The following is a 57,671-nucleotide window of genomic DNA, read 5'->3' on the forward strand; positions in this document are numbered from 1 at the left end:
TTTCGCTCACTGCGGGGTCTCACCTGTCACGCTAATCCCCCAGGAGTCGCCGCCTTCCACTCCAATCAACTAGTTTATCTTTTCAAATTTGACAATAGAAAACTAAGCCCTCTTCATTTTCCTTTTTTTCAAAGGGCGAGTGAGATTATCTACCTTTATCTGAGAACAAAATCAAGCAGCCTGTTGATTTAACGATAAATGGATGCGGTCACAAGCCAATTTTGAAGCATTATAAACAAGCGCTATAAGGTCGAAGTGAACTTTAGCTCTTTTCCCAGTACGATAACGAACATTGTCGAGTTGAAAATATTCCTTGAGATAAGCATTCACACGCTCCACGGCGGTACGACGTTTAAATATTGTTTTCCAGGCCTTTGATCCACGTGCTGGAGCTGTATATTTTCTAAGATCAGTTGTGATTTTTACCTTGTACACTTTTTGACAAAGACCTTCATTCGCTAAAGGACAGTCAATACATTCTTTTGGCCGTGTGTATTTCAATGTTTCATATTTTGGATCAAAACTATCGTAACGATAGGAGTGTTCCTGGAAACACGTGGGGGCGAAGTGTTTATCAAAGCCAATTGGTTCAGGCTCGTTCCGTTTATTATAAGCAATCACAGATTGATGGCCCATTTGATGAATTTGGGTATAGATAGGCTCGTAATCATACCCTGCATCCATTGTTTCATAGCGTAGAGTAGAAAGTGGTACATGTTCTTGGATCCCTTTTAAAAGGGGGATCGCGGCTTTTCCATCATTCAAGTTACCTGAAGAAAAGAGAGATTGCAAAATGTATTGACTCGTTGAGCCAACAGCTAGATGAGCTTTATAGCCATACCAAAATACGTTTTTTCCCTCGCTGTTTTTCTTTACTCCCCATTGAGGATCTTGGGGAATTTCAGAACGGAGTTCGGCTAAAGGGATGTTTAACTGATCTTCTATTTTCTTTTCAAAAAGGGGAAGATTGGCTTCATGTTCTGCTTTTTCAATCAACCATTGTTCCCTTTCTTCCTTTGACTTGCGCCCCCGTTTTTTGGGTTCCGTTTTAGGTTTTTCCTCCTTTGGAGGTGCCTGATCTTTGGCTTCAAAGTGTGTAGCATCAATGGCAACCGTATCATCTGTAATAAAGCCTTCTGTAATGGCTTGATGAAGAAGGGTTTCCTGAACCTTTTCTAAAACGTTCGATTCACTTATAAGTGTAATCATTCTTGAATAAGCTGCTTCGGACGGAATGGTATCAGATACTAAAAACCCGCAGTCCAGACGGAAAATCATATCATGCCTTAGTCGCTTCACTAAATCTTTAATGAATGGAATTCGTTCTGAAATTCTAGCAACCAAAGAATAAATCATCGCCCTGTAATTAAGATCAATCGGTCTACCAAAACGTGATTTCTTTGCAAGCAGAGCTAGGATGGGTTCGATATCAATGGCTGAAAAAATAGCATCAAATCGCTGGGTAGGTGCTAAATCATATAATTCTTGTAGCCCAAACAGGCTTCCTTGTCGTATAATAGTCATAGGGAGTCTTCCTCCAGTCTTAGAGTTTGTGTCGTTACTTACTCATTTCGACATTTTGGGGAGGTACTCCTTTTTTTATGTCTCAAAAACCTTGAGACTCTAAGGGTTTAATTTATGAAATTGATTCTAATGTAGATAAATTGAACTCTTATGCGCAAGTTTGAGACAGACATCGTGTAAATACTGTATGTATATGTTACATGAAAATAAGCATGACATTATTTTGCAGGAAGTTGTTTTATAATTACCCTTAATATTATGTAATTTTAAATTATGGCGATATTTTTCATTGCCTGTTTGGATAAATTCATCCTTATTTTTGTAAATTTCAACTCATGGGAAATCGTTGGCTGATACTTCTCAACAATTTTTTCAAAGCTTTCAATGTATCTTTTGAAAATCTTCAAAAAAATAATTCTCAAGGTGTCCTTTTCCTCTCTTCCCCTCTATATAAAGGGTGAAGGGGGGTGAGAACATGGCACAGGAAATTTTGAATGCTTCGAAATTGAAGCTTGTTTTTGATTATGGAGTGGACGAAGAGAATAAACCTGTCTTTAAAACGAAGACGTTTAATCGCATTCGTCCTCACGCTTCTGCAGATCAGCTTTATGAAGCTGCTGAAGTGATCGGCTCTTTATCCGCCCAGCCACTTTGGCAGGTCGAAAGGAATGATACGTACCAAATTGGTGAGTAAGATTTTTTTCAAGCCAATTAGAAAGTGAGGTGAGAATATGAAGGTTTTAGAATTGAATTTCCTATCAGCGGAAGGGAAAAACGTCCGTGTATCGATTGATAACCCAATTGAACTGATCGATGGGGAAGAAGTCAAGACAGCCGTAAACACGATCATCGAGGCCGATGTTTTCCTGGATTCGGAAGGAAATGCCCTAACGGAAGCTAAATCCGCCCGGATCGTCGACCGCACTGTTACACCAATTGATATTGATTAAAAAGAAAGGCTCACTCCTTTGGGTGAGCCTTTCCATACAAAAGGAGGTGGTGGATGTGGAGCAAATTCTCCCGTTTATCAGTGAAATTGGGTTTCCGGCCTTAGTAACCTTTTATTTACTCTACCGGATCGAGACAAAACTGGAAGCTGTCATTGCATCTGTGCAAGCATTGCCAAAACAAATGCGCACTCTGAAGGGATGACAAAGTGGGGAATTCGTTAGGATCTCCTTGGCAAGGATAAACCATAAAAATAGAAAGACTGGAAATTCCGTGATATCGGGATTTCCACTTTTTATTTAGTCACTACAAATCTGCTCCTCCAAATCTTTTTCAAAAAATTTAAGCTCATGTTCAATATTAAAGCCTAATCTTGAATATAGGCGCATTGCCTTTGTATTATCTGACTGGACACAAAGAGTCACTGCTTCTATAGATGGGAACGAAAACATCCATTCTAATCCTTTTGCAAGGAGAGATGAGCCGACTCCCTTATTACGCGAAGCCAGCGCGACCCCAAAGAATTCGATACTTCCTTCTGCAAATTCTGGTTCTGCTTCAGCATAGAGATAGCCTAGTAAATTACGATGTTCGTCTACTACACCAAAAACAGTCGATGTATCACTCAATCCCTCTACCATTTCATTTCCTGTTAGGTATGTATTTGGGAATAGTTGATTGTGTAACTTCACTAAGGAACTGTATTGTTCGCTCGAAAGTGTGATGACATTATCATTGTTTACGCCCTCAAAGCATTGCTTGGTACAAGCCAAAATCGTTTCATTACTACCAAACTCAAAAGATAAAGCTTTAGCAAATTCTATTACCACTTTGTTATTTTTTTCAGGGAATAAGGAAACCGTCTTTATTGTCTCAGGGATTTTTACAATAAGCGAGTCCCATAACATTTTAGCTACTTGTAATTCATCTCCATGGTTTATGAAAGGCCCCCATATTTCCGCTTTTCCCCTTAACTAATAAACTATAGCACTTTGGTTTGTTGCCGATACCACTTCAAATAATATAAAATACCGGACATATCTACCCAACTAAAGTCAATCCTACCTTCCTCGATTGCTGAAGAAAGATCATTTACTGAAATCCACATGATGTTGTCCGTTTCGTCCCCTTCTTGAAGTAAACTCCCCTTAGCTTCACATCGGAAATACGCACCTAAAGAATCGACTGGACCATTGACTGTTTGATAGATAGCAAAAGGTTCCATAATCTCCACGTTGGAGGTAGATTCATTTGTTTCCATCTTTGTTTCTTCCCCATAAACTTTGGTTACATGAAGACCGGTCTCCTCTAAAACCTCTCTTTTTAGTGCAGATATATATGATTCATAGGGATTTAACCGACCACCAGGAAGTTCAAAAGGTCTGCCATCTTCATGTGCTTTCACTCTTCTTTGTATTACGATTTCCGTCCCATCACCCATTTTTCTTTCTATAATAGCTCTAACGTTTACAAACATATAAAATTCTCCTTTTCTAAAAAAAAATGATTTCCTCTCAAACAAATTATTTTTTTTAAATACTCCCTATTATGAATGCGATTACATCTTTTTTGCTGAGTGTTGCCTTCTAACTATTTCTCTTGATGAAAAGATTGTAAATACGCAAAAAAGGAGCTGGGCAGCTCCTTTTTCCTTATTATTCAGCATGGTTGGGACGATGTTGGAGAAGCGCTGCTTTATTAATCTCTTCTCCCTCTTTTTGTTCTTTTTCATACCATGCGAAAAATACTTTCACAAGCATATAACCAAGAACAATTTCTTGAATAACTTTCATCAGTACCCCACCAAGTTGCTGGTCTACTCTCGGCGCAACATTCGTGAATAATTCGGGGCTGAGGCCACTGCCAGCAAGTCCCGACAATGTAGAGCTAGGCACACAAAGCGCCATTGCTTTCATCCACATTTCTCCATCTGTATAGGTTGCATAGATGGCAGTAGGCGCAAATATGATCATCCCACACGCTGGTAAAAGTAAAATCCCAGCCGCTAGAACGTACCCGACCTTTTTCAAACCATGAAGTTGATATGCCCCTTCAAGCTTATTCGTTAAAGGCCACCACATGAACATGGCTAAAACAAACAGAAGGATTGTATAACCAGCATGTACAAAAATGTTCATCTTAACGGCATCCATTACAACTGGAATATGGTAAATAGAAAAGATACCATTAAAAACAAGTAAAGCGATCAAAGGCTTTGTCATGAACTTAAAAATCGAATTAAGGAACTTAAACTGAATAAGTTCTTTCCAGACCCAATTTGGAATCGCCACAATTAAGATTGGGGGGATGATTAAGTATAAAAAGGCCATTTGGAACATGTGAAAAGTAAACATAATATGTGCCATTAAATCGACGGGAGAACCTTTTGTCACATAAAGAAGCAGCATCGCGATGATAAATAAGACAGCTTGCTTTGGTTTAAGTGACTCTCGATCAGGAGCATCGCCTCTTAGTTTCACTGTTACAAAGAAATAAGTGACAATTAAAAGTAAGACAAACATCATAAAATATGGACTCCATAATGCACGGAACCCAAAAATACTTAAAGGCACGCTCTTCACCTCGTTTAGAATACTAGTATTAGTTTTATTATACTTTTATAAAGGGCCGAGTTCAACGCATGCAAATGACATATTGATGACATTGCAAAAAGCCAGCCTAATCGGCTGGCTTTTTAATCACCACCAAACGATGGTTAGGAATGCTAGGATTGTGACGAATCCGATGATGACTCCACCGTATATAAATAACTGCGGAGCTTCATGTCCTTTTTGACTCATGTGCATGAAGTAATATAGTTGAAATATGACTTGGATCAAAGCGAGTAAGAGGATAAATGGGATAATAAACCATTTATCAAAACCGGCTGCAACAGCTCCAAATGCACAAAGTGTTAAGAAAATAGAAATTGCAAAAGAGATCACTTGGTGACGCATTTCTTCGGCATTTCTTTTTCTGCGGTATTCATATTTCGTATCAAGATCTTGTGAGTTCAATTGTTCGTTTCCCATTTTTATCACACCATCCCCATTAGATATACGACAGTGAAAATAAACACCCATACGACATCAATAAAGTGCCAATACAAACTTGCTAGATAGAACTTAGGGGCATTATATAAGCTTAAACCTCTATTTGCATTTCGCACCATCAATGAAATAATCCAGCCAAGTCCAAATACTACGTGGCCTCCATGGAAACCGACTAACGTATAAAATGCTGAGCTAAATGCGCTTGTCGAGTATCCGAAGTCATACTCATGGGTATAATGCCAGAATTCATAAATCTCACAGCCTAAGAAAGCCAAACCAAGGGCAACTGTGATAAATAACCATGCCTGCATTTTTTTAAAATGAAAGTTCTTCATATGGTAAATAGCATAAACACTTGTAATGGAACTGGTTAAAAGTAGCATCGTCATAATAAATGCTAATTTTAAATCAAAGATATCGGTCGAAATAATACTATCTTTACTTGGTACTTTATCTTTTAAAGCCAAGTATGTTGCAAACAGGGAGGCAAACAAAACTGTTTCGCCTCCAAGGAAGAACCAGAAGCCCAAAAATTTATTTTTCCCTTCAAGAGTGGCTCTTTCGGGTGACTCAGGCCATGTTTTGGGTGTGAATTTCTCTTCAACATGCATTATGCCTTTACCCCCTTATCCTTTTTATCAACTAGCTCTGATTTCGGTATATGGAAGCCATGATCATCTTTTAAGGATCTTAGTAACATTGAAGCAAATGCTACGATCAGACCAATAATCAATACAGGATCTCCCCACGCATGATCATTACGGAAGATCGCTCCATATGAAGCAATCATAAAACCTAGAGAAATAAAGAATGGAAGAATCGAGCCGTTCGGCATATGAATGTCATTTACAGGTTCAGCCGGAGTCACTTCTTTCTTTCCTTCCATTTTTTCGATCCAGTACGTGTCAATACCACGAACTAAAGGTAATTGCTTGAAATTATAAAATGGTGGTGGTGATGGTAATGACCATTCCAAAGTCCGGCCATCGCCCCATGGATCGTTGCCAACACGGACATTTTTCACCTGTGTCATAATTACATTGTAAAGCAAAATCAATACGGCAACAGCCATAAATGCTGCTCCAATTGAACTGATTAAGTTTCCTATATCTAACCCTTGACCAGGTAAGAATGTAGCAATTCTTCTTGGCATTCCCATTAAACCAAGGAAATGTTGAATAAAGAATGTTAAGTGGAAGCCAATAAAGAATAAGACAAACTCAATCTTTCCTAGTGTTTCATTCAACATTGTACCAAACATTTTCGGCCAGTAGAAGTGAACAGCTGCCAAAATGGCTAGGACAACTCCTCCAACAATTACATAGTGGAAGTGAGCTACAACAAAATAAGTATCATGGAACTGATAGTCAGCAGGTGCCACAGCTACCATGATTCCAGTTACCCCCCCCATAACAAAGGATGGAATAAAGCCAGCCGCATAGAGCATCGGAGTTGTAAATTTAACACTCCCGCCCCACATCGTAAATATCCAGTTAAAGATTTTAATTCCGGTTGGTACCCCAATGGCCATTGAGGCAACTGCGAAAATCGCATTAGCGATATTCCCTAATCCAACTGTGAACATATGGTGAGCCCAAACCATGAAGCCAAAGAATCCAATTAGTACTGTCGCAAAGACCATGGAAGAATATCCAAATAATCTTTTTCTCGAGAACGTTGCAAAAATTTCAGAGAAGATCCCGAATGACGGTAATATTAAGATATATACTTCAGGGTGACCAAAGATCCAGAAGAAATGCTCCCAAATAATGGTATTTCCGCCCGCAGCTACTTCAAAGAACTGTCCTCCAAATAGGCGATCAAAAGTTAACAAGAATAACGCTACTGTTAACGGTGGAAAAGCAAATAAAATAAGTGCAGAGATTACAAATGTTGTCCATGTAAACATTGGCATTCTCATATAAGTCATTCCTGGTGCACGCATATTAATAATCGTTACAAGAAAGTTAATTCCGCCCATAAGTGTTCCAAATCCTGAAATTTGGATACCTGTTACATAGAAGTCAATCCCATGATGGGGAGAATTAAGTGCAAGAGATGCGTAAGATGTCCAACCAGCATCCGGTGCCCCACCCAAAAACCATGAGGTATTCAGTAAAATTCCACCTAGGAAGAATAACCAAAAACCTAAAGCATTTAAAAATGGAAATGCCACATCACGCGCCCCGATCTGCAGGGGCATAATTAAGTTCATTAACCCGATCAATATCGGCATGGCTGCGAGGAAGATCATGGTCGTTCCATGCATTGTCATGACTTCGTTAAATACCTGTGCACTTACAAAACCATTGTTAGGCACAGCGAGTTGAATCCGTATTATTAAAGCTTCAATACCGCCAATTAGGAAGAAAAAACCTCCACCTGCGATATATAGAATACCAACCTTTTTATGGTCTACCGTTGTCATGTAGTCCCAAAGAGTGGCACCGAAGCCTCGCTTTTGAGCAATTGTACTCACAATTTAACCTCCTTAAATACTTGGGACTGTTTATTGGTTATCAACTTTTAATTCCATTAGATAAGCTGCTAACGCATCTAGCTCATCATCTTCAAGGTCAGGATATTGACCTGTCATTTTGTTTCCTGGCTTAAATTGCTCTGGATCTTTTATCCATTCTTTTAAACTTTCTTCATCGTGATCCAAAATCCCAGCGACTGTTTCCCTGTTACCGAAATCAGATAAGTTAGGTGCAACTCTTGCTGTTTTTGGCTTTTCATTACTAGGTGTTACAGCATGACAGGAAAGACAGCTATCAGTAAAAATCTCTTCGCCTTTATTAGCTAATTCAGAAGTCGGAACTGGTTCTTCCGCATTTTGCATATCTGCAACCCATTGGTCAAAATCAGCTTGTGAAATGGCTTTAACCTTAAAATCCATATAAGCATGGGAAGGTCCACAAAGCTCCGCACATTTCCCATAGAAAATATTGTTGACATCGTCTGCCTTATCTTGATCAACACTTAAGTAAAACTTATTGACGTTCTCTGGATTAGCATCTAATTTTCCGCCTACTGATGGAATCCAGAAAGAGTGTTTGATATCAGCAGATTCAACATTAAAATACACTTTTTGATCTGTTGGAATTACTAGGTCTTGGCTTGTTAAAATGCCGAGATCTTCGTATTCGAACTCCCACCAGTACAAGTGAGCTCGCACATTGACCACAAGATTCTCTCGATTTCCATCCGCGTCCTTCTTATCCATTGCCGACACATCACCTTGTGAAAAAGTAGCAGCAACTGTAGGGACAGCAAGCACCAAAATAATGATGATCGGAATAACTGTCCAAATGATTTCTAGTGTGTGACTACCTTCAACTTGCTTAGGTATTTCACTATCATTCTTACGTCGAAAACGGACCACGGCAATCGCAAATAACACTACTACGACAATAATGACCAAAGTCATAATCCCTAAACTGAATAAAATGAGGTCATATTGCTGTTTTGCCACTTCTCCAGCTGGTTTTAAAGCCGAGAGAAACGGCTCGCCACATCCTGACAGGACTAACGCCAACATCGCTATAATTGAAGCGAGACGCCATTTTTGCAGCCATTTTTTCATAATGTAATCAAACCCCTCTTTCGTAAAATGTCTTGGCAGCCAAAGACATGCCGTTAACTATATGGATTTCTTAAAAAATATAAGAAAGAATTCCCTAGAAATATAACCTATAATAATGTCTGATTGCCTTTCAATCAAAAGCCATAATTTTATCTAGATCACTGAAAAAATGACCATTGCAGTAAATAAAATGGTTAAATAATTCAATGAATAGATAAACATTCCGTTGGCCCATTTTACATCGTCTTTTTTCTTATAACCCATCATGCCCATAAGTAACCACCCAATATTCAAAGCAGTGGCAAATATAACAAATGGGACTCCTAATGACATCATAAAAAAGGGAATGGGTAATAGCAATGCTACCCAAAGCATGATATGTTTTTTTGTGACAGAAAAGCCCTTTACGACTGGCAGCATTGGGATAGAAGCAGCCCTATATTCTTCTACTCGCCTCATTGCAAGCGCATAGAAGTGTGGCGGCTGCCAAATAAACATAAGTAAAAATAACATCCAAGCCATTGTAGGCAATGAAGGATCAACGGCAGCCCAACCAATGAGAGGCGGAATAGCTCCCGGAAGGCTACCAATAACCGTATTACTAACTAAATTCCGTTTTGCCCACATACTATAGACCACCACATAGCTAAAAACCCCGATGACTCCAAGAATCCCAGCTACTACATTGGTCAGAAAAAGAAATATTAATCCTACAATGATGAAACTAAAACCTAATATTAAAGTTTTAGAACCATTAATTTTCCCTGTCACTGTTGGTCTTTTCTTTGTTCGTTCCATAATATGATCTATATCTCTATCTATGTAATTATTCAAGGCACATGATCCTGCCATAATTAAGGACGAGCCAGCGAGAGCAAAAAAAACAATGTCTAATGATTGGAGGAAATGGCCTTCGGTAAAAACAAAGGCCAGCCACAACCCAGTGAAACTGGTAATAAGATTAGAATTCACAATACCAATTTTAATCAATGCCGTAAAATCTTTCCATTTAGTAGTAACTGGCTGGACCGTTCTTTCAGCACTTGCTAATGTACGACTATCTCCCATTTTTATTCCCTCCTTTCTAAAAGTTTATTCCATCATTTACTATAATGCATTTTGCTTAACATTTCTTGTTTTTAATGAAACTTTCAGTATTTGTTCACTAATTAAACACGATTATTGCAAGGAATTTTTCAATCTCACTATATCCTTTGATCGAAGGCTGCTGATTCAAAGCCCCCAATGGAATATTAAAGCATAATTCCTTATGAATAGGGAGATAAAGAAAAGTGTTTTTATGTCGGAAATGTGACAAGTCATAGCAAATAGATGAATCTACTTTCTTATTTTTACCAAATAAAGGACAATCTTTCAAGCTTTCGGCTTTACGATGCGACTGTAACAATATTGTCAGTTGTTTTTTTCTAGTTCTTTAGGTAGTATCGGTTATGGAATGTTTATTTAAAAGTTAACGAATTTATTTTCTTTTAAAGAAGGTGAAGGCTTGAGTAAAAAATTAAAATGGTTTTCTGTTATAACTTCACTTGTGATGCTAGGTGTGTTACTTGGTGGAGCTTTAGTAACAAAAACTGATTCGGGCATGGGCTGTGGACGCTCTTTTCCATTATGTCATGGAAAATTAATTCCATTAGAGGATATTACACCCGCATTGTTAATCGAATTCTCGCACAGACTTGTGTCAGGGAGTGCTGCCATTCTAGTTGCAATATTATCTATTTGGGCTTGGAGGGCAATCGGAAAGGTGAGAGAAACAAAATTGCTTGCGATCCTATCGATCTCCTTTTTAGTTATCCAAGCATTAATTGGTGGCGCTGCAGTGCTATGGCCACAATCTGATTTTGTTTTGGCCTTGCATTTTGGTATCTCGCTTATTTCTTTTGCTGCAGTACTATTACTGACCTTACTTATTTTTGAAGTGGATAAAAAATTCGATGCGAACAAGCTAGTTATTGACAAAAGAATGACGTTTCACATTATCGGTCTGACCATATACAGTTATATTGTGGTTTATACGGGTGCACTCGTCCGCCATACCGAATCAAGTCTAGTTTGTTCAGATTTTCCATTATGTATAAATGGTGAGTTTTCATTACCGGCTAATATGTATCAATGGATTCAGATGGGACATCGTACAGCCGCTGCACTTATTTTTATTTGGATTGGCTATGTGATGATTCTGGCTATTCGGCATTATAAACAGCAAAAAGTTCTTTATTATGGCTGGATTATTGCCTTTGTCCTTGTCTCGCTTCAAGCCATTTCAGGAGCAAGTGTGATTTTCACAAAGGCAAATATTGTTGTAGCCTTATCACATGCAATCTTTATCTCGCTATTATTCGGTTTGTTATGTTATTTTCTCCTCCTCTTATCTCGAAATAGGAGCAACATCGCCAAACAGCAAATTCAGTCAGGAGAGAAACAGCCTGTTGATCCCAATAAGCTGATTACCCAATAAAAGAACCACGTACATTTGTGCGTGGTTCTTTTATTGGGGATGCTGATAAGATCTTTTAAAAGTAGGTTGAACGGAAGAACGGCTTTTCTGTGATTTTGGCAGGTCTTTCTTATTTTTCGTACGGTATTTCTCATCATACTGTGTGAACATCGAAATATTTGCAAGTAAGCCCATGGCAATCGATAAAACAATTATCGAGGACCCACCGTAGCTGATAAACGGAAGCGTAACGCCTGTAATCGGAATTAGACCAGACATACCTCCTAGATTAATAAACGTCTGAATCCCAATCATCGCAGCAATACCAATTGCAAGCATACTGCCAAAAGGATCCTTACATTTCGTCGCAATGATAATCCCTCGTAGAACAATATAAGCAATCCCAAGAACGACAAAGCCTACACCAAAAATTCCTAATTCTTCTGAAATAACCGACATAATGAAATCAGTGTGGATCTCTGGTAAGTAGCCATATTTTTGAATCCCTTGTCCAAGACCTGCCCCTTTTAAGCCACCCGACCCTATCGCTAAATAGGAATTAACTAGTTGAAAGCCTTGATTATCGTAATTTCCAAACGGGTCGAGGTAGCCAGTTATTCTTTTCATATTCCCCTCTGTAAAAAAACTATCAAATTTAAGGATCACAAAAGGAATTAATAATAGAGAAGCACCGACTCCCATTAGCCCAAGCTTTCCGATCGTTCGGAAGTTCATACCAGAGCAGAGAATAATGATCATGCCAAGGACAAGTGTGATCATCGCTGTTCCATTATCTGGTTCCATTTTAATAAGAAAGCAAACAAAGACAAGGTAAATGACTGGAGGCAATGCTCCAACATTCAACTGGTTAATGTATCTCTGTTTATTCGCATAGACTGCTGATAAATAAATCACAACACTTAACTTTGCAAATTCAGAGGGCTGGATCGTTCTTGTTCCAATGAGCTTTATCCAGCTTTGGGCATTATTGCTAGTATGGCCGATAATTGAAACAGCTAATAATCCGCCAACAGAAATAATCGTCATTAAGATAAGAAGATTTTTATTCTTGAAGACTTTGTAAGGAAAGAGAGCAAAAAACAAAAAAGCGCAAAAGCCAATAAGAATATTAATTTTTTGCTTATTATAAAAGTAATCAGCAGGCACATCGTAAATTTTTATAGCAATAACCATGCTAGCACTATACACCATAATAAGGCCAAATAATGTCAAAAGTATGTATGCAATAATAATTGAATAATCATATGATTTAAGGATTTTTTTTAACATAAAATTCTTCCAATCTATGAGTCAGTTTGCAGAAAGACCTCTTCATCCTAAAAAACTCAAACAATTTCTAAGAACTGTTTGAGTTTATGCTAAAGGCTTATGCCTAAACCGCCATCCTTTACTTTCTAACTGAGGCTTCATGTAGAACAGACAACTGTCTTTCTAAGGAATCCATTAATTCTTTCCCATATTTTTGATCGACTAGTCCAAGGCGAACAGCAAAATCAATTTCACGAGACAAGCCAAACATTTGTGTATCTAGAACTTCTTCATATAAAGGGCATTGCGGCATAGTTAGATTGTCCATTTGCACTTGAATCAGGCGGAGAATTTTCTCTGCATCTGCCTTCAGTAATGCATGGGCTTTTTCCCGATGATCAACTTTCGTATCCGACACCACATTTAATCCCCCTTATTTATTAGAAAAGCGCAAGTGCCTTGGGATATGAAGAAAGGCTAAGTTCGCGCCGTCCTGGCGCAACGCCTTTCTGACAAACATCCTGTTGCCCTCCGACAAGCAAATGTTCTGAGACAAGAAAAGTCCGGTTTTGACTTTTATTGGCTCAGGTTATTTGATGGAACATCGGCTAAGGTCGCCACGTCCTGTGGCAATGCCGATGAACTCACATCCTATGAGCTTCTCGGGGCTAGGCGCTGGAGCTAGATCCTAACACTGGCAATATTTTATACTTTTCCTCACCCTGAATATAATCTTCACTTGCCTGTCCGATCATCATTTAATGAGGACAATACTATTATTAAATATTACAACTAAACTAGGGAAATTGCAACAGGAAAGACGATTACTTCCTATTTCAATACCTGAATTTCTCCCCCTATCATTTTGGTTTAATATTCATGACTTTAAATTTCTATCCATTCACGCTATAATTGACATTTGTAATGACAAGGGGGCTACAGAATGGATATGATCATGACCATAAAAGGGAAAGTTAAATTTCCCATTACTTTGGATGTTGGAGCTTGGATTTTTGATGATCGTCGTATTGATTTAGATACATATTCCTTTGAAGATGAAAAACAAGATGGTTTAACTGAAGAGGCTACGACTGTATCCAAGCATTGGGACCGCTCTGTAAAAGAAGGAGCCGTTTCTCCAAAGCAGACGCGTAAAAGATATGAAAAAGCTAAAATGCTTACAAGCACCTTTGCCATTAAGCTAGAGCCCTTTCTTAAAAACGCAGAACCTGATCCAAAAGCTTCTCTTCTCGTTTTTGAGACAAATGGCGAGGATGTGTCGATTCCTTTAGAGGATGGGTACACTATTCTTGTACAATTCTCCAATAAAGGCAAGGCTTTAAAAGAGGACGGACCTGTCCATATTCTTTTTCCAGATGGTTCAAACCTTGATCATCCTATCAAGAATGTCAAGGCTTTTCGAGTCGAGTAAGTAACCATGAGAGCGCCTTGAAAGAGTGAAAACGGCACGGGATTCGATGTCCTGTGGCAACGCCGTTTTTACTCTTTATTTGCTTGTATTTTTTATACGAGAGTATTTTGTTTCTATACGACAGTATTCTTGCTCTATCCGGGAGTATTTTTCTCTTAAGCGACAGTAATCTGCTTCTTCAATTGGTTTAAGGCACGATTTTCATAATAAATCTGCGGCTAATTGAGCAAGATGTGACCGTTCCCCTTTGACTAATTTTATATGTCCTGCGATTACCTCCTCTTTAAAGCTCTCAAGCACATAACTTAAACCATTGTTATATTCATCCAAATAAGGATGATCAATTTGTTCAGGATCGCCCATAAAGATAATTTTACTTCCTTCCCCTACCCTTGTTAGAATCGTCTTCGCTTCATGTTTTGTTAAATTCTGCGCTTCATCAATAATAATAAATTGGTCAGGGATGCTACGCCCGCGAATATATGTCAAAGCTTCAACCTCAATGGAGCTCATTCCTGCTAAAATCGCATCTAACTCTCCCGGCTTTTTTGTGTTAAATAAAAATTCTAGATTATCATAAATCGGTTGCATCCATGGTCTAAGTTTTTCTTGTTTCTCTCCAGGAAGATAACCAATATCTTTTCCAACTGGAATGATTGGTCGTGCAACGAACATCTTTTTATAAACTCGTAAATCTTCTGTCTGCATTAAGCCCGCCGCCAAAGTAAGCAATGTTTTTCCTGTCCCTGCCTTTCCAATTAATGTGACAAGCGGGATATCTTGTCTCATTAGCAACTCTAATGCCATCGTTTGTCGAGCATTCTTTGATTTAATGCCCCAAATCAGCTCATTTTGCCCGGAAAGCTTTTGAAGCGTCATTCCAGTCTCATCGATCATCCCAATTCCAGAAGTGGAACTGCCTAGCTCATCTTTAATAATGACAAATTGATTGGGATAAAATGGTTCATTTGTATAATTTGCCAAGGATATTCTCCCATGTTCATAAAATAAGCTGATCTGATGGATATCAATATACAGTTCTTGTACACCTGTATATAGATGATCCAATTCAACAACTCGATCCTTCAAAAAATCTTCAGCATCTATTCCGATAGCATCGGCTTTGACACGAAGAAGAGCATCTTTGCTGACTAATATGACTGGTCTTCCATCAACTTTCGCTTCTTCTTCAAGGGCAATATTTTTAGCGACTGCTAAAATGCGATTGTCATTTGTCTTTTCAAAAAAAACTTCTTCAAGCTGTTTAAAAGAACGGTGGTTTAATTCAATCCTTAAACTTCCACCATTTTCGAGCTGGATTTTCTCATGAAGTTTTCCTTGTTCTCTAAAGCTATCTATCAGCTTTGAAATGTGCCTGGCATTTCTACCTATTTCATTCATATAACGCTTTTTTGAATCCACCTCTTCCAATACAACTGCTGGAATCACAATTTCATTTTCTTCAAATGAGAAAAGTGCATTTGGATCTTGTAGCAAGACATTTGTATCTAAAACATATATTTTGCTCAATATTGATGCCTCCTGCCCCTTTTTAATCGATCTAGCTTCAATGCCTAGCAAATTTAAAAGTTCATCTTATAAAGCATTAGGCGTAAGGTTGAACAGAAATCGCCTTACATCCCACTAAAATTTGGTGTCTTGTAACATATGCTGCGCTTCTCATATCTTATGTCTTGAAACAGTCTCCGGTTCATTAAAATTCTTTATGAAGGGACCCTTTTGAATGAAATATATGAACTTTTGAATAAAGTTAGAAGATATATCAAAAATTAACCTGAGGACGTTAATGGAAAAATTTTATTGGAGGGATTTAATTGCGTACATGGCTTATTATACTGATTGCCGTATTCAGCATGTCAGCTTGTTCACAGAAGCCGGAAAACATTGGAGAAACAGACGTCATGCCAAGGGGAGTATCTGTTCAAGATAGCCATCTTGACAATAATGGTAATCAAAATTATACAGATGAAAAAAGAGCTAATCATTTAGCAAATCTCGCTGCAAGTGTTCCAGATGTTCACAATGCCTCAGCTGTTGTTATTGGGAATCTTGCCGTTGTAGGCATTGACATTGATCAGGATATAGAGCGTTCAAAGGTGGGTACGATTAAATATTCGGTGACGGAAAGCCTTAGACATGATCCACAAGGCGCTGGAGCGATTGTAATAGCGGATCCAGACCTAAATGCTCGCCTTAAAGAAGTTGGTGAAGACGCTCGTGCTGGTAAGCCCATTAGAGGTGTTATGAATGAATTAGCGGATATTGTTGGACGGGTCATACCGGACGTTCCTTTACCTGAAAACGAGAAAAAACCAGAGGATGCCATGGAGGATGATGACCAACAAAATGATGAGGATATCCAACACATACAAAAAGAGCAATCTAGTGATAAAAACCGGTAACTTCATCTAAAGTAGACAATACCCCTACTTCAATCGTGTGGTAGGGGCGAAGTAAATCGTCCTTATGTTCCACCACACTAAGGTAGGAGAGCGTTGCTCGGTCGTACTAAAGGGTGTTGCTTTCTCTGAGGGTTGAGCCTTGACAGACGCAAGCTCCCACTTAAAACAATCTGTAGGGGTGTTAAGTGGCGGGGGTTTGATGTTATACTGGGAATGAAGAAGAAATTTTCACCCAGAGGTGAGCAAATGGAAGTACAATGCGTAATCTGTCACGAGCATAACACCGTAGAGGATGACTCAAACCTTGCGAAAAAACTCAGAAATCGACCGATTCATACTTATATGTGCCCTATATGCTATGAACGAATAAGAGTGAACACCGAAAAAAGAAAACAAAATGAGAATTTCCGCTTATATCCTGATCAGAAAAAGGTAGATTTTTAAATTTTATTTATAAGCAAAAAAAGAGGCTATCCCATCAAAAAATGGTAAATAGCCTCTTTTTTAGATCGTACCTGCTTTCTTCTCTTTTCTCAAGCGAATTTTATAAATAATGAGGATCACGGCCGCGACCATAAGTCCCTCTGTTATGGGTAAAAATATTGCTAAAAAAGTTAAGAATAAACAACCTACGATTAAAAAAAGATAGATAACTACTGATTTTAATAAAGGTAATTTCTTCGCAAACCCAAGCTTGTATACAAGAATCGCTAGAGCAGTGATTGTTAGCCAAAGCAACCAATTTGTAGCCGTTGGATTACCCGTCAATGTATAATAGAACTTTAAAGTGGGGGAAAAACGTTCGATCGCTCTTTGGTTAGCATCAATAGACCCCAACAAATACAATTGATTGAGTATAAAATAAAGTTTGATTCTTATTCTCCCCTTCCCTAACCCTAAATGCATGTTCAAAAAGAAAGGTAAGGATCATTTATCTCACAGTGGCATTTTACCGGCCTTTTTGAACATCCCCTATACAGGTGAAACATCCATATAGAGAGTTTCACCAATATCATATCATATACGAACAGGAAAGCCTAAATTTTAGTAAGGGAGATTCATCTCCCTCACCGATTGAAGTTTCATTTTATATTTCTGCTGTTTTTTTCTTTTTCGCCGCTTTTTCTCGCTCATTTTTATTGAGTATCTTTTTACGTAGACGAATCGATTCTGGAGTAACCTCACAATATTCATCATCATCAAGATATTCTAAAGTTTCTTCTAAAGAAAGAATTCTAGGTTTCTTAATAACATTTGTTTGATCTTTATTGGCAGAACGAACATTTGTTGCGTGCTTGGTTTTCGTGATATTGACTGTAATATCATTTTCCCGATTATGCTCGCCGACAATCATGCCTTCATAAATTTCTATTCCTGGTTCTACAAAGATCGTTCCCCGGTCTTCTACTTGCATAATACCATAGGTAGATGTTTTACCTGTTTCCATAGATACGAGAACACCTTGCCTGCGTCCACCCACTCTGCCTTTTTCCATTGGACGATAGCTGTCAAACGTATGATTTAAAATCCCATATCCTCTTGTTAATGTCATAAACTCTGTTGAGTAACCAATTAACCCTCGTGCTGGAACATGGAAAATAAGACGCACTTGTCCGTTTCCATTATTAATCATATCCAGCATTTCTCCTTTACGAGATCCAAGAGATTCAATCACACTTCCCGTATACTGCTCAGGTGAATCAATTTGCACTCGCTCAATCGGTTCACACTTAACTCCGTCTATTTCTTTTATAATGACCTGAGGTTTTGAGACCTGTAATTCATACCCTTCACGGCGCATATTTTCAACAAGAATGGATAAATGTAGCTCACCACGTCCGGATACGATCCAGGCATCTGGTGATTCAGTATTTTCCACTCGTAAGCTTACATCTGTTTCTAATTGAGTCATCAGTCTTTCTTCAATTTTACGTGAAGTTAAATATTTTCCTTCTCTTCCTGCAAATGGACTGTTATTCACAAGAAACGTCATCTGGAGTGTAGGTTCATCAACATGGAGGATCGGTAAAGGTTCCTGATGCTCAATTGGACAAATTGTGTCACCTACATCAATGTCTTCCATTCCAGATATGGCGATCAAATCACCTGCAAAAGCCTCATCAATTTCGATTTTCTTTAATCCTAGAAAGCCAAACATTTTGGTTACACGAAATTGTTTGGTCGTGCCATCCTGTTTTAAAACAGCTACATGTTGACCTACTTTCATGGTTCCTCTGAACACTCTACCGATGCCAATTCTTCCTACATAGTCATTGTAATCGAGTAAAGAGACTTGGAACTGTAACGGATCTTCGCTGTTATCAACGGGAGCTGGAATAAAATCCAAGATTGTCTCGTATAAGGATTCCATGTTTTCATCTTGTTTTTCGGCGTCTTTACTGGCTGTACCATTAATGGCGGATGCATAAATCACAGGGAATTCAAGTTGTTCGTCATTTGCATCAAGTTCAATAAATAGCTCGAGGACTTCATCAATAACCTCTGCAGGTCTTGCAAAATCACGGTCAATTTTATTTACAACAACAACTGGGGTTAAGTTTTGCTCTAATGCCTTCTTCAGTACAAATCTAGTTTGTGGCATACAGCCTTCATACGCATCTACAACAAGTAAAACACCATCTACCATTTTAAGAATACGTTCCACTTCGCCACCAAAATCAGCATGACCTGGTGTATCTAATATATTTATTTTTGTATCTTTATATTGAATGGCTGTATTTTTAGCCAAAATGGTAATTCCACGTTCTCTTTCAATATCCCCTGAATCCATGGCTCTTTCTTCGACAAGCTCATTGGAACGAAACGTTCCTGACTGTTTTAATAATTGGTCTACTAATGTTGTTTTACCATGATCAACATGCGCGATAATGGCAATATTCCTAATGTTTTCTCTAAGGTTCAAAAGTGTTTCCTCCTATATTAAAAAATCAACTGATTGATAACTTTTTCATTAACTGAGTTATTATATCACAAACACTGGAGAATTTGTAATATTTTTTGTACAATATAATAGTGAGTTTATACAAATGGAGTTTTTTCTTGTTTAGGAGCAATATTAGAATGATTATTCATTTAGCTAAGGGGGCTTCAATCTTGAGTAAGATCAGGTGGGACTTTTTACTATTGGCCACTGCCGCCGCTTTTTCCATCATGGGCATGGGCATTTGCCTAGCTGAAAATAGTTGGTTAGGCATTGCGTTATGCTTTATCGTTCTCTGTATCGCTATGATGTATGGGTTCAAAAAGAAGAAAAAGCTACAAAAAGAAGGTAATATATAAGCCAGTCATCATTCAGTGGGTATTCCCCCACCGAATGGTGACTTCCGTTTAAAGTTTTAACGTGATTGAAAATACGGAAGTAATTGTTTATGAAGTTCAGGCTTCGCTGCAAGGATGGAGCTCTTTTCTAGCATATTTACTGGATTCCCCTGTAAATCCGTTACAACACCTCCAAGTTCTTCAATGATCACTTTCCCACCAGCGAAATCCCATGGTGAGAGTTGCAAACTTATGTAAGCGTCCATCCTTCCCATTGCAACGTAAGCAAATTCCATAGCTGCTGATCCGTATGATCTAGCCCCTCGTATATCCTTTACTAACGGAATAAACATACGAGCCGTTTGTTCGGAATGGATCGATGCTGGGTTAAAGCCAACAACTGCCTCATTTATATTGCCCTCTTGTAGCGGAGCAATTTTTTCCTCATTGAAAAATGCCCCCTTCCCTCTACTTGCACAGTAAAGCTCGTCTAATATGACATCATACAAATATCCCAATTGCCCAACCCCATCCTCTAAAATTCCAATGGAGATGAAAAAGTTTCTTTGCTGATGGACAAAATTCATCGTTCCATCAATGGGATCAACAATCCATACAACCCCCTCTAAGTCATTCACTTGATCTCCAAATCCTTCTTCTCCCATCATTCTATGATTGGGAAAATGCTCTTTGATTTGCTTTACAAAGAATTGTTCTGTTTCTTTATCTACATTTGTAACTAGATCATTTGCATCCGATTTCGTATGAATATCTAATGCATGTTCAAGCGACTCCATTATTGAGTTTCTCGCTTGCTTTAACCATTGCTTTACAGATTGATCTACTTCATGCCATATTGCCATACTTCCACCCTCCATTGACTCCCTATATTTTACTATAGCATAGGGATTTCAACCCTCGTTTTCAAGCAAAGTGTTTTATCAAGAAAAGCGCAAGGCGCCCGCCTATCGGCGACAAGCAAATGTTCTGAGACAAAGAAAGGCGTTTTTGCCTTTCATTGTCTCAGGTTATTTCGTGGAACATCGGTTAAGATCGCCACATCCTAGCAACAGACTCAAACCGCGACGTCCTGTCGCTTCGTCTGCACTAGTAGATCCTGTAGTCGAAACGCCGATGGACTCGCATCCTGCGAGCCTCGAGCGATGGCGCCTGGAGCTAGACACCAACTGCAACGTAAACTATTTATCACAAGCCAAGAATTTTATAATTTAGCTAAGGGAATGAATGATTGCATATAGAACATGAAACGAACTTCCTTACTAAAGCTCTAAAGGAAGTTCGAATCTAGTCATAAGCAAATACCTTACAAAGCTTCCAACTTAATAAGCTCTTCCCGGATCCGTGTAAGCTTACGCTTTGTTTTTGTCTTTTTATCTTCATTTTCTTCTTGCAAAGCATCATGCAAAACGGCTAATTCATAGTTCAATTCTAAACGTAATACAGCCAGTCTTTGTTTATCTAGGTTTTTTCTTCGATAAGCATTCATCACTTGTTTCATGGAAGAAACACCCCTTTAGTCATTCAAAATATTTTTATCATTCTGGAATAACTTATTATAATATATGTTGTCGGAAGAGAAGGAGGAACTAAATTGTGTGATTACCCCATATTAGATATTTCCGACTCATGATGCATTTTCACTTTGTGTAATTTGCTATTGGTAATTTTGTACCCGGATCAAGTCGTGATTAAACAAATGGCACTGTAATGAGTAAAGTAGTTGCTATTCAAATTTGATGGATACACGGGGATATCGTGAGATTCACATCTTTATTAATTGATTGGATGAAGTACTTTTTGCCTTTTTAACGGTTTTATACAAGGAATAGCCACTCGAATCCTCAAATTCTTTCCCATAAATCTTTTCATCAGATTTTGCTGGGACAATTTTTTTGAATTTACGATATTCATGTAATAACTCATCTCTATTCACGCCTTTTTCGTATGCTTGTTCAATTTTTTGAAAAAATTGTATGACAGTCACAATTTCATCCTGGGTCCAATCAATAGAAAATGGATAAGAATATTCCAAACCAACTTCCTCCCTGTTTTGCTTATTATTTCTTTACATTCAGACTTCTATACTCATACAGACGATTTATGTAGATGCCCCACAAAAAATAGAAAACCGATATGGAAAAGAAGCTGAGACAAAAGTATCCAAAGAAAAAAACGAATTACATATACCCGCTTCGGAAATACACTTCGCTTTCTGCGGGGAGTAGCAAGTCTCCTCAGGCATGAGCCTTCCGGGTCTTGCCGAACTCTCACTTCCCGCAGGAGTTTAGGTATATTCCCACCGCTAAAGTAATGCATTGTTCGTCTTTAGAATTTAGTATTTTAGTTTTGTCTCAGCCTTAATGCTTATTCTTCGTTACGTGGAGTTTTAATCAGATCAGGATCAACGGTTTCATAGCCCTTATCTCTTAGACCCTTAACAATGTCCTCCAAAGCCGCATTCGTCCATTCTCGATCATGCATTAACAAATTAGCACCATTGCCTAATTCAGGGGCATTCACCATAATATCGGCAATTCCCTCTTTGTTCATATATTCCTCATTCCAATCGTACCCATAGGTCCAATTCATTAACACCATCTTTTCATCTTTCGCTATTTCTCTACTTGTGTCAGTATTTTGGCCGAAAGGAGCGCGAAAGAATTTAGGGCGTTCTCCTGTAATTTCTTCAACCTGATCATTAACAGAGAGAATTTCTTCCTTTTGTTCATCTGGTGATAGGGTTGTTAAATCTGGGTGTGAATAGGTATGATTTCCGATCTCAAAGCCCATATCGTAAATTTCCTTTACGATTTTTTCTTTTTCAGGTGTGGTTATAAAATGACCATTTACAAAAAAGACGGCCGGCGCATTAAGCTTTTCAAGCGTTTTTGCCATTTCTAAGGCATGTTCATCTGGAGCATCATCGATTGTGAGTAACGCCACTTTTGGGTTTGCATCATCAATCGGCACGATAGAATAAACTTCACTTAATTCATATTGAGGATCCTGTTCTTCCTCTTCTGCTTGTACTGATGATTCCTCAGCCTCTTCCGCTTCATTACCTTCTCCTGTCTCCTCTTGCTGCTCTTCTCCTGCTTCATCTTGTTGCTTCCCCTCGTCTTTTTCTTCAGTTAAAGACTTGTCCACCTCATCTGTCGACTGACTTGGAGAACTCTGATTGCCACATGCGGCCAAGCCACCTGCAACAAGGAGCAAAATCATAAGTTTCTTCATATGTTTCCCCTTTCTCTCTTTATGTGGAATTAACTTCCATTATAATTTGTCGACATATAGTATTCAAGCGATCAGATTTTGGTGGAATTCCGGAGATTTAGTAGAATAAAAACTGTAGCAGAAATTGCAGCGAAACATAAGTACATAAGCTCATTATCGTTGTAAGAATAGTCGCTCCTTTTGACCCAATGATTTTTCTAGCAACTAAATAAGCTAAATAAAAAAAGACAAGGAATAGAAGAACTTTTGCAAGAAAGCGATCTTTTCCCGAAAGCCATTGTGCAACATGAAAACCACTCCATATCATAATTTGAATGAGAGCAGCTACGTAATTTTTTAGAAGCATTGAATTCTTCACTCATTTCATTGAAGATTTACAGCATCTTGTAAAAAACGTCCTCTTAAATAATATGCATGTAAATATATAAAATAATCCAAAAAAAGAGCTTTCTCATTTAAATGGGAAAGCTCTTTAGAAATTTTATTTATTACATAATATGAATAGGGGTGCCTAAAGCTACTTCTGCTGCTTCCATTGTGATTTCTCCCAAAGTAGGATGTGCATGGATAGTCATCGCAATATCCTCAGCAGTCATACCAGCTTCAATCGCTAGACCTAGTTCTGAAATCATATCAGAAGCATTAGATCCTGCAATTTGTGCACCAATGACTAAACCGTCCTCTTTACGAGTAATTAATTTCATAAAGCCATCTGCGCTGTTAAGAGATAGTGCTCTACCGTTAGCAGCGAAAGGAAATTTAGCAGCTTTTATGTCAATGCCTTCATCCTTTGCTTGTTTTTCGGTGTAACCAACAGTTGCAAGCTCAGGTTCAGAGAATACGACTGCAGGCATACCAAGATAGTCAACTTCAGAAGGTTGGCCAGAAATAGCTTCTGCAGCAATTTTACCTTCATAAGAAGCTTTATGAGCCAATGGTAGTCCTGGAACAATATCACCAATTGCATAAACATTATTCACAGTAGTGCGGCATTGTTTATCTACTTCAATTAACCCTCGATCATCTAGTTTAACGCCTACTTGCTCAAGGCCAAGTTCATCTGTGTTTGGCTTACGTCCAACTGTCACAAGCACATAATCTGCTTCTACTACTTCCTCTTTGCCCCCAGCCTCATACGTAACCTTCACACCGTCTTTTGTTTCTTCAACGCCTTTAGCCATAGCTTTTGTTACGACGTCAACTTTTTTCTTTTTCAGACCGCGCTTAACAAGTGATGTCATTTGTTTTTCAAAGCCACTTAGAATATCGTCTGCACCTTCAAGAATGGTCACTTCAGTTCCAAGATTAGCATAGGCAGTACCAAGCTCAGTACCAACATAGCCGCCACCAATGACAACCAGCTTTTCAGGTAATTCTTTAAGATTCAAAGCCCCAGTTGAATCAAGAACACGATCAGAGAACTTAAATGTAGGTAGTTCAATTGGGTGTGATCCTGTAGCAATAATAGCATTTTTAAAGGTATAGGTTTGCGCTGATTTTTCGTCCATTACACGGATGTTATGGTCATCAACGAAATAGGCTTCTCCTTTAACAATTTCAACTTTATTGCCTTTTAGCAACCCTTCTACACCACTCGTAAGTTTGTTTACTACGCTGCCTTTCCACTCCTGAAGCTTAGAAAAATCAAGGCTGACCTTTTCAGTTTTGATGCCAAATTCCTCAGATTCTAACGCATTCTCATAACGGTGAGAAGCAGAAATCAAGGCCTTAGAAGGAATACATCCTACATTTAAACAAACCCCACCAAGATTTCCCTTTTCCACGATGGTTACTTTTTGGCCAAGTTGAGCGGCACGAATTGCCGCTACATACCCACCTGGACCTGCTCCAATGACAATTGTATCTGTTTCAATCGGAAAATCTCCTACTACCATTTCTTACCCCTCCATTAATAAAAGTTCAGGATCGTTTAATAATCGTTTAATATGGTTAAGTGCATTTTGAGCTGTTGCCCCATCAATCATTCTATGGTCAAAGCTTAATGATAGAGCTAACACTGGAGCCGCAATAATTTCACCATCTTGAACAACTGGTTTTTCTGCAATACGGCCAATACCAAGAATCGCGACTTCTGGCTGATTAATAACAGGTGTAAACCACTGACCACCAGCAGAACCAATATTAGAAATTGTGCAAGAAGCACCTTTCATTTCATTAGGAGCTAATTTTCCATCTCTTGCTTTCACAGCTAATTCATTAATTTCTTGTGAAATATTGAAGATAGATTTCGCATCTGCATGTTTCACAACTGGTACTAATAGACCTCTGTCAGTATCAGCAGCAATTCCGATATTATAATAATGCTTATTAATAATTTCTCCAGCCTCTTCATCAAGTGAAGTATTAAATGCTGGATATTCACGAAGAGCACTTACAAGTGCTTTGACGACGTATGGCAAGAATGTAAGTTTAATATCCTTCTCAGCAGCAACGGCTTTGAATTTCTTCCGATGAGCAACAAGCTTCGTTACATCAATTTCATCCATCAACGTAACATGAGGAGCTGTATGCTTCGAATTCACCATCGCCTTAGCAATAGCTTTACGGATACCACTCATTTTTTCGCGTGTTTCAGGGTATTCACCCTCTGGAGTGGCTACAGTTGCCGCATTTGTCTTCTCATCTTTCGCTGGAGCTTCTGCTTGTTTCGCTTCTGCAGCTCCACCTTGTAAGAAGGAATCAATATCTTCTTTTAGCACTCGGCTATTCTTACCAGTACCATTTACTTGCTGAATGTTAACACCTTTTTCACGTGCATATTTTCTAACTGACGGCATCGCAATCACACGTTTATTGGGATCTACATCCACTTCTGCTTGAGATCCAGCACCTGTTGATTCAGCATTTTGTTCAGCTTCTGCTTCAGCTTGGACTTCTGCTTTTTTCACATCTTGACCAGCTTCTGCAGTAGACTGTACATCAGCTTCCGTTTTCCCTTCGCCATGCTCTCCTTTAAATTGAAGATCTTCATAACCTGGAGCATCAAACTTAATTAAAGCTTGGCCAACTGTTGCAGTTTGTCCTTCTTCGACAAAAATTTCTTCTACCGTTCCTGCGACAGGAGAAGGAATTTCAACTACTGCTTTGTCGTTTTGAACTTCACAAAGCGTATCATCTTCCTCGATTTTGTCACCAGGCTTTACAAACCATTTAACGATATCGCCTTCGTGAATTCCTTCACCGATGTCTGGCATCTTAAATTCAAATGACATGGTCTTCACCCTCCTGTTAATTCTTTATTCAAATATAAATTTATTTTGGAAACAAGAATACATCGTTGATTTGTTTAAACAACAGGTGGAATCGTTTATTTCCAGCAAACATGCATTTTATTATTAAAAGTCTAGTACCTTTTTCGCTGTTTCCATAATATCCTTGTGATTTGGCAACCAAACGGCCTCAGCTTGTGAGAATGGAAAAACAGTATCAGGAGACGTTACTCTTAGAACAGGTGCCTCAAGACTAAGAATAGCCCTCTCTGTAATTTCCGACACCACATTGGCAGCAATTCCAGCTTGTTTTTGTGCCTCTTGAACAACAATTGCACGATTTGTCTTTTCAACAGAGGCAATGATTGTTTCCACATCAATTGGGCTAATTGTTCTTAAATCAACTACTTCAACAGAATGTCCTTCTTTTTCAAGTTCTTCGGCTGCTTTCAAAGATTCATGAACCATTGCTCCGTAAGTAACAATCGTTAAATCAGAACCTTCACGTTTTACTTCTGCTTTTCCAAGTGGAATTGTATATTCTTCCTCTGGAACTTCTTGACGGAAAGAACGATACAATTTCATATGCTCCAAGAAAATAACCGGGTCGTTATCGCGAATCGCAGAGATCAACAAACCTTTCGCTTCATAAGGAGTTGATGGGATCACGACTTTTAATCCAGGTTGTTGTGCCATTAAGCCTTCAAGACTGTCAGCATGCAATTCTGGTGTGTGTACTCCACCACCAAAAGGTGAACGAATTGTAATAGGTGCATGCTTCGTATTACCAGAACGGTATCTCCATCTCGCCATTTGACCATTCACAGAATCCATTACTTCATATATAAAACCGAAAAATTGAATTTCAGGTACAGGTCGAAAACCTTCTTCTGCTAAGCCAATCGAAAGACCGCCAATCCCCGACTCAGCAAGTGGTGTATCAAATACTCGATCTTCACCAAATTCTTTCTGAAGTCCTTCAGTTGCACGGAATACACCGCCATTCACGCCAACATCTTCACCGAACACAAGTACATTTTCGTCGTTGCGCAATTCGGTACGAAGCGCATCCGTGATAGCTTGAATCATTGTCATTTGCGCCATGGCTTACTTCGACTCCTTCTCTTTATAAATTTCATATTGCTCCTGCAAATTATTTGGTAGTTCCTCAAACATATTTGAAATTAGGTCTGTTACCTTTTGTTTTGGAGTTTCATCCGCTTTTTTAATCGCCTCTTTGATTTCTTCCTTCGCCTGTTCGATCACTTTATTTTCTTTTTCCTCATTCCAAATTCCTTTTTCATTAAGGAAAAGACGAAGTCTTACAAGTGGATCCTTTTTCTCCCACTCATTATCCGTATCTGAAGTACGATAGCGTGTAGGATCATCACCCGCCATAGTATGAGGACCATACCTGTAACAAAGTGTCTCAATAAGAGTCGGACCTCCACCGTTGACAGCACGATCTCTCGCTTCTTTCACAACTGCATAAACAGCTAGTGGATCCATCCCGTCTACTAGAACGCCGGGAATCCCAACAGAAACAGCCTTCTGAGCAAGAGTTTTAGCTGCTGTTTGTGCTTCTCGTGGGGTAGAAATCGCATATTGGTTATTTTGCACGATAAAAATTGCAGGTGCACCAAACGCCCCAGCAAAGTTCATTCCTTCATAGAAATCCCCTTGAGATGTTCCGCCATCCCCTGTGTATGTAACTGCCACAGTCTTTTTGTTGCGTTTTTTCATTCCTAATGCTATCCCAGCGGTCTGTACATATTGTGCTCCAATAATAATTTGTGGAGAAGTGACACGAACACCTTCAGGCATTTGATTTCCTACAAAATGGCCTCTGGAGAATAAGAAAGCTTTATATAATGGCAAACCATGCCAAATAATTTGTGGTACATCACGATAACCAGGTAAAATATAATCATCTTTTTCTAAAGCAAAATGAGAAGCAATTTGGGATGCTTCTTGACCTGCAGTTGGAGCATAGAACCCGAGTCGTCCTTGTCTATTAAGAGAAATACTTCTTTGATCAAGAATTCTTGTATACACCATACGGCGCATTAACTCTTCTAATTGCTCATCAGACAAATCAGGCATTAAGTCTTTATCTACAACCTCGCCTTTTTCATTTAAAACCTGGACAATCTCAAATTGACTTTCAATTTTTTCGAGCGTCTTTTCAGCGTCGAATTGAGCTTTCTTTGAAGCCATTGAAGCCACCTATCCTTTCTATATTGATATTTTGGAATGGATTAAAAGATTAATTATTATCATTAAGACAGCAATTAACGCATTTTAAGCTTATTTCTTAGTTTAAGTTTTCCACATTTTTATAAAGAATAACAAAAAATGATAAATATGCTGTAAAACAAACTGTATTAATCCATTTCGCAAAAAAATAAAACAACTTTTTACGATTTTTAGTTTACATGAAAACACATATTGAGTCAATAAATCTGCCCAAAACATAAAAGTCCGAAATACTATATTGATAAACTGTATTATAACATTCTAGATTACTGTTATATATATTTTGGATTTCCTATAACAGGAGCCATTGCAAGTTGAAAAACAGGAATACGTTAATCGTTTCCTGTTAATCTTCGCTGTCAGTCGTAATGTCAAACCCGGCTTTGTTATAGAAATCTAGTTTTTTGTCATTAAATTCTTCAGTTTTATCATTGAATGTATCATTCGCCTCTCGAACTTTTTCATACGCACTATTAGAAATCTCGATTTGCTCCTCGAGTTTCTCCATAGACAACTCTTCATCTTTCAATAATTCATAGATCTTCTTATCTTCAGATATACCTGTAAGATAGGCTGAGTTGAGTGTGTCGTAGGCACTGTAACGAGCGTCCATAACCTCTGCTAACTGCTGTGCATCTACTTTTAACTTCTCATCTTTTATTTTGTCCAATTCCGTTTTTGCCTTCTGAAATTCTTCTTTGGACTTTTCAAGAGCTTCACTTTCTTTTTTTATGAGTTTTTCTCGTTCGTCTAAATTCGACAATGCCTCATCAGACAATTTTTGAATTTGATCAAACTCTTTCATTCCAAGTTCCATAATTTCATCAAACAATGCTTTTTCATCCGATTCTAATTTGTTCATTGGTTTTTGCTGCTTTTCAAAAGCGTTTTCTTCAGAAGCCGCATCCTCGATAATTTTATAAACATTTTCTTCAGCTGATGAGCACGCTGCAACCATAGCAACTACCAAACCAATGGCCAGAAAAGTAATCAGTTTCTTCATCAAAACCCTCCTAACATCTTCCATTAAAACTATACCCTTATAACTAGAATTTGACAACTTTCTTGAGAATAAATAAGATTAATTTATGTGTTTTAGCAAAAGGTAAAGTATAAAATTGGCGCTTGCGCTTTTCTTACTATTTTTTCGACCAAATTGGGGGGAATTGGTTTTATGATTCAAATGAAAGATATTGTGAGAGAGGGTCATCCGGTTTTAAGAGAGACCGCACAAGAAATCAAAATGCCTCCATCACAAGAAGAAATCCGCATTTTAAAAGAAATGCAACAGTTTTTAATAAACAGTCAGGATCCAGAAATAAGCGAAAAGTATAATTTGCGTGCTGGAGTCGGACTTGCTGCTTCACAAATTAATGTTTCCAAAAGAATGATCGCGGTTCGCCTTGAGGAAGAGGACGGAAAAGAATATTTTTATTCCTTAATCAATCCTAAAATTATTAGCCATTCTGTCGAAAAGTCTTATTTGACTGCTGGAGAAGGGTGTCTATCTGTTGATCGTGATGTTCCCGGTTATGTACTACGACACGCACGCATTACCCTGAAAGGCTATGATATCGATCAAGAACGAGAAATCAAACTACGCTTAAAAGGAATGCCTGCAATCGTTTTTCAACATGAATTAGACCATTTAAATGGTATTATGTTTTATGACCATATTGATCAAGACAATCCATTAGTAGCCCCTGAGGGAGCAATTCCGATAGAGCGATAAGCCCCCTTTCATCAAAGACGAAGATCTATCTTTGGTGAAGGGTTTTTTTAGAATTTGGCAAGGTTTCTGCCAATAGTTACCTGAAGCTCACTCTTTGCTACTAGCAGTACCTAGTCGGCGACTGTGCTGACGTCAACCGCAAACGTCCAACAAAGACGTGTCGACACTTAATCGAAGATCATTTCGTTGCATTACCGTGGCATGCAAGAAGAAGATCAGAAAGGCGTGGCGATTGTTGCCACAAATTTAGTTTTTGATCCTTTTGAGTATCCTCTACTAGAGCAAACCAATCTTTTTTAAGCCATTCGCTATGCCATCCTGATCCACACTCGTTGTCACAATGTCTGCAACATCCTTCACATTTTCTAATGCATTCCCCATCGCTACTCCTGTCCCGACCGTTTGCAACATTTCAATGTCATTTAAACTATCTCCAAAAGCATAGACATTCTCCATCTCAATACCTAATTTCTCTATAAGCTTTTGTATCCCTTTTGCTTTCGAACCGCCTTTTGGGATTACATCAACTGAATTTTCATGCCATCTAATAAAATCAAATTCATTAAAATGAGCTGTATACCTTTCTTCTGCTTGATTGACAAAAAGAAGAGCTTGATAAATAGTCGTTTGCCAATAGAAATCTGTATGAAATTGTGGGTGCGCCAAATGTAAAGTCCCTAAACTTTCTTCAATACGTTGATCATAATCTACATTTGCTTTGAGGGTTGAACGATTCATATAAACAATCGGATGTCCGTTCTTGCTTGCCTCATTTTCCAACTTACTAAGATTTTCTGGATGTAATGGATTTTCGTAAATGACATTCCCATTAAACATAACAAACTGCCCATTAAAACTTACATATGATTTCATATTTAATTCCTTTAAGAGCGGTTCTACCATAAACGGCGCTCTTCCTGTTGCTAGTGCTGTATACACTCCACTCTTCTGTAATGCTGTAATCGCCTCTCTAGTAGATTCAGGTAATTCTTTATGATCATCCAATAAAGTTCCATCGATATCAAAAAAGACTATTTTACTCATTTCTTAAATCCTCCATTATTTTCCTTGGTGTAATACTGATAGATTTTCACCAAAAGCATATAATAATTATATATAAATTGCACAAAAAAGGACTTCTCCTAGATAAGTTACTTTTACTTTCAGCTTTAATCGGTTAAAATAGAATTAGGGAGTGAACCACAATGTTGAAAAAGCTCAAGAAAAAGCTTTTAAAACAGTGGAAAGACTTATTGAGAAAGAAAACGATCGCTTGACTTCTATCCACCTTTTAATCAAGCCCCTCTGAAATTAGGAGGGCTTATTCTTTATTATTAATTGCGCCTAAAACAAAAGCATAAGGCGCCCGTTACTTTATTCTGTGAAACATCGGCTAAGTCGCCATGTCAGCATGCCTTTATCGCTGGACTCGCACTCTGCGATTCTCTCGGGGCCAGGCGTTGGAACTAGATGTTGAAACAGAAAGTTAGAATTCATTCACAAGCTAGAATTTTATAAATTCATAAGCATAAAAACAAAGAAATGCAATAAGGAGAGGAAAAAATGATTTTTAAAGTTTATTATCAAGAAGAACTTAAAGAAATGCCCGTTCGGGAAAAAACAAAGACTTTATATTTAGAATCGACCAGCGAACAAGAGGCAAGATTCTCTTTAAAAAATCGCCCGATTAATATTGAATTTGTACAAGTTTTAACAGGGGCCTATTTAGAGTACGAGAAAAACAGCCCATACTTTACATTACAGGAGAATTATTCATAATGAAATTTGTAAAAAATGATCAAACAGCTGTATTCGCCCTTGGAGGATTAGGTGAGATTGGAAAAAATACATATGGTGTCCAATTTCAAGATGAAATTATCGTTATTGATGCAGGGATTAAATTTCCTGAAGATGAATTGCTTGGGATTGATTATGTGATTCCAGATTATACTTATTTGGTGAAAAACAGTGATAAAATTAAAGGTCTCTTCATCACTCATGGACACGAGGACCATATTGGTGGGATCCCTTACCTTCTTCGCCAAATTAACATCCCGATCTATGCAGGAAAACTTGCCATGGGATTAATACGCAACAAGCTTGAGGAACATGGATTATTACGTCAAGCCCAATTACATGAAATTCATGAGGACGAAATCATTAAATTCCGAAAAACGTCCATCTCTTTCTTCCGTACTACTCATAGTATTCCGGATTCATATGGAATCGTTGTGAAAACTCCACCGGGAAATATTGTTCATACCGGCGATTTTAAATTTGATTTTACCCCTGTTGGTGAACCTGCCAATCTTACAAAGATGGCTCAAATCGGCAAAGAAGGTGTACTTTGTCTTTTATCAGATAGTACAAACGCAGAAGTCCCTAACTTTACCATGTCAGAAAGACTTGTAGGAGACAGTATTGATGAAATTTTTCGTAAAGTAGAAGGCAGAGTTATTTTTGCGACCTTTGCTTCCAACATTCACAGATTACAACAAGTTACAGATGCAGCTGTTGCCAATGGTAGAAAAGTTGCTGTCTTCGGACGAAGTATGGATGCCGCGATCGAGATTGGACAAGATTTAGGCTATATTCAAGCACCAAAAGATACTTTTATTAGTCCTCAACAATTGAATCGACTTCCTGCTAATAAAGTGACGATTCTATGTACCGGGAGTCAAGGTGAGCCTATGGCTGCTCTATCGAGAATCGCCAATGGTACACACCGTCAAATTCAAATACAGCCTGGCGATACTGTTGTTTTCTCTTCATCTCCAATCCCAGGAAACACAATCAGTGTCAACCGAACCATCAATCTGTTATATAGAGCAGGAGCAGATGTGATCGCTGGATCATTAAATAATATCCATACTTCCGGTCATGGTGGCCAGCAAGAACAAAAATTAATGCTCCGTCTTATGAAACCAAAGTTTTTCATGCCTATTCACGGTGAATACCGAATGCAAAGAATTCATGCAAAGTCTGCTGTGGAATGTGGCGTTATAGAAGAAAACTGTTTTATAATGGATAACGGTGAAGTTCTTGCGCTCAGTAATGAGGCAGCAAGTGTAGCAGGGAAAATCTCATCTGGTTCCGTCTATATTGATGGAAGTGGAATTGGAGATATCGGTAATATCGTTTTACGTGATCGGAAAGTTCTTTCTGAAGAGGGCTTAGTGGTTGTAGTTGTTTCCATCAACATGGAAACTCACCAAATTGTTGCTGGACCTGATATTATTTCAAGAGGATTTGTATATATGAGAGAATCTGGAGACCTTATTAATGAGGCACAGAAAAATATTACACATCACTTAAACAAAGTAATGGACCGAAAAACATCTCAATGGGCTGAGATAAAAACAGAGATTATTGATACTCTCACTCCATTTCTTTATGAAAAAACAAAAAGACGACCAATGATCTTACCTATTATTATGGAAGTTTAAGAACAAAAGCGCAGGCGCCTTGATCAGCCCCGACAAGCAAATGTTCCTGAACCTAGGAAGGGGCTTTTTCCCTTCATAGGTTCAGGGTTATTTGACCTCGAGGGGCTAGGCGCTGGAGCTGGATGTCAAACCGCAACGCAAACAGTTATCCACAAGCGACAATTTTATAATTTCCTTAACAAGAACAAAAGCGCAGGCGCCTTGATCTTGGCAGAAAGGCTAAATTCGCGCCGCCCTGGCGGCAGACTCAAACGCGACGTCCTGTCGCTTCGTCTGCACTGGTACATCCAATACGTCGCAACACCTTTCTGACCAACATCCTGTTGCCCCTTCGACAAGCAAATAACCTGAGACAAAGAAAGGCGTTCTTTCCCTTTCATTGGCTCAGGTTATTTCATGGAACACCGGTTAAGCTCATCACACCCTCATGCCTTCGCCTCCTGCGAGCACTGAGCTGAACATTACAAAAAAGTGCAAGGTACCCGTTCATCCATTTGTGGGCACCTTGCACTTTTCTTAACCTAAGACTTTTTTTTCAAATCGATTAATATCCGTATCGGCTCCAATGACAATTAAAATATCATCTCGCTGCAATGGGGCTTCAGCGGATGGTGTGACAATAATCTCCCTTCCCCTTTTGATGGCGACAATATTGATCCCATATCGGGCTCGTACATCTAAATCGATCAAAGAATGTCCAGCTAATAACTCATTCACCTTTATTTCTACAATACTGTATTCATCAGAGAGTTCGAGGTAATCGAGAATGTTTTTCGAAACAATATAATGAGCAATTCTCCTCCCCATATCTCGTTCAGGGTGCACGACATGATCTGCGCCAATTTTGCGAAGAACTTTCTCATGATGATCATTTTGGGCTTTCACAGTAATATAATGAACACCTACTTCTTTTAAAATAAGTGTTGTGAGTATACTTGATTGAATATCATCACCAATTGCGACAATGACATGGTCAAAATTTCTTATTCCCAAATTTTTCAGAACTGCTTCATCTGTCGTATCCGCAATCGCTGCGTGAGTGGCAATCGCCGCATATTCATTTACTCGTTCCTCATCCTTATCAATCGCCAGGACTTCCATTCCTTGTTCTAATAATTCCGTACAAATACTTCCTCCAAAGCGTCCAAGCCCTATCACTGCGAATTGCTTTTTCATACTAAACCTCCCTCGAAATGGCAAAACCATCCATTATTTCTTATCATCTTGCTTTTTTGTATAGGTCCAACCATCTTCCTGATAAATTTTACCTTCTTTTAATAGTTTCCCTAGTGCGCGTTTAAATGCCCCTTTACTCATATTAAATCGTTTTTTAATATCGTCAGGCTGGCTTTTATCTGAATAAGGCATCGATCCACCACGCCCTAATAAATAATCAATAATCTGAATAGCATCTTGATCGATTCTTTCGTGCGTTCGCGGCATCAAAGAGACATTGATTGTACCATCTGTTTTTACATCAATAACCCGACCAACGAACTTTTCTCCTAACCGGAGCTCTTTTTCGCTTTCAGACTCATGGATAAACCCTACAATACCTTCATCCGTTATAAACGAAGAACCCACGAGAAGAACACGGTATACAGTCCCATTAACAGATTGGTTTAGACAACTTTTATCTGCCTCTTTTGCTTGCGCCCTCATCACTTCATCCGTTGCTGGCACACCAAATAAGCGATCCTTATTGTTTCTAACCAATGTACAATAGAGTCGATCACCTTCTTTAGGCCAAAAATTTGTTGAATCCGGAAGGTCGTCCAGTGATATGAGGATATCTTTTTTTAATCCGATATCAACAAAAATTCCAAGCCCTTTTTTCATTCCTACGACTTCAACCCAATCATATTTTCCCAACTGGATAGTTGGAATCGTTTGTGAAGCAGCTAAACGTCCTTGATGGTCTTGATATAGGAATACCTCTACTTCTTGATCAAGTTCAATAGCATCCTTCATTTCATTATGATGTAAAAGTACATCCTCCTCACCATCTGACAAAAAATAACCAAAAGGCGCTTCTCGCACCACTTTTAAGACCGCTGTTGTTCCAGCTTCCATAAATTGCTCCTCCGATCTACATTCCTCAATTTTGTTCATTATATCATGCTGCAATTATAAACAAAATTATCAATGATTGCTTTTAGGTGTGTTGTAATTGTTTTTGCGTACCCTTATCGTTTGCATACAAAATAATAAATAACAGCGTCCCAATAAATGCGGAAATGGCTCCCATTTTATATATAAAACCTCCACCATAGAGATCCATTAGGTATCCCCCTGCTGCACTGCCAATAATAGTGGCTACACCATTAAAAGTGGCATAATAAACAGTTTGCCCTGTAGCAAGCATCTCTGCAGGGATAATCGTAGCGATATATTGCAATGCAGAGACCATAAAGATAGCAAAGGTCACACTATGTAATGCTTGTGAATAAATGATCATCATCGGGTCTGTCAGCAAGCCGTATAAAAACCATCTCCCTGTATAAAAAAACCCTGCTATTCCGAGTAGTACCAAAAGCGGTATCTTCTTCATTAATACGTACATAAACGCTACAACTGGAGCTTCACTTAACGCCGAAAAAGTCCAAGCTAAACCAATCTTTCCCTCCGAAGCACCTAATGACTGTAAATAAATAGCCAACATACTATCATTCATTCGATGAGGAATGGCGATAAATAAGATCGCAATTAAAAAGAACAAAAAACGGGCATTCCGAAAAGCTTGTTGAAATCCCTTTGTTGTTAGTGGTTTTCTTTCAATGACTGGATCCGTCAACCGAAAAGCTATACATAAAACCCCTATGATTATTAGGGAATAGATAATCCATAAATATTGAATACCTATTAAGCCTATGATGTTTCCTAAGACAAATGAAGCAACCGCAAAACCGATAGATCCCCAAACACGAATGGAACCATAACTAACACCCTTCTCTTTTGAAAAAACCGTTGAAAGGCTATCAAGTAACGGTTGAATCGGTGACATAAAAAAATGAAAAATCATCATCATTAACATTAACAATGACATGGTTGGACTAAGGAAGACAGCTAATCCGGTTATAAGCGTTGCCACTAGTAAAAATAAAATAACATTTTTAACAGATTGTTTTTTATCTGATATTACTCCCCAAAAAGGCTGCGAAAAGATTGCAACAATGGGGCCGACAGATAAAACAATCCCAATTTGAGCAGGGCTCAAGCCTTTAAAGCGAAATAACAATGGTAAAAATGCATTGATCATCGAGACAATCCAATAATAAAAGAAATTAAATAGTGATATTCTTAACATGGTCTAACCCCTTAGACAAAGACATGAAAAGGAGGATGAGCCGCAAATTCGGTCAACCTCCTTTTTGAACTGCAATAAGCCTTAAATAAAAATTCAGCTTGTATTGAGATAACTTACTTATTTTGCGGTCGGCATCCAGCTCCAGCGCCCAGCGACTAGCAAACTTTCAACTTCTGCTTGCGTAAGTCAACATCGGCTCATACTTCGCCGTGCTGTCTAGCTACAGACGGCAGGAGCGAGAGACTCGCAGGATGCGAGTCCATCGGTGTTTCGACAGGACGTCGAGCCTTTAACCGATGTTCCGCAAAATAACCCTGAATCGCAGAAGGGAAAATTCGCCCTTCTTCGTTTCAAGAACATTTGCTTGTCGCATCTAATCAGCCGTCTTTCGCATTTCATGTATCTTTATCTCAGGAAACAGGATGTTGGTCAGAACGGCGTTGCGACGTACAGGATGTACCAGTGCAGACGAAGCGACAGGACGTCGCGTTTGAGCCTGCCGCCAGGATGGCGCGAATTTAGCCTTTCTTCCTAGTTCAAGGCGCTTGCAATTTTGTTCTTGCTTAGGAAACTATAAAAATGTCGCTTGTGGATAACTGTTTACATTGCGGTTGGTGTCTAGCTCCAGGCGCCATCGGCTCGAGGTCAAATAACCTGAGCCAATGAAAGGCAAAGAACGCCTTTCTTTGTCTCAGAACATTTGCTTGTCGCCGATAGGCGGGCGCCTTGCGCTTTTCTTGTTAAATAGCTTTCATTACTTTGAATTGGGCCTCTATTAAGCGATAATACTCGCCTTTGTGCACCATCAGCTCATCGTGGTTTCCTTCTTCAATAATCTCTCCGTGCTGAAGAACAAATATTTTATCAGAATCCCTAATGGTTGAAAGTCTATGTGCGATAATAATCGATGTTCTACCTTCAAGTAAAGTCTGTAAAGCTGTTTGAATTTGAACTTCTGTCTCTGTATCGATACTAGCTGTTGCTTCATCCAAAATGATAATCCGTGGATCAGCTAAAAGTGCCCTGGCAAAAGATAATAATTGCCTTTCACCAACTGATAATATATTTCCTCTTTCTTCTACTTCTGTCTCGTAGCCCATTGGTAATTTTTTAATGAACTTGTCAGCACCAATTGCTTCTGCTGCCTCCCTGACCTGTTTATCCGTTGCAGCTGGATTACCAAAGCGAATATTCTCCATGATCGTGCCGGAAAAAATAAATGTATCTTGTAAAACAACACTAATTTGCCGACGAAGTTCAGTTAAGGAAACATCTTGCAAATCCTTCCCGTCAATCCGAACCGCTCCCGCAGTTGGATCATAAAATCGAGTGATTAGATTCGCAATCGTTGATTTTCCTGAACCTGTGTGACCAACAAGAGCAATGGTTTGACCAGGCAACATTTCTAATGAAATTCCATCTAATGCTTTTCTCTTATCATCGTAGGAAAACTCCACTTTGTCAAACTGAATATGCCCTTTAATATCGCCTAATTTAAGCGGCTTTTCTTTTTCATGAACAATCGGAAGTTCATCTAAATACTCAAAAATCCGCTCAGAAGAGGCCATTGCCATTAACAATTGATTGTAAAGCTGACCAAGTCTAGATATTGGCTCCCAGAACATTCCAATATAGAAAGCAAAGGAAACGAATTGTCCAAGAGAGAGAGAGCCAGCTTGAATTAAATGAGTTCCATACCATAATAATATTCCAGTCCCAACGGCATTCGTTACATCGACTAACGGACGAAACATGGCACTTTTTCTCGTTGCCAACCGCCAAGCTTCAAAGTTTTCTGTATTGACTCCATCAAAAAAGGACATATTTTCTTTTTCTTGTGTAAAACTTTGCGTGACTCTAATCCCTTGAATACTTTCATTTAAATGTGAATTCAATTTTGATTGCTTTAATCGCATATATTGCCAAGATCGACGAATGCTTTTTCTAAGCGCTGTTGAAAGTAAAAACATCAACGGAAGGACAACTAAAACTGCTAATGTTAGCTGTGGGCTTAACGTAAATAGGATGATAATGACTCCAAAAAGCATCAATATATCCATAAATACGTTAATAACTCCGTTTGTGAACAAGTCCTGTAATGAGTTCGTATCATTCATAATCCTAACAAGAATAGAACCTGCTGAACGTTGATCAAAAAAACGATGGGACAACCCTTGAACATGGGTAAATAGATGCTTACGCAAATCATAAATCACTTTTTGTCCCAATTCATTACTCCATTTAATTCGATATATATTTGCTATATAATTTAGAAGATATAAAACTGCAATACTTGCTACAATCCACATTAAATAAGCAATGTTGCTCTCTGTATTAATCGCCTTATCCAACGCATAAACACCGATCAAAATGGGAATGACCAATCGGATTGCAGTCGTAATAAGCACAGTGATAATAGATGCTGGCAATAAGTTTTTGACATATGGACCTAAATAATTTAATAAACGATACAGCTGTTTCCAGTTAAATGATTTATCAATTAATTGTTCCGTCGAATAATGAAATCGCTCCATCACAAGCGGATTTAATTTTTTTTCTTTTTTCATCTATTACTCACCCTCCTTGCCCTTGCAAAATGGCCTTTTGATCTTGAAACTGAATTTTATATACACGTTCATATAGACCATTTCCGTGAATGAGTTCTTCATGTGTGCCTCTTTCAACGATTTTACCATTCTCTAGCACAAGTATTTTATCCGCATGTTTCAATGAAGAAATTCTGTGGGCAATGATAAATGTTGTTCTTCCATGCATTACTTCTCTCATGGCCCCTTGAATTTTAAATTCCGTTTCCATGTCTACGGCGCTTGTTGCATCATCAAGAATTAAAATACTTGGATCGAGACAAATAGCACGCGCAATGGCTATTCGCTGTTTTTGCCCTCCTGATAATCCTAGACCTCTTTCACCTAGTACAGTATCATATCCATCAGGCAATTGTATAATAAACTCATGGGCATCTGCTCTTTTTGCTGCATCAATGATATCCTCCATACTTGCATCCGGTCGACCAAAAGCAATATTCGCTTTAATCGTTGATGAAAACAGAAAGCTTTCCTGTAATACAAAACCGATATTGCTCCTTAATGCTTTCAAAGAATAGTCTTTAACATTTTTTCCATCCACAAGCACCTCACCAGATTCAGCCTCATAAAATCTCGTAATCAATTGTGTAATACTGGTTTTTCCTGATCCAGTAGCCCCAACAAGTCCAATGATCTCACCAGGTTCAGCTTCAAAGCTTATATCTGTTAAGGATAAATTATCTTCACCCGCATAGCGTAAAGAAACGTCATTAAATTCCACTCTTCCTTCAAGTCTTTCAGGTGAATAAGCATCTTCTTTGTCTGTAATATCCTCTCGTGCCTCTAAGATTTCTAATAGGCGCTCACCAGATGCTTTGGATTGCGAAAACTGATTGATGGTAAATCCTAGATTCATAATCGGCCATAAAATATATCCAACCAAACTATAAAAAGCTACTAATTCACCAGGCTTTAAAGAACCTTTGATTACAAAATATCCCCCTAGAGACAATAACGCAATTACACAGAAGTTCCCTAAAAATTCCATTAGTGGAAAATATTTCGCCCAAATATTCGAGGTAAAGATATTACGGTCCTTATAGTCTTCATTCGAGATATTGAATTTTTGATTTTGGAATTCTTCTCGTGACAATGATTTTACCGTGTTAATACCAGAAATACTCTCTTGAACATTTGTGTTCAATTTTCCAAACGAACGACGGATATTTCGAAAAGCTGGATGAACAGCCCTATCAAACTTATAAACAACGAAAAATAAAAAAGGTAATGAAATCATTGTTGCGAATGTTAATGGAACTGAATAATAAAACATAACTCCAAATGTAACGGTTAATAATAATATAAGTCTAAGAATCTCTGCGAAACCAAAGGATAAAAAGAATCGAAATGTTTCAACATCAGCTGTTAACCGTGACATTAAATCTCCAGTCTTTGCATTATCATAATAACGAAATGGCAAAAATTGCAACTTGCCATATAACACTTTTCTCATTCTATATACAGAGTTAATTCCAAATAAATCCCCCATATATTGCTGAAAAAAGGTCGCAACCGCCTTAACAATCATGATTCCAAAAAAGGCGACTGTTAAAGGAATAATCCAATCGTACTGCTGGTTTAACACAACGTTATCAATGGTCAATTGAAGAATGATTGGGTAAATAACCGTGATTGCCGTAACAAGAAACAAAAAAACTACGGATGTGATAAAGAATTTTTTATATGGCCAATAGTACTGCCTTAACTTTTTAAACGTTTGCATAAAGTCCCCTCCTCTATGGCTTTTGGCCATGATACTTAATATATCGGTTTCCGAAATAAATTTCTACTGTTTTTCAATAAATTATTTGTATTCATTCGAATATCCGATACGCTCTACAACTAAAGTTTGAATTGTTATTTTTTAGAAGAAATCTTCCACACTCCAATTAATGATGTATTTTACCTTGACTATTATAATGCTTTTCCTTTCGTCTTGCGAGGGAATTGTTTAAAAAAATAAAAAAAAGATACCCTTGAAATCATATGGGCATCTTCAAAACATATGAATGATTTTTTACTCAATGCATGCAATTTATTTAATGACTAATTTATAACCGTTTAACCCCTTGCTTTACAGGTCATATGCAATAGGTTTTTGCTCAATGGTATGTAATTAGCTTTGGTTAGAATCATCTCATCAAGGATGTTTATTCGAGATAAATGTTTGAACCACATCGACAAATGCTTTGACTTGACGAAGTTCGAAAACAGATTCATATCCTAATAACCATGTATCACGATTGATTGCCTGTTGTTTATCATCTAATAACGGAATTTTAAAAACATCTGTTTCTGAACCAGAAAGAGTAATCGCAGGTAAGATGGCATAACCTATGCCATTATATGTCATTTGCTTACAAGTTTCGATTTGGTCTACCACAATGGTCCGCCTGGGAAAAGTTTGAAATTGGCGATGCCACCAATCTTGAATTTCTTGATAATAGGTTGAGTCGCTTTTGAATTGAATAAAAGGACGTTCTGTTTCTAATACCTCTTCCACTTTTTGAATTTCACGATCCACTAAATAGAGCTGATCTTCAAAAAGGTGATGTTTTATTCCTTTCCAATCTGTAGCTCCCCTTATAATCCCGATATGAACCTCACCTTCATATAGACTCTTTAGGATTTCACTACTCCAGCCTGTTATTAAAGAAACTTTCGCGTATGGATAAATACGAAGAAACTCTTTTAATACTTTTGGCAGCCAATTTTGACCTACAATTGAAGCACAAGCAATTTTTAATGTTCCATGCACATGGGTATGAAGGGATTGCAGTTCTTCAAATACCCGATTTTGTTTCTCTATTATATTCTTTGCAAAATTGACAACAATTTCTCCAGAGGGTGTAAGAATCAATCCTTTTTGCGTTCGGAGAAATAAGGCAACGCCCCAATATTTTTCGATATTTTGTAGACGCTGGGATAATGCCGGTTGTGATACAAATAATTTTTCTGCTGCCTTACGCATATTCGCTTCCTTTGCAAGCACGACAAGCAGCTGATAGTCAGATAAAGACATTTGTATCTTCCTTTCACCATTTTAGAGGATGTTCACAAAGAAAGGAGCAAATGAAACTTCAACCAGTGGGGTTTTCTCTTATCTCCTACTGATTTCAGAAGATCAAAGGCTATTTTGAAACCCTGTTGTAAACGCCTTTGTGACCTGCATCCTACAGGTCTGAACCAATTGGGCCTTTATTCAAAAAAGTGGAAGCGCCTGTCCAGCGACGTACAAATTTAATTAATAAGGATGAAAAGCTAAATTCGCACCGTCCTGGCGTTTCGCTCTGCTGCACTAGTACTTCCTGTATGCCTGAGATAAAGATATATGAAATGCGAAAGACGGCTGATTAGGAGCTCGATAACACGGCGAACCATGAGTCGATGTTGATTTACGCAAACAGAAGCAGAAAGTTTGCTAGTCGCTATGCGCTGAAGATAGGTTAGTCCCCACCTTTGCTTCCCCGTCTTCTCTAAAGCCTTGAGGTGGGGGTTTACTGCCGTTGATGCGGGATAAACAGGTTAAGTTCACCTTGGGGCTTTAAAGATTGACGTCAGCGTAATCGCCGACTTGGTCCTTTTTGAACATCTTTAAGCAACAAAAATATCAGCTCCCTTAACGGGAGCCATCTTTATACATGATTTAATTTACCTAGATAATTTTTCAATTCCTTTAAAAGAACTCTTCTTGTAAAGATTCCTTCAAAAAAACCTTCACGATCTTCAACACATAAAAAAGGATAATCAATCAACAAATCAAGTGCTTTTTCAAACTCTTCGTCCACTTGTATTTTTGGAATTTGAATTTGCATTACATCTTCAACTTTTTTATCGCTTAATTTCTCAAACTCAATTCGTTCTAATCCAAGTATGGATTCTGTAATAAGAGGAGAACTAATCAATCCATGTAGCTTAAATCGTGCATCTAAAACTGGAATAGCGGAATAACCACTTTTTGTTAAGACTAATAAAGCATGTTCCAAGTTATTCCCGATTTGCACATGCGCAACTTTTTCGGCTGGAATTATATAATCACTTATTTGTGGGTTCATGTTTTGATGACTTTGTAAGGAAATCATTCCAATCCCTCATCTCTTTATAATCTTCATTCTTCCCCATTTTAACATAAACCCGAAAAGAAAACGCTTTATTTGATGTATTTTTAACGAATTTTTAAGAACTGGGTGTTTTAGGAACGTTCTTTCTCTTCTTGGACCATGTCAAAGATCTCTATCGCAGCCATATCAATATCATCAAATTGGTATTTCTGTTTGTCATGATCTTTACTATATTCCTCCACCTCGTATGTGTGAGAAGCAGGGAAATATTTCACCTGACATAGAATTTTTTGATTCACTTCAAATAATCGTTGGGGAATTTCCTCTTGATCCCCATTATTTTGCATGGTTTGAAGCCTTTGTATAATGCTTACTAATTGTGACATTGTTAAACTCCTTTCTTGAAAGACAATGTAATTATAAAAGACTTGAGAACCTGAATGCAAACCTCATGATTAAAAGTTAAGGTAGTCAGAAAATAGTGGATTTTTCGAATGCCGCTAATAGGGCTGGTACATAGCTGCAATGCTAAGGTTTAAAAACCAACAATTACCTTAGTGAAGAAATATATTTAGGCTCCTGCGGAAAGTAAATCTTCGGCAGATTCCAGGAGCCGAAGTATATTCCGAAGCGAGTTTTATACACACTGGTAGTTCGTTTTTTCCTTTGGTGAAAAAAACTTTTGTCCCAGCCCTACATGATAATCCGAATCCCCATTTATTCTTGATTTAAGAAGGCTTCATTTGTATAATTCCAAAACACAGGAAATATATTTTGAATAGTGACAACAGAACGTAGGCTTGATTCAAACATTTCGTTCGTTTGTCCCTGCGTTCGTTTATTACTTTCTGACTGTGCTTCCTGTATTATCTCTTCTGGTACAACCCATAGGACATCAGCAATTTTCCAATCCTTTTCTTTCGTTAATCGTACGCCTTGATAACTGTCGGAAAATTTGACGGGTCCTTCATGTTCGTTAATCTTTTCAATAATATACAATTGATTTTTATATTCGATCATCTTTGTTCTGTCACTGTAAGAAAAGTAAGGAATATAATAGAGAGCAAAGTCCGTCCCATGGGTCTGATAGCCCTCTTCAGTCTTCACTATATTTTCTTCTATAAATTGGTCAATAAATGATTCAGTAAAATAAGGTGCCATTTTTTGTTCAATTTCTGATATGGATCTCCCTTTTTCGCTTAAACTAACTTGTACGTTAAAAGCTTTTTGCATAAACTCAAAAAAATCGAACTGATTTTCTTCAGCATCGACGTTTGCTACACTTCCTAATAGAAAAGAAATACTCATAAAACATCCAATTACGATCTTCCTATACATTTCTTTCACCTCATAAAGTATATCTCGTATAGTATTCTTTACCCTCTTAACAGCCCTACTCCCTGATTCTTTAGACTTATTTTCAACATATTTCAGGATATCAGCAAATTTGCGATTTTGCTTTGTCCTTATCTTTCTTTTTGAACTCAACAATGGTATAATGGTAGTAAATATTAATGGAAAGGTGTACATTGTATGGATGAACAAGCCAATAAAGCAATGGAACTCTCTGTTACCAATCTTTCACAGGCTATTTTTACGGTCAACCGCCATGCCAAATCAGCAATAAATCCAAAATATTTATACATTTTAAAAAAAAATGCTCTTCATAAAATGATCCAAGAGCAGAAAGCCACAAAGATCGGCCTCCACTTTTCGAGGAATCCCAAGTTTAGCCAACAGCAATCAGATGTCTTAGTAGAGTGTGGAGATTACTTATTCCATATACCACCCACTAAAAATGATTTTGGAGAACTCCCTCATCTCGGGCATTTGAATCAGCAATCCCGCAACCCAAAAACCCGCATGTCCCTTAATACAGCCAAACGACTTCTTCAGAAATATACCGGTATAAAAGAAAACAAAGACCCAAATTCTACCAATACACAAAAACCAGTATTCAAGAAACTGGGAGATAGCTTTTTCTAACGATCTAAGCAATGATCCCTTTGGTATTTTTATTTATTGAAAGGCAAAACGGATCCCAAATTTAATCGGGATCCGTTTTCTGTTACGCTCTCTTACTATAAAATATATTGATCGATTTTTGCAACTAGCTTATCTATGTCTGGTTTAGCAATTTGGTCCACAGCGCCTACCGCTTGTCCCCTATGAAATAGATCTTCTGTAATAAGAGATGAGAAGATAATAACAGGTAACCCCGCGAGTTGCGGGTTTTCTTTCAGTCTCCTCGTTAAATGGTGACCATCCATTTGTGGCATTTCAATATCAGTAATCACTAATTGAATTTCTTTAAGAACGTCATTTCCTTGCGCTAATATCGTCTCTAAATAATGTAATGCCTCTCTTCCATTCTCGAAAAATTCAATTTGTTCATAACCAGCGACAGCTAAAGTATCTGCAAGTAATTTCCTTAGTAATGGGGAGTCTTCAACAACCATTAACCTTTTTCCCGAACGTTCTTTTCGATCTACTTTTTTTAATTTAGAAGGATGAATACCGGCTTCTGGATTAATATCCACCATAATTTTCTCAAAATCTAACATTAAAATCATCTTATCATTCTCTTTAATGACGCCAATTACATTCGAAGAGTCTAGCGCATATAAATTGGAAGGTTTCTCTATTTTATTCCATGATATTCGTAGAATACGATCTACATTATGAACATGAAAAACAACTTGTTTGCTATTAAATTCTGTAACAATGTACTTATCCTGTGAAGAATCGCGATCAGATTCACTCTCCATTCCTAAGGAGCGCTCCAAACTCACCACAGGCAGCACCTCTCCACGCAATTGAATAATTCCCAATAGATATGGATGTGAGTGTGGTATGGGCATCGGAGAGCTTGGAAGAATAATTTCTCTCACCTTTAATACATTTATACCAAATACATGATGATTAATCTTGAACTGAATGATTTCCAGCTCATTGGTGCCACTTTCTAATAATATTTCTGACTGATCCTTCACAATTGTTTTCCTACCTTTCTATGACCCACTATCTTCCATGGATAAATTCCAATATTTTATCAAAGCTTGCGTACCACTGTTTTCTTCTCCTTGTTCAGCAAGAGAATCATATAATGTTTTTGCAAGTTCTAAACCAGGCAAACGAAGGGACATCTTCTCTGCCTCCTCAAGGGCAATTCCCATATCTTTAATAAAATGTTTAATAAAAAATCCCGGGGAGTAATCTTGCTTTATGACTCTTGGAATTAAATTTGACATCGACCAGCTTCCTGCCGCCCCATTACGAATTGATTTTAATACGGTTTCCGGATCGAGTCCTGCATGTTCAGCATAGACAAAAGCTTCTGTTACGCCAACCATATTGGAGGCAATAGCAATTTGATTACACATTTTTGTATGCTGTCCTGATCCCTCCGGCCCTTGATAGACTATATTTTCACCAAGTGTGGATAAGAGTGAATGGCATTCTTGAAACGTTTGCCGATCCCCTCCAACCATGATCGATAAAGTTCCCTTTTTAGCTCCGATATCCCCACCAGACACCGGGGCATCTAATGCATGAACCTCCCTCTTTTTCCCTTCTTCATAAATCTTTTTAGCTAAAGATGGTGTAGATGTCGTCATATCGATCACAATCGATCCTGCTTTTATTCCAGCGTAAATCCCTTGTTCACCAAAATAGATATTTTCTACATCTTTTGGATATCCAACCATTGTAATTATTATTTCGGTATTCCCGGCCATTTCTTTAGGATTTTCTACCCACTTTGCTCCTTCAGCAATTAATCTCTTCGCCTTTTCTTTCGTTCTTGTGTAAACATTAACTGAATATCCATTAGCCATTAAGTTTCTCGCCATACTTTCTCCCATAACCCCTAAACCAATAAATCCAATCATTTCTTTTTTGTGATTCATATTTTTCATCCTCCCCATGATATTAAACGGATCTTAATTTCCCCCATCAACAAAAAAGCTACTACCTGTCATATATGTATTAGCCTCTGAAGAGAGAAAGATGACTACTTTCGCAAATTCCTCTGGCGTCCCCGAGCGCCCTAATGGAATACTCTCTTCGGCAGATTTTTTAATTTCTTTTACATTAACGTCCTTTTTATTAGCGTTTATTTCATCTAATTGGGATACTCTGTCTGTTAATATTCTACCGGGTGCAACTGTATTTACTAAAATATGATAAGGGGCTAATTCATCTGCTAATGTTTTCGCTAAACCATTATCCCCATTCTGAATGTGTTGTACAAGATAAGACCTGGAATCGGTTCACGTATCGAAGACGAAGCTATATTAATAATACGTCCTCCTTGTTCTTTCAAGTAAGGTAATGCTGCTCGGATAATACGTACATAGGATAATAAATTAAGTTCGAATGCTGATTGCCAATCTTCATCCTGAAAATCTTCAAATCCACCAGCAGGAGGACCACCAGCATTATTAATTAATATATCAAGACCACCTAACTCCTTAATCGTTTCATCCATCACCGCTTGAATTTGACCAGGCTCTGTAATATCACAAGTAGTAATTTTTACTTTTCCTTGTCGAAAATGCTCAAATTCCGTTTGGACTTCTCTAAGGCTTTCCATATTTCTACTTGCTAACATTACATCAGCATCTTCTTTTACAAATAATTCCGCGATGGCTTTCCCCAAGCCTTGACTTGATGCGATAACCAATACACGTTTCCCTCTTAAGCCCATCTCCCATCCTAAACACCCTTTCTTGTTGTTAAGAAAACTATAAAATTGTCGTTTGTGGATAAGTTGTAATTTGAGTTTTGTCATCCAGCTCCAGCGCCTAGCCCCTCGAGGTCAAATAACCCTGAACCTATGAAGGGAAAAAGCCCCTTCCTAGGTTCAGGAACATTTGCTTGTCGGGGCTGATCAAGGCGCTTGCGCTTTTGTTCTTGATAATCTAATTAGAATTTCATCATCTTTAAAAACAAAAAAAGCGCTGGATATTAGTCCAGCGTAAAAAGGGGGAAAAATGAGAATGAATGAATCGTATCATTCAATCATAGTTATTGTATACCACTTAACGCCAATATATACACTTGACTTTTAATTACAAGTAGATTACATTTTTATTTCTTTTTTTACAAACCTTTTATAATGTTGCACAATTTCACAAGTTGGATTAATGTGTACATCTCCATTAAATCCATCAACGATAAGCAAATCTCCTTGTTTGATAACGGATGTTGCCTCTATAGTCCCGACAACAGCTGGTATTTCAATTGACCTTGCCATGATTGCCGAATATGAAGTATGCCCGCCATTATTTGTCGTGAAACCTTGTACAAATTGTGTGTTTAATTGTGCGGTATCAGAAGGAGTTAAATCCTCCGCTACGATGACCACTTCCTCAGCTACTAAACCAGGATTAGGGATTTTCACGCCTAATAAATGACTTAAAACCCGCTTGGATACGTCCTTAATATTTGTAGCCCTTTCTTTCATATATTCATTTTCAAGCTGTTCAAAAAAATGAACAAAATGATTTGTCGTTTCTGTTAGAGCAGTTTCAGCGTTCACTTTGTTATCCGATATGCCTCCTGTAATCGCTGTCAATAATTCAGGATCACTTAAAACTAGGAGATGTGCGTCAAAAATAGCCGCCTCATCTTCCCCTATTAATTTTATAGTCTGTTGACGTATTAATTCTAGGTCAGATTTAGCGGCATTTAATGCTGAGTGAAGACGATGAACCTCTTCCTCAGCATCCGAGATAGCGATTTTCTTAAAAGAAAGATCTGGTTGAGCAAGTAGATATGCTTTTCCGCTGGCAATTCCACTAGATGCTGCTATCCCTTTTAATAAAGTTGACATTATTTCGCAAGGCCTTCTTTTTCAAGCAATTCTTCAATACCAGCCATTGCCTCTTTCTCATCACTTCCATCTATACTGATCGTGATTACAGTATCTTTGGCAATTCCAAGGGACATAACCCCCATGATCGACTTAAGGTTTACCTTTTTGTCCTTAAATCCTAGTTGGATATCTGAAGAATATCTGCTTGCTGTTTGAACAAGTACAGTTGCTGGTCTTGCGTGAATTCCAGTATCTGCTGTTACAGTGAATTGCTTTTCAATCATTTACATCGTCTCCTTTTTGACTAAGTTAAAAGTACCCTCAGTACAAAATTAGCTAATTTTGCCTGTTTCGTCAATCTTTGAGCAACAAAAATCAAAGAAATTTAATCTTTTTTTATCTTTTCCCTATTTTTCTTAGTTTTATTTGAAAAAACAGCGACAATTTTTCTTCTTGCACTTTTTTAAGAAGTAGTGCAAAATATGAAGAAATAATTAATAAATGATTTTAGAAACATCATCCAGATACCTTAAAAATCATGAAAGTGGATAAAATGAAACCTTCCTGTTGACCTGAAGAAATCAGGCTTTTACTGGCTGTTGATCCTTGACTTACCATTCTTAGTTTTCCACAAATTCTAAAGTGAAGGGCTTACAGCCAATGAATGCGGGAGAAATAAACAAGGGAGAGATTGGATTGAAAATTGCTGAAATCGGAGACATTGTTGAATTTAAAGACGGCTTTCAAGGAATTGTAGAGAAGGTAAATGAGAATTCTGTTATTGTTGATTTAACGTACATGGAAAATTATCGTGATTTTGATTTAGAAGAAAAAACAGTCATCAACCATAAAAACTATAAAATTATTAAGGGTTCTCTTAGTGTATAATTACTACTGTTTAATTAAAAGCTTTTACAGCTAATTATAGATGACGAGAAAATCTATAAAAACGAAGGGCGGTTCATTTTTCCCCTTCGTTTTTTCGTTATCAGAAACGTATTAGTTCACTCCTTTTTACGTTAACTGCTTCAAGAGCTTAAAGTAAAGTTGTAAACATCTATTTTTTTCAACCTTACTTATTTTTCACTGGCTTCAACCATAATAATAATAAAAAAATCAAACTGATATAACCGAATAAAGGATATAAAAGACCGAGGAGCTGTCCGTAATCAATTCTCCCGATTATATAAATGACTGCAATCATCATAATATAAATCCAAATACTTTTTAGTGAGAAAAATTGACTTATTTGTCTTTCAATCCCATACATATTACCAATCAAAGAAGTAAAGATCTCCCCATATATAATAAATAAATACAGAAAATAAAACCCACTCATCGCATTTTTTACAATAGTCGCCATTGGGATATCATAGATTAAAAGGTCTGGAAGTGTCGATAAAGTTATATGACTCGAAATTAAGATGATCGTTAGCAGCCCCCCGCCTATGAACCCACCAAGCTTTACAGTTGCTTTATCATTGACCTCGGTCGCTACAGGAACTAGTACGGCTTGGGCTAATGTGAGATTAAAAGCGGCATATGAAAATGCTGAACCAACTGCTTTCCAAGTGTGATCCATACTCACAAAGGAAAATAAACTTGACCATAATAAGGGAGAAGAAAGAGAGGTGTACATTAATAATAAATTAAAAATAATAAGGGTGGGAACAACGAATATGTTTACAGCAAATAAGCCTTTCAATCCACCCCATAAGACGATCAAGCACAGGATAATTGTCATCACAGACCCAGTTGTTTTTCCCCATCCTAATTGCTCTACAAATAAAGCCTCTGCTCCCGAAAGCATGACTCCACATACACCCACCAACATCGCAGTCATTAAGATATTCATCACTTTTCCAAATGTTTGTCCAAATAAATCATTGTTTAACTCCATAAAAGAAGTCGCTTGTATATCAATTGCTTTTGTCATCACCTTCATTCCAAAAAAGATGAACAAATATCCTGCGACTAATATGGACATCAGTCCAAACAATCCATATTGGGTAAAAAATTCTACAATCTCTTTACCGGTCGCAAAGCCTGCCCCGATAACGGTTCCTACATACACTGCTGCTATCTGAAAAGCCCCTGTCCACTTATTCAATTTACTGCCCCACTTCATCTTATTTTTGCCTTTCGAAATTTAGGAATCATTTTTATATCTATATGATCCTTTTTAAAAAAAATCATAAAAAGTGACTTTTTTACTTGAAAGTCAAAAAAGGTCAGTGTATAATAAAGCCATAAGGTCGAAATTGGTCAAAGTTTTCTTGCTGACCTTCACCTTTTTTACTATCAATTAGTCAAAGTTAGTTAAAATCAAACAACGACTAAACAATGGAGGATTGATGATGCATGTTATGTGCTAAATGTCAAGCAAACCAAGCAAAGATCCATCTTCATCTAAATGTCAATGGACAAAAACAAACATTGCCTTTATGTCAAGATTGTTATATACAGGAAAAGGAAAAATTGGGAGCTTCTATGGGAAATCCTTTTAATGGTTTTGGTGGTTTGGAAGACTTATTTGACAACTTTTCTCAAAATAGTCAAGGCCATTCACAACAAGCTGCCAAAACTTCGACAAAACAAAATGGTTTTCTAGATCAATTTGGTCGTAACCTAAATCATGCTGCAAAGGCTGGTTTAATTGATCCAATCATTGGAAGAGATGAGGAAATAAAAAGAACGATTGAGATACTCAATCGCCGAAATAAAAATAATCCAGTCCTAATTGGTGAACCAGGTGTTGGGAAGACCGCCATTGCAGAAGGACTAGCTCTAAAAATTATCCAACAGGATGTGCCTGCCAAATTAAAAAATAAAGAGGTTTATTTACTTGATGTAGCCTCATTAGTAGCCAATACAGGGATCCGTGGACAATTTGAAGAACGGATGAAACAATTAATAACGGAATTACAGGAACGCAAAAATATTCTAGTCTTTATTGATGAAATTCATTTATTAGTTGGTGCTGGCTCAGCTGAAGGATCGATGGATGCCGGAAATATTCTTAAACCAGTTCTTGCTCGTGGTGAATTGCAGGTCATTGGAGCAACAACATTGAAAGAGTATAGACAAATCGAAAAGGATGCTGCACTGGAAAGACGTTTTCAACCAGTACAAATTCAAGAACCTTCTCTAGAAAAGTCTTTGGACATTTTGTTCGGATTAAAAGAACAATATGAAAAATATCATCAAGTTCAATATAGTGATGAAGCTTTGAAAGCATGTGTCGATTTATCTGCTCGCTATATTCAAGATCGATATCTCCCCGACAAAGCCATTGATTTGATGGATGAAGCCGGTTCTAAACTTAATTTGACCATTAAGGATGAATCTCATGAAGCCATCCATCAACGACTTGCTGAAATCGATAAAGAAAAGCAAACTACTTTAAAGCAAGAAAACTATGAACTTGCAGCTAAATTAAGAGACGAAGAGGTAGAACTAGAGCACAAACTAAATACTACAACTTCTTCTGAATCACAGCTTACCGTCCATCCTGAGGATATCCAAAGCATTATTGAAAGGAAAACAGGAATTCCAGTAGGAAAGTTACAAAGTGATGAACAACAAAAAATGAAGGAACTAGAAAAGAATTTAACAGCGCGAGTGATTGGGCAAGCTGAAGCCGTTAAAAAAGTTGCAAAAGCCATCCGTCGCAGCCGTGCTGGACTAAAAGACGAATATCGTCCAATTGGTTCATTTCTTTTTGTCGGTCCTACAGGGGTTGGGAAAACGGAATTAGCGAAAACTTTAACGGAAGAACTTTTCGGTACAAAAGAAGCCTTCGTTCGCCTAGATATGAGCGAATATATGGAAAAACATAGTGTGTCAAAATTAATTGGTTCACCTCCAGGCTATGTTGGCCATGACGAAGCAGGTCAATTAACTGAAAAGGTTCGCCGTAATCCTTACAGCATTATTCTATTAGATGAAATTGAAAAAGCTCACCCTGATGTCCAACATATGTTTTTACAAATCCTTGAAGATGGTCGACTCACAGATAGTCAAGGTAGAACTGTAAGTTTCAAAGATACGGTCATTATTATGACTAGTAACGCCGGAATTACTGAAAAACCAATTCATGTCGGCTTTCATCAAAGTGCAGCAATGAAGGAGACAAGTATCCTGCAATCTCTCGGCTCGTTTTTCAAACCAGAGTTTTTAAACCGATTTGATAGCATTGTTGAGTTCAATTTATTAGAAAAGAATGATTTACTTCAAATTATTCAGTTGCTTTTAGATGAGCTCCAACATAAATTGCGTGCACATGATATGCATTTGGACATAACTGATGAGGTGAAAGAAAAATTACTTGAGGTTGGCTACCACCCTGATTTTGGGGCACGTCCACTTCGTAGAGCGATTCAAGAACAACTTGAAGATCAAATAGCCGATTTGGTCCTTGATCACAACCACGAAAAACATTTAAAAGCAATTGTAGAGGACCAAAAGATAACGATTGTTTCACAGTCTCATGAATAATGAATTTCCCATCTCGTTATCCAATCAACTGTCAGTGAATCATTACCAAAGAAAGAGATTGCCGCTTCCAAAAAGTGGCAATCTCTTTCTCTTTTTTAAAATGCTAGATAACGGAGATTATAGTAATGTTTCAGCTCCGTCGATATAAATTTCTGATCCCGTAATATGGCTTGAAGCATCTGATGCTAAAAAGTGGATAAGGTCAGCCACCTGTTCTGGTTGTCCAGGTGCATCTTCAAGTGGATGACTTCCTTCCGGATATTGAACAGGGATTTTAACCTTTTGCAATTTATCTTGCTCAGGATGAGTATTTTCGCCAATATTCGTTTCAATAGCGCCTGGACAAATAATATTCACACGAATCTTGTAAGAGGCCAATTCCAAAGCAGCCATTTTCCCAAAGGCCATTTGTCCAGCTTTTGAGCTGCTGTATGCAGACATCCCTGTTCCAGAAAACTTCCGATTGCCGTTGATTGAACTTGTAATAATGATACTCCCTCCCTCTTCTTTTAAGTGAGGAATAGAATATTTGACAGTTAAAAAAGTACTTTTTAAGTTGGTTGTCAGCGTATGATCCCATTCTTCCGGCTCGAAATCTTCAATTGGGGTCACAACACCATTGATTCCTGCATTTGCAAAAACAATATCAAGTCTTGCAAATTCCGCCATCACTTGTTTCATCCCAGCTTCAACTCTTTCAGGATCTGATAAATCAACATCTACATTCATAGCTTTGGACCCTATATTCTCAATCTCTTGCTTTATTTTCTCTGCTTTTTCTTCTTTTAAGTCGAATAATGCAACAGATGCTCCTGCTTTCGCTAATTGTATAGCACTGGCAGCCCCAATTCCTGAAGATGCTCCAGTTACAATCGCAACTTTACCGGTTAAGGACATTTTTTTACTCTCCATGTAAAATCCCTCCTCAGCGGTAAGTTTACCCAGACTTCAAAATTTTACTCCATTCGCATACACAAAAGAGGCCGTCCGAGGCTCAAGCGATCAAGATTCGATACAGTTACTTTTTTTGTATTTCGTCACTTTCTCCAAATTTCCCCTTCTTAATCTTAATAGTAAAGCTCCGCGATCCATCTAAAGTGGATCGCGGAGCTTTAACATTCCCCCTAAATCAATTGTATATGTGCTGTTTGTATAGACATCTTTATTTTAAAGAGGAGCAACCCTTTATCCCGCATTTCTGACAAGAACCTCAATAAATGCAGATCCATTTTATCTTCGATCCTATTGATCGTTCTATGATCGCTTCCAAATCTCTTATATGTAAAAACTGTCTATTTTGCTGTTTGAAGTTTTTGCTGTTTAACAAATTGATTATTCACGCTTTTTCTTGGAATTCTACTTTGATTGGAGTTTCTTGTCACTTGGTACGCTTGATAGTATTGATTCATCATTGAATCTAGTTCTTGGCTGCAAACTATTGTTTTTTCTGCGTTCAAGCCATATAACTCACCAAATAAATACATTTCTTTACGCTTTTCTTGAATTTGCGCTAATAACATTTTTTGATCTTTTGCGCTATAATACATACCCCGTTCTCCTCCAATTAATTTCCTCAAAACTCAACTATGACATTATCTCAACATTATTATTAAAAGTAAATAGATTCGCAAAAGTAGACATTTTTTTTAACCTTTATCATCAATTGTTCACATTTTCCTATAAAAACGCCTAGTTTTCACTGTCAAATAAACAGAATTACGCAATTTTTTTATGTTAAATAAAAAAATAGTCAGTTTTTGTCGCCTCATTTGTTCTATAGACCCCTTTTCTCACCGTTTCACTCATCATTACAAAAATTTCTTTTCTTTAACAGCTGTCATCTAAAATTTATTGAACCGTAATGTTATTCTAATAAAATGAAGGGTACAATGGTAATAACAATAGAAAAAGCGGTGAATGATATGGCAAATAGAGATTCTTATTTTGATAATGCAAGGTTTATTTTAATTTTTTTAGTGGTATTTGGCCATTTGATTCAATCTTATGTTGATGCGAATACATTCGTTGCGACACTTTATAAATTCATCTATGCATTCCATATGCCAGCCTTTATCTTGATCTCAGGTTATTTTGCAAAAGGAATTTACCAAAAAGGCTATATTAAGAAAATAACAAAGAAACTAATTATCCCTTATCTGATTTTCCAGGGTATTTACTCTATTTTTTATTATTTTCAATTAGGGAAATCCTCATTGGAGCTTGATTTACTAAATCCTCATTGGTCACTATGGTTCCTACTAAGCCTGTTCTTCTGGCATTTGATGTTATTAGCATTCAATAAGTGGAAACCCATATATGCAATAGCATGTGCGCTTATTATTGGCTTGGCTGTTGGCTATATTGATTGGGTTTCAAATTATTTAAGCTTGTCTAGAACATTTGTGTTTTTCCCTTTCTTTCTTATCGGCTTTTATTTAAAGAAAGAACATTTTCAAAAAGTCGCTTCTTCTCAGGCAAAGTTATGGGCTGCCATACCGATTCTGGCTTATGTTATTCTACTGATCATCTTTCCTAATTTAAATGAAACGTGGTTACTTGGCTCCAAACCTTATAGTCAATTACAGAACATAACCATTCTCGGCATCTTTACGAGAACAGGAGTCTATGCCTTAAATTTAATTATGGCAGGTTGCTTTTTCGCATTCGTGCCTCGTAAAAGAGTCTTTTTTACAAAATGGGGACGCAATACACTTTATGTTTACTTGTTACACGGCTTCATCATCCGCACATTTAGAGGAAGCAGTGTAGAGAATTATTTAGATCCCATGCAAAGCATGCTCATCTTAGTAATTGTTTCCTTTGGGGTAACACTTCTTCTTTCAAGCAAATTAGTAACAACGATTGTCCAACCTTTTATTGAATTAAAATGGTCAAGATGGACACAATTCCTTAAAAATCTAAAGGAACCCAAAAATGAGGCATATAAAAACACAACAACTGATTAGTTGTTGTGTTTTTTATATTACAATAGTTCTTTTCGTAAAGCCGCTGGAGATTTTGGGGATAAGAGCCCGATTGGAACATCAAATACTGTCTTAGCTCCGCTATCTCCCGTTTGATGCATTTTATAAGCTGCACGTGCATAAGCGACCAACACGCTGGCTGTATATTCAGGGTTACTATCCAATTTCAAAGAGAATTCCATTATTTGTGAATGATCTTCTCCAGTATTTCCACTTCTAATTACGAAACCACCGTGAGGCATCTTTGTGTGATTAGCTTGAAATTCTTCTTCAGTAATAAAATGAACCGTTGTATGATAATCGGCAAAATAATGAGGCATTGTTTTAATGACTTCTTCAATCTCCGCTGTATTGGCACCATCTTTTGGTACTACATAACATTCGCGTAAATGTTTCTCATTCGTTGCCAAATCTGGATGTTCACCATTTCGAACACGATTTACCGCTTCCTCAATCGGTAGTGTGTATTGAACCGCTAATTTCACCCCTTCTACACGACGAACAGCA

The 57,671-nt window shown here is 37.8% G+C and carries 55 protein-coding genes and 2 pseudogenes (1 of these 57 running past the window's edge); 15 read left to right on the forward strand and 42 right to left on the reverse strand.

The genetic code is table 11. The annotated features are described in order from the left end of the window. Positions 1-171: 171 nt before the first annotated feature. Positions 172-1,524 (reverse strand): IS1182 family transposase, encoded by a 1,353-nt coding sequence (locus tag IPU53_RS15765; protein WP_207451982.1) that lies wholly within the window; start codon positions 1,522-1,524, stop codon positions 172-174. Positions 1,525-1,999: 475 nt separating this feature from the next. Here IPU53_RS15765 and IPU53_RS15770 point away from each other — a divergent pair, with 475 nt between their 5' ends. The 3 genes from IPU53_RS15770 to IPU53_RS15780 are packed head-to-tail and all read left to right on the forward strand — an operon-like array spanning position 2,000 to position 2,676. After that, positions 2,000-2,218, forward strand: a complete 219-nt coding sequence (locus IPU53_RS15770; RefSeq protein WP_207451983.1) for a DUF1659 domain-containing protein — start codon at positions 2,000-2,002, stop codon at positions 2,216-2,218. Positions 2,219-2,255: 37 nt separating this feature from the next. After that, on the forward strand, positions 2,256-2,474 hold the full coding sequence (locus IPU53_RS15775) for a DUF2922 domain-containing protein (RefSeq protein ID WP_207451984.1): 219 nt from the start codon (positions 2,256-2,258) through the stop codon (positions 2,472-2,474). 55 nt (positions 2,475-2,529) lie between these two features. Beyond that, positions 2,530-2,676, forward strand: a complete 147-nt coding sequence (locus tag IPU53_RS15780; RefSeq protein WP_207451985.1) for a YvrJ family protein — start codon at positions 2,530-2,532, stop codon at positions 2,674-2,676. A gap of 95 nt (positions 2,677-2,771) precedes the next feature. Here the strand turns inward: IPU53_RS15780 and IPU53_RS15785 are convergent, their stop codons facing one another. From IPU53_RS15785 to cyoE, 8 genes are all read right to left on the reverse strand, one after another. Beyond that, entirely contained in the window at positions 2,772-3,380 is a 609-nt protein-coding gene (locus tag IPU53_RS15785) for a GNAT family N-acetyltransferase (protein ID WP_207451986.1), read from the reverse strand. A gap of 74 nt (positions 3,381-3,454) precedes the next feature. Then, positions 3,455-3,949, reverse strand: coding sequence for an NUDIX hydrolase (locus IPU53_RS15790; protein ID WP_207451987.1), 495 nt, complete (start codon positions 3,947-3,949; stop codon positions 3,455-3,457). Between the two features lie 178 nt (positions 3,950-4,127). Beyond that, positions 4,128-4,997, reverse strand: coding sequence for a cytochrome c oxidase assembly factor CtaG (gene ctaG / locus IPU53_RS15795; protein WP_242698341.1), 870 nt, complete (start codon positions 4,995-4,997; stop codon positions 4,128-4,130). Between the two features lie 174 nt (positions 4,998-5,171). Then, positions 5,172-5,504 carry a cytochrome c oxidase subunit IVB gene (gene ctaF, locus IPU53_RS15800; RefSeq protein ID WP_207451989.1) on the reverse strand — a complete coding sequence of 111 codons (333 nt, stop codon included), beginning with the start codon at positions 5,502-5,504 and terminating at the stop codon, positions 5,172-5,174. Positions 5,505-5,509: 5 nt separating this feature from the next. Beyond that, on the reverse strand, positions 5,510-6,136 hold the full coding sequence (locus IPU53_RS15805) for a cytochrome c oxidase subunit 3 (protein WP_207451990.1): 627 nt from the start codon (positions 6,134-6,136) through the stop codon (positions 5,510-5,512). Continuing rightward, positions 6,136-8,004: a cytochrome c oxidase subunit I gene (gene ctaD, locus IPU53_RS15810; protein ID WP_207451991.1), complete on the reverse strand. Its 1,869-nt coding sequence runs from the start codon at positions 8,002-8,004 to the stop codon at positions 6,136-6,138. Before ctaD ends, IPU53_RS15805 begins: the two co-directional genes overlap by 1 nt. Positions 8,005-8,034: 30 nt before the next feature. Beyond that, a complete protein-coding gene (gene coxB, locus IPU53_RS15815; RefSeq protein WP_207451992.1) occupies positions 8,035-9,111 on the reverse strand; it encodes a cytochrome c oxidase subunit II in 1,077 nt (358 codons plus the stop codon). Between the two features lie 153 nt (positions 9,112-9,264). Continuing rightward, positions 9,265-10,179 carry a heme o synthase gene (cyoE, locus tag IPU53_RS15820; RefSeq protein ID WP_207451993.1) on the reverse strand — a complete coding sequence of 305 codons (915 nt, stop codon included), beginning with the start codon at positions 10,177-10,179 and terminating at the stop codon, positions 9,265-9,267. 439 nt (positions 10,180-10,618) lie between these two features. Between cyoE and IPU53_RS15825 the strand changes: the two genes are divergently transcribed. Then, the gene (locus IPU53_RS15825) at positions 10,619-11,590 is read left to right on the forward strand and encodes a COX15/CtaA family protein (RefSeq protein WP_207451994.1); all 972 of its coding nucleotides are present in this window, start codon (positions 10,619-10,621) and stop codon (positions 11,588-11,590) included. A 30-nt stretch (positions 11,591-11,620) separates the two neighbouring features. Here IPU53_RS15825 and IPU53_RS15830 read toward each other — a convergent pair whose 3' ends face one another. Both IPU53_RS15830 and IPU53_RS15835 read right to left on the reverse strand, forming a co-directional pair. Beyond that, positions 11,621-12,859: an FtsW/RodA/SpoVE family cell cycle protein gene (locus IPU53_RS15830; RefSeq protein WP_207451995.1), complete on the reverse strand. Its 1,239-nt coding sequence runs from the start codon at positions 12,857-12,859 to the stop codon at positions 11,621-11,623. Positions 12,860-12,977: 118 nt separating this feature from the next. Further along, positions 12,978-13,259, reverse strand: a complete 282-nt coding sequence (locus IPU53_RS15835; protein ID WP_207451996.1) for a YlaN family protein — start codon at positions 13,257-13,259, stop codon at positions 12,978-12,980. A 522-nt stretch (positions 13,260-13,781) separates the two neighbouring features. Between IPU53_RS15835 and IPU53_RS15840 the strand changes: the two genes are divergently transcribed. After that, on the forward strand, positions 13,782-14,270 hold the full coding sequence (locus tag IPU53_RS15840; RefSeq protein ID WP_207451997.1) for a peptidyl-prolyl cis-trans isomerase: 489 nt from the start codon (positions 13,782-13,784) through the stop codon (positions 14,268-14,270). Positions 14,271-14,471: 201 nt separating this feature from the next. Here IPU53_RS15840 and IPU53_RS15845 read toward each other — a convergent pair whose 3' ends face one another. Next, positions 14,472-15,803, reverse strand: a complete 1,332-nt coding sequence (locus IPU53_RS15845) for a PhoH family protein (RefSeq protein ID WP_207452076.1) — start codon at positions 15,801-15,803, stop codon at positions 14,472-14,474. A gap of 302 nt (positions 15,804-16,105) precedes the next feature. Here IPU53_RS15845 and IPU53_RS15850 point away from each other — a divergent pair, with 302 nt between their 5' ends. Together IPU53_RS15850 and IPU53_RS15855 are read left to right on the forward strand one after the other, a co-directional pair. Further along, positions 16,106-16,693 (forward strand): YhcN/YlaJ family sporulation lipoprotein, encoded by a 588-nt coding sequence (locus tag IPU53_RS15850; RefSeq protein WP_207451998.1) that lies wholly within the window; start codon positions 16,106-16,108, stop codon positions 16,691-16,693. Between the two features lie 246 nt (positions 16,694-16,939). Continuing rightward, positions 16,940-17,137 carry a YlaI family protein gene (locus IPU53_RS15855; RefSeq protein WP_207451999.1) on the forward strand — a complete coding sequence of 66 codons (198 nt, stop codon included), beginning with the start codon at positions 16,940-16,942 and terminating at the stop codon, positions 17,135-17,137. 60 nt (positions 17,138-17,197) lie between these two features. Here the strand turns inward: IPU53_RS15855 and IPU53_RS15860 are convergent, their stop codons facing one another. Further along, a complete protein-coding gene (locus tag IPU53_RS15860; protein WP_374706906.1) occupies positions 17,198-17,461 on the reverse strand; it encodes a YlaH-like family protein in 264 nt (87 codons plus the stop codon). 319 nt (positions 17,462-17,780) lie between these two features. Continuing rightward, positions 17,781-19,616 (reverse strand): translational GTPase TypA, encoded by a 1,836-nt coding sequence (gene typA, locus IPU53_RS15865; protein WP_207452000.1) that lies wholly within the window; start codon positions 19,614-19,616, stop codon positions 17,781-17,783. Positions 19,617-19,807: 191 nt separating this feature from the next. On the opposite strand from typA, the gene IPU53_RS15870 reads away from it, so the two are divergent. Then, positions 19,808-19,993 (forward strand): DUF5325 family protein, encoded by a 186-nt coding sequence (locus tag IPU53_RS15870; protein WP_207452001.1) that lies wholly within the window; start codon positions 19,808-19,810, stop codon positions 19,991-19,993. Positions 19,994-20,049: 56 nt separating this feature from the next. Here IPU53_RS15870 and IPU53_RS15875 read toward each other — a convergent pair whose 3' ends face one another. The 9 genes from IPU53_RS15875 to IPU53_RS15915 form a co-directional block, all read right to left on the reverse strand. Beyond that, on the reverse strand, positions 20,050-20,835 hold the full coding sequence (locus IPU53_RS15875; protein WP_207452002.1) for an inositol monophosphatase family protein: 786 nt from the start codon (positions 20,833-20,835) through the stop codon (positions 20,050-20,052). Between the two features lie 461 nt (positions 20,836-21,296). Then, a complete protein-coding gene (locus IPU53_RS15880) occupies positions 21,297-21,491 on the reverse strand; it encodes a hypothetical protein (protein WP_207452003.1) in 195 nt (64 codons plus the stop codon). Positions 21,492-21,755: 264 nt separating this feature from the next. Next, entirely contained in the window at positions 21,756-22,025 is a 270-nt protein-coding gene (locus IPU53_RS15885; protein ID WP_207452004.1) for a UPF0223 family protein, read from the reverse strand. A gap of 332 nt (positions 22,026-22,357) precedes the next feature. Continuing rightward, positions 22,358-23,227 (reverse strand): polysaccharide deacetylase family protein, encoded by an 870-nt coding sequence (locus tag IPU53_RS15890; protein ID WP_207452005.1) that lies wholly within the window; start codon positions 23,225-23,227, stop codon positions 22,358-22,360. Positions 23,228-23,715: 488 nt separating this feature from the next. Then, positions 23,716-25,122 (reverse strand): dihydrolipoyl dehydrogenase, encoded by a 1,407-nt coding sequence (lpdA, locus tag IPU53_RS15895; protein WP_207452006.1) that lies wholly within the window; start codon positions 25,120-25,122, stop codon positions 23,716-23,718. A 3-nt stretch (positions 25,123-25,125) separates the two neighbouring features. Continuing rightward, positions 25,126-26,460: a dihydrolipoamide acetyltransferase family protein gene (locus IPU53_RS15900; RefSeq protein WP_207452007.1), complete on the reverse strand. Its 1,335-nt coding sequence runs from the start codon at positions 26,458-26,460 to the stop codon at positions 25,126-25,128. 123 nt (positions 26,461-26,583) lie between these two features. Continuing rightward, entirely contained in the window at positions 26,584-27,561 is a 978-nt protein-coding gene (locus IPU53_RS15905) for an alpha-ketoacid dehydrogenase subunit beta (RefSeq protein ID WP_207452008.1), read from the reverse strand. A 3-nt stretch (positions 27,562-27,564) separates the two neighbouring features. Continuing rightward, complete coding sequence (pdhA, locus tag IPU53_RS15910) at positions 27,565-28,674, reverse strand: pyruvate dehydrogenase (acetyl-transferring) E1 component subunit alpha (protein WP_207452009.1); 1,110 nt, start codon at positions 28,672-28,674, stop codon at positions 27,565-27,567. A gap of 385 nt (positions 28,675-29,059) precedes the next feature. Continuing rightward, on the reverse strand, positions 29,060-29,716 hold the full coding sequence (locus IPU53_RS15915; protein WP_207452010.1) for a YkyA family protein: 657 nt from the start codon (positions 29,714-29,716) through the stop codon (positions 29,060-29,062). A 171-nt stretch (positions 29,717-29,887) separates the two neighbouring features. On the opposite strand from IPU53_RS15915, the gene def reads away from it, so the two are divergent. Next, the gene (def, locus tag IPU53_RS15920) at positions 29,888-30,445 is read left to right on the forward strand and encodes a peptide deformylase (RefSeq protein WP_207452011.1); all 558 of its coding nucleotides are present in this window, start codon (positions 29,888-29,890) and stop codon (positions 30,443-30,445) included. Positions 30,446-30,721: 276 nt separating this feature from the next. Here def and IPU53_RS15925 read toward each other — a convergent pair whose 3' ends face one another. Then, on the reverse strand, positions 30,722-31,489 hold the full coding sequence (locus IPU53_RS15925; protein WP_207452012.1) for a Cof-type HAD-IIB family hydrolase: 768 nt from the start codon (positions 31,487-31,489) through the stop codon (positions 30,722-30,724). 519 nt (positions 31,490-32,008) lie between these two features. Here IPU53_RS15925 and IPU53_RS15930 point away from each other — a divergent pair. Both IPU53_RS15930 and rnjA read left to right on the forward strand, forming a co-directional pair. Continuing rightward, positions 32,009-32,224 (forward strand): DNA-dependent RNA polymerase subunit epsilon, encoded by a 216-nt coding sequence (locus IPU53_RS15930; RefSeq protein ID WP_207452013.1) that lies wholly within the window; start codon positions 32,009-32,011, stop codon positions 32,222-32,224. Further along, positions 32,224-33,891: a ribonuclease J1 gene (rnjA, locus tag IPU53_RS15935; protein ID WP_207452014.1), complete on the forward strand. Its 1,668-nt coding sequence runs from the start codon at positions 32,224-32,226 to the stop codon at positions 33,889-33,891. The genes IPU53_RS15930 and rnjA overlap by 1 nt, the downstream gene beginning before the upstream one ends. Before the next feature lie 516 nt (positions 33,892-34,407). Here the strand turns inward: rnjA and IPU53_RS15940 are convergent. From IPU53_RS15940 to IPU53_RS15980, 9 genes are all read right to left on the reverse strand, one after another. Next, a complete protein-coding gene (locus tag IPU53_RS15940) occupies positions 34,408-35,067 on the reverse strand; it encodes a potassium channel family protein (protein WP_207452015.1) in 660 nt (219 codons plus the stop codon). A 33-nt stretch (positions 35,068-35,100) separates the two neighbouring features. Next, positions 35,101-35,964 (reverse strand): CvfB family protein, encoded by an 864-nt coding sequence (locus IPU53_RS15945; RefSeq protein WP_207452016.1) that lies wholly within the window; start codon positions 35,962-35,964, stop codon positions 35,101-35,103. Positions 35,965-36,046: 82 nt separating this feature from the next. Beyond that, positions 36,047-37,198, reverse strand: coding sequence for an MFS transporter (locus tag IPU53_RS15950; protein WP_207452017.1), 1,152 nt, complete (start codon positions 37,196-37,198; stop codon positions 36,047-36,049). Between the two features lie 740 nt (positions 37,199-37,938). Beyond that, positions 37,939-39,765 (reverse strand): ABC transporter ATP-binding protein, encoded by a 1,827-nt coding sequence (locus tag IPU53_RS15955; RefSeq protein WP_207452018.1) that lies wholly within the window; start codon positions 39,763-39,765, stop codon positions 37,939-37,941. 7 nt (positions 39,766-39,772) lie between these two features. Continuing rightward, positions 39,773-41,527 carry an ABC transporter ATP-binding protein gene (locus tag IPU53_RS15960; RefSeq protein ID WP_207452019.1) on the reverse strand — a complete coding sequence of 585 codons (1,755 nt, stop codon included), beginning with the start codon at positions 41,525-41,527 and terminating at the stop codon, positions 39,773-39,775. 417 nt (positions 41,528-41,944) lie between these two features. After that, positions 41,945-42,826 carry a LysR family transcriptional regulator gene (locus IPU53_RS15965; protein WP_207452020.1) on the reverse strand — a complete coding sequence of 294 codons (882 nt, stop codon included), beginning with the start codon at positions 42,824-42,826 and terminating at the stop codon, positions 41,945-41,947. A 613-nt stretch (positions 42,827-43,439) separates the two neighbouring features. After that, entirely contained in the window at positions 43,440-43,886 is a 447-nt protein-coding gene (gene cbpB, locus IPU53_RS15970; RefSeq protein ID WP_207452021.1) for a cyclic-di-AMP-binding protein CbpB, read from the reverse strand. Positions 43,887-43,996: 110 nt separating this feature from the next. After that, positions 43,997-44,251, reverse strand: a complete 255-nt coding sequence (locus tag IPU53_RS15975; protein ID WP_207452022.1) for a YkuJ family protein — start codon at positions 44,249-44,251, stop codon at positions 43,997-43,999. Positions 44,252-44,582: 331 nt separating this feature from the next. Further along, entirely contained in the window at positions 44,583-45,203 is a 621-nt protein-coding gene (locus IPU53_RS15980; protein ID WP_207452023.1) for a DUF3993 domain-containing protein, read from the reverse strand. A gap of 195 nt (positions 45,204-45,398) precedes the next feature. On the opposite strand from IPU53_RS15980, the gene IPU53_RS15985 reads away from it, so the two are divergent. Next, positions 45,399-45,851, forward strand: coding sequence for a YkyB family protein (locus IPU53_RS15985; protein ID WP_207452024.1), 453 nt, complete (start codon positions 45,399-45,401; stop codon positions 45,849-45,851). A 95-nt stretch (positions 45,852-45,946) separates the two neighbouring features. Here the strand turns inward: IPU53_RS15985 and IPU53_RS15990 are convergent, their stop codons facing one another. The 5 genes and pseudogenes from IPU53_RS15990 to IPU53_RS16010 form a co-directional block, all read right to left on the reverse strand. Beyond that, a complete protein-coding gene (locus IPU53_RS15990; protein WP_313886506.1) occupies positions 45,947-46,858 on the reverse strand; it encodes a chemotaxis protein in 912 nt (303 codons plus the stop codon). A gap of 18 nt (positions 46,859-46,876) precedes the next feature. After that, positions 46,877-47,773: an NAD(P)-dependent oxidoreductase gene (locus IPU53_RS15995; protein ID WP_242698344.1), complete on the reverse strand. Its 897-nt coding sequence runs from the start codon at positions 47,771-47,773 to the stop codon at positions 46,877-46,879. Between the two features lie 33 nt (positions 47,774-47,806). After that, a pseudogene (locus IPU53_RS16000) lies at positions 47,807-48,573 on the reverse strand (SDR family oxidoreductase). Positions 48,574-48,975: 402 nt separating this feature from the next. Beyond that, positions 48,976-49,701, reverse strand: a pseudogene (locus IPU53_RS16005) (phosphoenolpyruvate-utilizing N-terminal domain-containing protein); the annotation flags it as partial. Beyond that, positions 49,701-49,967 carry a phosphocarrier protein HPr gene (locus tag IPU53_RS16010; RefSeq protein ID WP_242698345.1) on the reverse strand — a complete coding sequence of 89 codons (267 nt, stop codon included), beginning with the start codon at positions 49,965-49,967 and terminating at the stop codon, positions 49,701-49,703. The gene IPU53_RS16010 and the pseudogene IPU53_RS16005, both read right to left, overlap by 1 nt. A 412-nt stretch (positions 49,968-50,379) precedes the next feature. On the opposite strand from IPU53_RS16010, the gene IPU53_RS16015 reads away from it, so the two are divergent. Next, on the forward strand, positions 50,380-50,571 hold the full coding sequence (locus tag IPU53_RS16015; protein WP_207452027.1) for a YkvS family protein: 192 nt from the start codon (positions 50,380-50,382) through the stop codon (positions 50,569-50,571). Positions 50,572-50,755: 184 nt separating this feature from the next. Here IPU53_RS16015 and IPU53_RS16020 read toward each other — a convergent pair whose 3' ends face one another. Next, entirely contained in the window at positions 50,756-51,793 is a 1,038-nt protein-coding gene (locus IPU53_RS16020; protein WP_207452028.1) for a YkvI family membrane protein, read from the reverse strand. A 251-nt stretch (positions 51,794-52,044) separates the two neighbouring features. On the opposite strand from IPU53_RS16020, the gene IPU53_RS16025 reads away from it, so the two are divergent. Further along, on the forward strand, positions 52,045-54,180 hold the full coding sequence (locus IPU53_RS16025) for an ATP-dependent Clp protease ATP-binding subunit (RefSeq protein ID WP_207452029.1): 2,136 nt from the start codon (positions 52,045-52,047) through the stop codon (positions 54,178-54,180). Positions 54,181-54,297: 117 nt separating this feature from the next. Here IPU53_RS16025 and IPU53_RS16030 read toward each other — a convergent pair whose 3' ends face one another. After that, positions 54,298-55,077, reverse strand: a complete 780-nt coding sequence (locus IPU53_RS16030; RefSeq protein ID WP_207452080.1) for an SDR family oxidoreductase — start codon at positions 55,075-55,077, stop codon at positions 54,298-54,300. A 395-nt stretch (positions 55,078-55,472) separates the two neighbouring features. After that, positions 55,473-55,727, reverse strand: coding sequence for an aspartyl-phosphate phosphatase Spo0E family protein (locus tag IPU53_RS16035; protein ID WP_207452030.1), 255 nt, complete (start codon positions 55,725-55,727; stop codon positions 55,473-55,475). Between the two features lie 342 nt (positions 55,728-56,069). On the opposite strand from IPU53_RS16035, the gene IPU53_RS16040 reads away from it, so the two are divergent. After that, the gene (locus tag IPU53_RS16040; RefSeq protein WP_242698346.1) at positions 56,070-57,146 is read left to right on the forward strand and encodes an acyltransferase family protein; all 1,077 of its coding nucleotides are present in this window, start codon (positions 56,070-56,072) and stop codon (positions 57,144-57,146) included. A 17-nt stretch (positions 57,147-57,163) separates the two neighbouring features. On the opposite strand, the gene IPU53_RS16045 is transcribed toward IPU53_RS16040, so the two are convergent. After that, positions 57,164-57,671 carry the 3' portion of a diaminopimelate dehydrogenase gene (locus tag IPU53_RS16045; RefSeq protein WP_207452031.1) on the reverse strand. Its footprint extends 479 nt past the window's final position, so only the last 508 of its 987 coding nucleotides appear in the window; the start codon falls outside the window, past its right edge; its stop codon occupies positions 57,164-57,166.

The organism is Bacillus sp. SD088 (assembly GCF_017355205.1).
GTDB lineage: Bacteria > Bacillota > Bacilli > Bacillales > Bacillaceae_C > Lederbergia.

Excerpts from the sequence above, each read along its gene's own strand:
- def (WP_207452011.1), top strand. The coding sequence starts at position 29,888 with ATGATTCAAATGAAAGATATTGTGAGAGAGGGTCATCCGGTTTTAAGA.
- IPU53_RS15940 (WP_207452015.1), bottom strand. The coding sequence starts at position 35,067 with ATGAAAAAGCAATTCGCAGTGATAGGGCTTGGACGCTTTGGAGGAAGT.
- IPU53_RS15945 (WP_207452016.1), bottom strand. The coding sequence starts at position 35,964 with ATGGAAGCTGGAACAACAGCGGTCTTAAAAGTGGTGCGAGAAGCGCCT.
- IPU53_RS16040 (WP_242698346.1), top strand. The coding sequence starts at position 56,070 with ATGGTAATAACAATAGAAAAAGCGGTGAATGATATGGCAAATAGAGAT.
- IPU53_RS15955 (WP_207452018.1), bottom strand. The coding sequence starts at position 39,765 with ATGAAAAAAGAAAAAAAATTAAATCCGCTTGTGATGGAGCGATTTCAT.
- IPU53_RS15880 (WP_207452003.1), bottom strand. The coding sequence starts at position 21,491 with ATGAAACAAGTGATGAATGCTTATCGAAGAAAAAACCTAGATAAACAA.
- IPU53_RS15775 (WP_207451984.1), top strand. The coding sequence starts at position 2,256 with ATGAAGGTTTTAGAATTGAATTTCCTATCAGCGGAAGGGAAAAACGTC.
- pdhA (WP_207452009.1), bottom strand. The coding sequence starts at position 28,674 with ATGGCTTCAAAGAAAGCTCAATTCGACGCTGAAAAGACGCTCGAAAAA.
- ctaG (WP_242698341.1), bottom strand. The coding sequence starts at position 4,997 with ATGATGTTTGTCTTACTTTTAATTGTCACTTATTTCTTTGTAACAGTG.
- coxB (WP_207451992.1), bottom strand. The coding sequence starts at position 9,111 with ATGAAAAAATGGCTGCAAAAATGGCGTCTCGCTTCAATTATAGCGATG.
- IPU53_RS15900 (WP_207452007.1), bottom strand. The coding sequence starts at position 26,460 with ATGTCATTTGAATTTAAGATGCCAGACATCGGTGAAGGAATTCACGAA.
- IPU53_RS15830 (WP_207451995.1), bottom strand. The coding sequence starts at position 12,859 with ATGTTAAAAAAAATCCTTAAATCATATGATTATTCAATTATTATTGCA.
- IPU53_RS15960 (WP_207452019.1), bottom strand. The coding sequence starts at position 41,527 with ATGCAAACGTTTAAAAAGTTAAGGCAGTACTATTGGCCATATAAAAAA.
- IPU53_RS15765 (WP_207451982.1), bottom strand. The coding sequence starts at position 1,524 with ATGACTATTATACGACAAGGAAGCCTGTTTGGGCTACAAGAATTATAT.
- IPU53_RS15965 (WP_207452020.1), bottom strand. The coding sequence starts at position 42,826 with ATGTCTTTATCTGACTATCAGCTGCTTGTCGTGCTTGCAAAGGAAGCG.
- IPU53_RS15950 (WP_207452017.1), bottom strand. The coding sequence starts at position 37,198 with ATGTTAAGAATATCACTATTTAATTTCTTTTATTATTGGATTGTCTCG.
- IPU53_RS15905 (WP_207452008.1), bottom strand. The coding sequence starts at position 27,561 with ATGGCGCAAATGACAATGATTCAAGCTATCACGGATGCGCTTCGTACC.
- IPU53_RS15770 (WP_207451983.1), top strand. The coding sequence starts at position 2,000 with ATGGCACAGGAAATTTTGAATGCTTCGAAATTGAAGCTTGTTTTTGAT.
- IPU53_RS15790 (WP_207451987.1), bottom strand. The coding sequence starts at position 3,949 with ATGTTTGTAAACGTTAGAGCTATTATAGAAAGAAAAATGGGTGATGGG.
- IPU53_RS15890 (WP_207452005.1), bottom strand. The coding sequence starts at position 23,227 with ATGAAGAAACTTATGATTTTGCTCCTTGTTGCAGGTGGCTTGGCCGCA.
- IPU53_RS15840 (WP_207451997.1), top strand. The coding sequence starts at position 13,782 with ATGGATATGATCATGACCATAAAAGGGAAAGTTAAATTTCCCATTACT.
- IPU53_RS15930 (WP_207452013.1), top strand. The coding sequence starts at position 32,009 with ATGATTTTTAAAGTTTATTATCAAGAAGAACTTAAAGAAATGCCCGTT.
- cyoE (WP_207451993.1), bottom strand. The coding sequence starts at position 10,179 with ATGGGAGATAGTCGTACATTAGCAAGTGCTGAAAGAACGGTCCAGCCA.
- lpdA (WP_207452006.1), bottom strand. The coding sequence starts at position 25,122 with ATGGTAGTAGGAGATTTTCCGATTGAAACAGATACAATTGTCATTGGA.
- IPU53_RS15925 (WP_207452012.1), bottom strand. The coding sequence starts at position 31,489 with ATGAGTAAAATAGTCTTTTTTGATATCGATGGAACTTTATTGGATGAT.
- IPU53_RS15785 (WP_207451986.1), bottom strand. The coding sequence starts at position 3,380 with ATGTTATGGGACTCGCTTATTGTAAAAATCCCTGAGACAATAAAGACG.
- IPU53_RS15975 (WP_207452022.1), bottom strand. The coding sequence starts at position 44,251 with ATGTCACAATTAGTAAGCATTATACAAAGGCTTCAAACCATGCAAAAT.
- ctaF (WP_207451989.1), bottom strand. The coding sequence starts at position 5,504 with ATGGGAAACGAACAATTGAACTCACAAGATCTTGATACGAAATATGAA.
- IPU53_RS16010 (WP_242698345.1), bottom strand. The coding sequence starts at position 49,967 with ATGATTGAAAAGCAATTCACTGTAACAGCAGATACTGGAATTCACGCA.
- cbpB (WP_207452021.1), bottom strand. The coding sequence starts at position 43,886 with ATGATTTCCTTACAAAGTCATCAAAACATGAACCCACAAATAAGTGAT.
- rnjA (WP_207452014.1), top strand. The coding sequence starts at position 32,224 with ATGAAATTTGTAAAAAATGATCAAACAGCTGTATTCGCCCTTGGAGGA.
- IPU53_RS15980 (WP_207452023.1), bottom strand. The coding sequence starts at position 45,203 with ATGTATAGGAAGATCGTAATTGGATGTTTTATGAGTATTTCTTTTCTA.
- IPU53_RS15995 (WP_242698344.1), bottom strand. The coding sequence starts at position 47,773 with ATGAATCACAAAAAAGAAATGATTGGATTTATTGGTTTAGGGGTTATG.
- IPU53_RS15805 (WP_207451990.1), bottom strand. The coding sequence starts at position 6,136 with ATGCATGTTGAAGAGAAATTCACACCCAAAACATGGCCTGAGTCACCC.
- IPU53_RS16030 (WP_207452080.1), bottom strand. The coding sequence starts at position 55,077 with ATGTCCTTAACCGGTAAAGTTGCGATTGTAACTGGAGCATCTTCAGGA.
- IPU53_RS16035 (WP_207452030.1), bottom strand. The coding sequence starts at position 55,727 with ATGTATTATAGCGCAAAAGATCAAAAAATGTTATTAGCGCAAATTCAA.
- IPU53_RS15875 (WP_207452002.1), bottom strand. The coding sequence starts at position 20,835 with ATGGCAATATGGCATGAAGTAGATCAATCTGTAAAGCAATGGTTAAAG.
- IPU53_RS16025 (WP_207452029.1), top strand. The coding sequence starts at position 52,045 with ATGTTATGTGCTAAATGTCAAGCAAACCAAGCAAAGATCCATCTTCAT.
- IPU53_RS15915 (WP_207452010.1), bottom strand. The coding sequence starts at position 29,716 with ATGAAGAAACTGATTACTTTTCTGGCCATTGGTTTGGTAGTTGCTATG.
- IPU53_RS15985 (WP_207452024.1), top strand. The coding sequence starts at position 45,399 with ATGGATGAACAAGCCAATAAAGCAATGGAACTCTCTGTTACCAATCTT.
- IPU53_RS15855 (WP_207451999.1), top strand. The coding sequence starts at position 16,940 with ATGGAAGTACAATGCGTAATCTGTCACGAGCATAACACCGTAGAGGAT.